Annotated in this window: 49 protein-coding genes, 1 tRNA gene and 1 pseudogene (1 of these 51 running past the window's edge); 26 read left to right on the forward strand and 25 right to left on the reverse strand. The window is 64.6% G+C overall.

Annotated elements, in window-relative coordinates; translation table 11 throughout:
- Positions 1 to 73 precede the first annotated feature (73 nt).
- The 10 genes and pseudogenes from AB7F49_RS16435 to AB7F49_RS16480 all read left to right on the forward strand — a co-directional run.
- Positions 74 to 502 (forward strand): annotated as a pseudogene (locus AB7F49_RS16435) (integrase core domain-containing protein); the annotation flags it as partial.
- Entirely contained in the window at positions 499 to 786 is a 288-nt protein-coding gene (locus tag AB7F49_RS16440; RefSeq protein ID WP_428524180.1) for a hypothetical protein, read from the forward strand. The pseudogene AB7F49_RS16435 and the gene AB7F49_RS16440, both read left to right, overlap by 4 nt.
- Positions 787 to 1073: 287 nt before the next feature.
- Positions 1074 to 4544 carry a chromosome segregation protein SMC gene (gene smc / locus AB7F49_RS16445; RefSeq protein WP_428524182.1) on the forward strand — a complete coding sequence of 1157 codons (3471 nt, stop codon included), beginning with the start codon at positions 1074 to 1076 and terminating at the stop codon, positions 4542 to 4544.
- 225 nt (positions 4545 to 4769) lie between these two features.
- Positions 4770 to 6065: a histidinol dehydrogenase gene (gene hisD, locus AB7F49_RS16450; protein ID WP_428524184.1), complete on the forward strand. Its 1296-nt coding sequence runs from the start codon at positions 4770 to 4772 to the stop codon at positions 6063 to 6065.
- Positions 6066 to 6336: 271 nt separating this feature from the next.
- Positions 6337 to 6822 carry a UPF0262 family protein gene (locus AB7F49_RS16455; RefSeq protein WP_428524186.1) on the forward strand — a complete coding sequence of 162 codons (486 nt, stop codon included), beginning with the start codon at positions 6337 to 6339 and terminating at the stop codon, positions 6820 to 6822.
- 7 nt (positions 6823 to 6829) lie between these two features.
- Entirely contained in the window at positions 6830 to 7288 is a 459-nt protein-coding gene (locus AB7F49_RS16460) for a low molecular weight phosphatase family protein (protein WP_428524188.1), read from the forward strand.
- A gap of 224 nt (positions 7289 to 7512) precedes the next feature.
- Positions 7513 to 8133, forward strand: a complete 621-nt coding sequence (locus AB7F49_RS16465; RefSeq protein ID WP_428524190.1) for a Maf-like protein — start codon at positions 7513 to 7515, stop codon at positions 8131 to 8133.
- A 137-nt stretch (positions 8134 to 8270) separates the two neighbouring features.
- Complete coding sequence (locus tag AB7F49_RS16470; RefSeq protein ID WP_428524192.1) at positions 8271 to 9842, forward strand: AMP-binding protein; 1572 nt, start codon at positions 8271 to 8273, stop codon at positions 9840 to 9842.
- A 54-nt stretch (positions 9843 to 9896) separates the two neighbouring features.
- Positions 9897 to 10100, forward strand: coding sequence for a DNA gyrase inhibitor YacG (gene yacG, locus AB7F49_RS16475; RefSeq protein WP_428524194.1), 204 nt, complete (start codon positions 9897 to 9899; stop codon positions 10098 to 10100).
- 78 nt (positions 10101 to 10178) lie between these two features.
- Positions 10179 to 10254 (forward strand) — tRNA-Phe (locus AB7F49_RS16480).
- A 36-nt stretch (positions 10255 to 10290) separates the two neighbouring features.
- On the opposite strand, the gene AB7F49_RS16485 is transcribed toward AB7F49_RS16480, so the two are convergent.
- Positions 10291 to 10968: an alpha/beta family hydrolase gene (locus tag AB7F49_RS16485; protein ID WP_428524196.1), complete on the reverse strand. Its 678-nt coding sequence runs from the start codon at positions 10966 to 10968 to the stop codon at positions 10291 to 10293.
- 172 nt (positions 10969 to 11140) lie between these two features.
- Between AB7F49_RS16485 and AB7F49_RS16490 the strand changes: the two genes are divergently transcribed.
- The 7 genes from AB7F49_RS16490 (at position 11141) to AB7F49_RS16520 (ending at position 20227) form a co-directional block, all read left to right on the forward strand.
- The gene (locus tag AB7F49_RS16490) at positions 11141 to 12349 is read left to right on the forward strand and encodes an acetyl-CoA C-acetyltransferase (RefSeq protein WP_428524198.1); all 1209 of its coding nucleotides are present in this window, start codon (positions 11141 to 11143) and stop codon (positions 12347 to 12349) included.
- Positions 12350 to 12361: 12 nt separating this feature from the next.
- Entirely contained in the window at positions 12362 to 14476 is a 2115-nt protein-coding gene (locus AB7F49_RS16495; protein ID WP_428524200.1) for a 3-hydroxyacyl-CoA dehydrogenase NAD-binding domain-containing protein, read from the forward strand.
- Between the two features lie 37 nt (positions 14477 to 14513).
- Positions 14514 to 15527 (forward strand): zinc-dependent alcohol dehydrogenase family protein, encoded by a 1014-nt coding sequence (locus tag AB7F49_RS16500; RefSeq protein ID WP_428524202.1) that lies wholly within the window; start codon positions 14514 to 14516, stop codon positions 15525 to 15527.
- Between the two features lie 13 nt (positions 15528 to 15540).
- A complete protein-coding gene (locus tag AB7F49_RS16505; protein ID WP_428524204.1) occupies positions 15541 to 15993 on the forward strand; it encodes a PaaI family thioesterase in 453 nt (150 codons plus the stop codon).
- Positions 15994 to 16008: 15 nt separating this feature from the next.
- The gene (locus tag AB7F49_RS16510) at positions 16009 to 16803 is read left to right on the forward strand and encodes an enoyl-CoA hydratase/isomerase family protein (protein WP_428524206.1); all 795 of its coding nucleotides are present in this window, start codon (positions 16009 to 16011) and stop codon (positions 16801 to 16803) included.
- A gap of 128 nt (positions 16804 to 16931) precedes the next feature.
- Positions 16932 to 18512, forward strand: coding sequence for an ABC transporter substrate-binding protein (locus tag AB7F49_RS16515; RefSeq protein ID WP_428524208.1), 1581 nt, complete (start codon positions 16932 to 16934; stop codon positions 18510 to 18512).
- A gap of 113 nt (positions 18513 to 18625) precedes the next feature.
- Positions 18626 to 20227 carry a GMC family oxidoreductase gene (locus tag AB7F49_RS16520; RefSeq protein WP_428524210.1) on the forward strand — a complete coding sequence of 534 codons (1602 nt, stop codon included), beginning with the start codon at positions 18626 to 18628 and terminating at the stop codon, positions 20225 to 20227.
- Positions 20228 to 20263: 36 nt separating this feature from the next.
- Here the strand turns inward: AB7F49_RS16520 and AB7F49_RS16525 are convergent, their stop codons facing one another.
- The 4 genes from AB7F49_RS16525 to AB7F49_RS16540 are packed head-to-tail and all read right to left on the reverse strand — an operon-like array spanning position 20264 to position 25054.
- Positions 20264 to 21040, reverse strand: a complete 777-nt coding sequence (locus AB7F49_RS16525) for a hypothetical protein (RefSeq protein ID WP_428524212.1) — start codon at positions 21038 to 21040, stop codon at positions 20264 to 20266.
- Between the two features lie 31 nt (positions 21041 to 21071).
- On the reverse strand, positions 21072 to 21965 hold the full coding sequence (locus AB7F49_RS16530; RefSeq protein ID WP_428524214.1) for an ABC transporter permease: 894 nt from the start codon (positions 21963 to 21965) through the stop codon (positions 21072 to 21074).
- A gap of 7 nt (positions 21966 to 21972) precedes the next feature.
- Positions 21973 to 22926, reverse strand: coding sequence for an ABC transporter permease (locus AB7F49_RS16535; RefSeq protein ID WP_428524216.1), 954 nt, complete (start codon positions 22924 to 22926; stop codon positions 21973 to 21975).
- A 16-nt stretch (positions 22927 to 22942) separates the two neighbouring features.
- Positions 22943 to 25054 (reverse strand): dipeptide ABC transporter ATP-binding protein, encoded by a 2112-nt coding sequence (locus AB7F49_RS16540; protein WP_428524218.1) that lies wholly within the window; start codon positions 25052 to 25054, stop codon positions 22943 to 22945.
- Between the two features lie 118 nt (positions 25055 to 25172).
- On the opposite strand from AB7F49_RS16540, the gene AB7F49_RS16545 reads away from it, so the two are divergent.
- Both AB7F49_RS16545 and AB7F49_RS16550 read left to right on the forward strand, forming a co-directional pair.
- Positions 25173 to 25991 carry an IclR family transcriptional regulator gene (locus AB7F49_RS16545; RefSeq protein ID WP_428524220.1) on the forward strand — a complete coding sequence of 273 codons (819 nt, stop codon included), beginning with the start codon at positions 25173 to 25175 and terminating at the stop codon, positions 25989 to 25991.
- Complete coding sequence (locus AB7F49_RS16550; RefSeq protein ID WP_428524222.1) at positions 25988 to 26755, forward strand: enoyl-CoA hydratase/isomerase family protein; 768 nt, start codon at positions 25988 to 25990, stop codon at positions 26753 to 26755. Before AB7F49_RS16545 ends, AB7F49_RS16550 begins: the two co-directional genes overlap by 4 nt.
- 92 nt (positions 26756 to 26847) lie before the next feature.
- Here AB7F49_RS16550 and AB7F49_RS16555 read toward each other — a convergent pair whose 3' ends face one another.
- Entirely contained in the window at positions 26848 to 27762 is a 915-nt protein-coding gene (locus AB7F49_RS16555) for an NAD(P)-dependent oxidoreductase (protein WP_428524224.1), read from the reverse strand.
- A 64-nt stretch (positions 27763 to 27826) separates the two neighbouring features.
- Positions 27827 to 29392, reverse strand: a complete 1566-nt coding sequence (locus tag AB7F49_RS16560) for a class I adenylate-forming enzyme family protein (RefSeq protein WP_428524226.1) — start codon at positions 29390 to 29392, stop codon at positions 27827 to 27829.
- 117 nt (positions 29393 to 29509) lie between these two features.
- On the opposite strand from AB7F49_RS16560, the gene AB7F49_RS16565 reads away from it, so the two are divergent.
- Positions 29510 to 30895, forward strand: a complete 1386-nt coding sequence (locus AB7F49_RS16565; protein WP_428524228.1) for an MmgE/PrpD family protein — start codon at positions 29510 to 29512, stop codon at positions 30893 to 30895.
- Here AB7F49_RS16565 and AB7F49_RS16570 read toward each other — a convergent pair.
- A complete protein-coding gene (locus tag AB7F49_RS16570; RefSeq protein WP_428524230.1) occupies positions 30880 to 31350 on the reverse strand; it encodes a DUF3237 family protein in 471 nt (156 codons plus the stop codon). The genes AB7F49_RS16565 and AB7F49_RS16570 overlap by 16 nt on opposite strands.
- A 128-nt stretch (positions 31351 to 31478) precedes the next feature.
- Here AB7F49_RS16570 and AB7F49_RS16575 point away from each other — a divergent pair, with 128 nt between their 5' ends.
- Together AB7F49_RS16575 and AB7F49_RS16580 are read left to right on the forward strand one after the other, a co-directional pair.
- On the forward strand, positions 31479 to 33119 hold the full coding sequence (locus tag AB7F49_RS16575) for a GMC family oxidoreductase (RefSeq protein ID WP_428524232.1): 1641 nt from the start codon (positions 31479 to 31481) through the stop codon (positions 33117 to 33119).
- A gap of 138 nt (positions 33120 to 33257) precedes the next feature.
- Positions 33258 to 34619: a peptidoglycan-binding domain-containing protein gene (locus tag AB7F49_RS16580; RefSeq protein ID WP_428524234.1), complete on the forward strand. Its 1362-nt coding sequence runs from the start codon at positions 33258 to 33260 to the stop codon at positions 34617 to 34619.
- 3 nt (positions 34620 to 34622) lie between these two features.
- Here AB7F49_RS16580 and AB7F49_RS16585 read toward each other — a convergent pair whose 3' ends face one another.
- Entirely contained in the window at positions 34623 to 36209 is a 1587-nt protein-coding gene (locus AB7F49_RS16585; RefSeq protein WP_428524236.1) for a caspase family protein, read from the reverse strand.
- A gap of 143 nt (positions 36210 to 36352) precedes the next feature.
- On the opposite strand from AB7F49_RS16585, the gene AB7F49_RS16590 reads away from it, so the two are divergent.
- The gene (locus AB7F49_RS16590; protein ID WP_428524238.1) at positions 36353 to 37009 is read left to right on the forward strand and encodes an epoxyqueuosine reductase QueH; all 657 of its coding nucleotides are present in this window, start codon (positions 36353 to 36355) and stop codon (positions 37007 to 37009) included.
- A gap of 84 nt (positions 37010 to 37093) precedes the next feature.
- Here the strand turns inward: AB7F49_RS16590 and AB7F49_RS16595 are convergent, their stop codons facing one another.
- The 12 genes from AB7F49_RS16595 to AB7F49_RS16650 all read right to left on the reverse strand — a co-directional run bounded on the left by AB7F49_RS16595 (position 37094) and on the right by AB7F49_RS16650 (position 47697).
- A complete protein-coding gene (locus AB7F49_RS16595; RefSeq protein ID WP_428524240.1) occupies positions 37094 to 37936 on the reverse strand; it encodes a metal ABC transporter permease in 843 nt (280 codons plus the stop codon).
- Positions 37933 to 38802 (reverse strand): metal ABC transporter permease, encoded by an 870-nt coding sequence (locus AB7F49_RS16600; protein WP_428524242.1) that lies wholly within the window; start codon positions 38800 to 38802, stop codon positions 37933 to 37935. The genes AB7F49_RS16595 and AB7F49_RS16600 overlap by 4 nt, the downstream gene beginning before the upstream one ends.
- A 123-nt stretch (positions 38803 to 38925) precedes the next feature.
- Complete coding sequence (locus AB7F49_RS16605) at positions 38926 to 39816, reverse strand: manganese/iron ABC transporter ATP-binding protein (RefSeq protein ID WP_428524244.1); 891 nt, start codon at positions 39814 to 39816, stop codon at positions 38926 to 38928.
- A gap of 30 nt (positions 39817 to 39846) precedes the next feature.
- On the reverse strand, positions 39847 to 40746 hold the full coding sequence (locus AB7F49_RS16610; protein ID WP_428524246.1) for a metal ABC transporter substrate-binding protein: 900 nt from the start codon (positions 40744 to 40746) through the stop codon (positions 39847 to 39849).
- Between the two features lie 209 nt (positions 40747 to 40955).
- Positions 40956 to 42857 carry a PQQ-binding-like beta-propeller repeat protein gene (locus AB7F49_RS16615; protein ID WP_428524248.1) on the reverse strand — a complete coding sequence of 634 codons (1902 nt, stop codon included), beginning with the start codon at positions 42855 to 42857 and terminating at the stop codon, positions 40956 to 40958.
- Between the two features lie 20 nt (positions 42858 to 42877).
- On the reverse strand, positions 42878 to 43234 hold the full coding sequence (locus AB7F49_RS16620) for a hypothetical protein (RefSeq protein ID WP_428524250.1): 357 nt from the start codon (positions 43232 to 43234) through the stop codon (positions 42878 to 42880).
- Positions 43235 to 43333: 99 nt separating this feature from the next.
- The gene (locus tag AB7F49_RS16625; RefSeq protein ID WP_428524252.1) at positions 43334 to 43843 is read right to left on the reverse strand and encodes a hypothetical protein; all 510 of its coding nucleotides are present in this window, start codon (positions 43841 to 43843) and stop codon (positions 43334 to 43336) included.
- Between the two features lie 116 nt (positions 43844 to 43959).
- Positions 43960 to 44322 carry a hypothetical protein gene (locus tag AB7F49_RS16630; RefSeq protein WP_428524254.1) on the reverse strand — a complete coding sequence of 121 codons (363 nt, stop codon included), beginning with the start codon at positions 44320 to 44322 and terminating at the stop codon, positions 43960 to 43962.
- 202 nt (positions 44323 to 44524) lie between these two features.
- Positions 44525 to 44851 (reverse strand): hypothetical protein, encoded by a 327-nt coding sequence (locus AB7F49_RS16635; protein WP_428524256.1) that lies wholly within the window; start codon positions 44849 to 44851, stop codon positions 44525 to 44527.
- Complete coding sequence (locus AB7F49_RS16640) at positions 44848 to 45153, reverse strand: hypothetical protein (RefSeq protein ID WP_428524258.1); 306 nt, start codon at positions 45151 to 45153, stop codon at positions 44848 to 44850. Before AB7F49_RS16640 ends, AB7F49_RS16635 begins: the two co-directional genes overlap by 4 nt.
- A gap of 112 nt (positions 45154 to 45265) precedes the next feature.
- Positions 45266 to 47239: a sodium:solute symporter family protein gene (locus AB7F49_RS16645; RefSeq protein ID WP_428524260.1), complete on the reverse strand. Its 1974-nt coding sequence runs from the start codon at positions 47237 to 47239 to the stop codon at positions 45266 to 45268.
- A 14-nt stretch (positions 47240 to 47253) separates the two neighbouring features.
- The gene (locus AB7F49_RS16650) at positions 47254 to 47697 is read right to left on the reverse strand and encodes a DUF4212 domain-containing protein (protein ID WP_428524262.1); all 444 of its coding nucleotides are present in this window, start codon (positions 47695 to 47697) and stop codon (positions 47254 to 47256) included.
- Positions 47698 to 47842: 145 nt separating this feature from the next.
- On the opposite strand from AB7F49_RS16650, the gene AB7F49_RS16655 reads away from it, so the two are divergent.
- Together AB7F49_RS16655 and AB7F49_RS16660 are read left to right on the forward strand one after the other, a co-directional pair.
- On the forward strand, positions 47843 to 48457 hold the full coding sequence (locus tag AB7F49_RS16655; protein WP_428524264.1) for a hypothetical protein: 615 nt from the start codon (positions 47843 to 47845) through the stop codon (positions 48455 to 48457).
- A gap of 25 nt (positions 48458 to 48482) precedes the next feature.
- The gene (locus AB7F49_RS16660) at positions 48483 to 50618 is read left to right on the forward strand and encodes a DUF294 nucleotidyltransferase-like domain-containing protein (protein WP_428524266.1); all 2136 of its coding nucleotides are present in this window, start codon (positions 48483 to 48485) and stop codon (positions 50616 to 50618) included.
- Between the two features lie 14 nt (positions 50619 to 50632).
- Here AB7F49_RS16660 and AB7F49_RS16665 read toward each other — a convergent pair whose 3' ends face one another.
- The 4 genes from AB7F49_RS16665 to AB7F49_RS16680 form a co-directional block, all read right to left on the reverse strand.
- Positions 50633 to 51526 carry an ABC transporter permease gene (locus AB7F49_RS16665; RefSeq protein WP_428524268.1) on the reverse strand — a complete coding sequence of 298 codons (894 nt, stop codon included), beginning with the start codon at positions 51524 to 51526 and terminating at the stop codon, positions 50633 to 50635.
- A 5-nt stretch (positions 51527 to 51531) separates the two neighbouring features.
- Positions 51532 to 52485, reverse strand: a complete 954-nt coding sequence (locus AB7F49_RS16670; RefSeq protein ID WP_428524270.1) for an ABC transporter permease — start codon at positions 52483 to 52485, stop codon at positions 51532 to 51534.
- Positions 52486 to 52629: 144 nt separating this feature from the next.
- Positions 52630 to 54243, reverse strand: coding sequence for an ABC transporter substrate-binding protein (locus tag AB7F49_RS16675; protein ID WP_428524272.1), 1614 nt, complete (start codon positions 54241 to 54243; stop codon positions 52630 to 52632).
- Between the two features lie 92 nt (positions 54244 to 54335).
- The gene (locus AB7F49_RS16680; protein ID WP_428524274.1) at positions 54336 to 56390 is read right to left on the reverse strand and encodes a dipeptide ABC transporter ATP-binding protein; all 2055 of its coding nucleotides are present in this window, start codon (positions 56388 to 56390) and stop codon (positions 54336 to 54338) included.
- Between the two features lie 155 nt (positions 56391 to 56545).
- Here AB7F49_RS16680 and AB7F49_RS16685 point away from each other — a divergent pair, with 155 nt between their 5' ends.
- Positions 56546 to 56912 carry the beginning of a malonyl-CoA decarboxylase gene (locus tag AB7F49_RS16685; protein ID WP_428524275.1) on the forward strand. It continues 998 nt past the right edge of the window, so only the first 367 of its 1365 coding nucleotides appear in the window; the start codon lies at positions 56546 to 56548; its stop codon lies beyond the right edge, outside the window.

Genomic DNA, 56912 nt, shown 5'->3' on the forward strand with positions numbered 1-56912 from the left:
TTCTCCAAAGTGTTGATTCGACAACTTCACTTTAGAGATCTGCGGCCCGGCCCTGACCGCCTGCCTGCGTGATGAGCGCCGCAGTCGGTCAGGGCCTCCATCCGAACTGTTCCTGATGTGCTACGGCACCGAGTTCACCTGCAATGCCATGCTGGCCTGGTGCAAGGACACCGGCATCGACGGGCACTTCATCGCACCGGGCAAGCCGATCCAGAATGCCTTCGTCGAGAGCTTCAACGGGCGCATGCGCGATGAACCACTCAACGAGACCCTGTTCTTCGATCTCGACGACGCCAGGACAAAGATCGCGGTCTGGGTCACCGACTACAACGGTGACCGTCCGCACTCATCGCTGAAATACCTCACCCCGGCGGCCTACGCTGCCACATTCACCGCAACGGGAGATCGGCTGCGCAACCCCGACCAGCTCCGCCGATCGCCCGTTGCTCCACCTGTGCCACTCGGCATACAAAATCCCGAGACTCTAACCGCCGCTGGATGAAAGTTCAGTGGCAGGTCAAGGGCGACCTGTTTGGCGCCGACAAGATCGACGACGCCGAAGAGCGCGAGACGCCGACCTATTATCCCGATCCGGACGAAATCCGCGCCGAGTTGCAGAAAATCCTTGGCGAGATGCGGCGAGCGACGGTGATGCCGTGGGATACGCAGCGCGTTTCGCTCTATCGCACCATCTTCCCGCAGATGGCCAATGCGTTGCCGGAGGACGAAGCGGCGCAACTGCGCTTCGCCTTCATGCGCGAACTGGAGCGGCTCAAGGCGGCATAGCGGATTGATGGGCCCGATTTCCGCCTCATCGGATCGTGCCGGCGGGGATGATGGTGCTTGTGTCCCATCCCCAAAATCCCCTCCGCAACCCCAAAATCTCCCGTCAACACTGATTTTTCCGTGATTTCAGCCACTTGATGCGGCCCTTGGGGGAAACGCCCTTTTCGCCTTGCCCTTGGCACACGGCCTCCCCATTCTCCGGCCACTTCAGGGTGCGATTTTAGCGATTCGCCTCCTGTAACAATCGGGCGCCCGCCGGCGCCGGCACGGAAAGAAGAAGTCCAGCAATGAAGCTGACGCGACTGCGGCTGACCGGTTTCAAGTCCTTCGTCGAGCCCACCGATTTCCTGATCGAACCCGGCCTCACCGGCGTGGTCGGGCCGAATGGCTGCGGCAAGTCGAACCTTGTCGAGGCGTTGCGCTGGGTGATGGGCGAGAATTCCTACAAGTCCATGCGCGCCACCGACATGGACCAGGTGATTTTCGCCGGTTCCGGCAACCGGCCGGCGCGCAACAATGCCGAAGTGTCGATGGCGATCGACAATGCCGAGCGCCGGGCGCCTTCCGCCTATGCCGATGTCGACATGCTGGAAGTGGTGCGGCGGATCGAGCGCGACCAGGGCTCGACCTATCGCATCAACGGCCGCGAGGTCCGCGCCCGCGACGTGCAGATATTGTTTGCCGATGCGTCCACCGGCGCGCGCTCGCCCGCTTTGGTGCATCAGGGCCGGATCGGCGAGATCATCCAGGCCAAGCCCGAGCAGCGCCGCCGCGTGCTGGAAGAGGCCGCCGGCATTTCCGGTCTGCATGCGCGCCGGCACGAGGCCGAATTGCGGCTGCGCGCCGCGGAGCAGAATCTGCAGCGGCTGGAAGACGTGATCGGGCAGCTTGCCTCGCAGATGGAGGCGCTGAAGCGCCAGGCGCGCCAGGCTGTGCGCTATCGCAACGTGTCGGCGCAGGTGCGCAAGCAGGAAGCCACGCTGTTCCATCTGCGCTGGCTGAACGCCAATACCGAACTCGAAGCGGCCGAGCAGGCGCGTGCCGCAGGCATCCGCGAGGTGGCGGCGGCGACGCTGGCACAGACCGAGGCCGCGAAGGTGCAGGACGAGGCGTCGGCCGCGCTGCCCCCGTTGCGCGAGGCCGAGGCGCGGGCGGGCGCGGCGCTGCAGCGGCTCACGGCGGCGCGCGACACGCTCGATCGCGAGGAGACCCGCGCCCGGGAGCGCCTCGCCGAACTGGCGCAGCGGCTGCTGCAGTTCAATGACGATATCGCGCGCGAGCGAAAGCTTGCATCGGATTCGGAGAACGCGCTGGCGCGGCTCGCGGACGAGGCCGCGGGATTGCGGCGCGATCTGGAAGCCGGCGAAAGCAGGCGGGTCAGCGCCGATGAGCGCGTTGCGCTGGCCGATGCGGAGCTTGCGGATTCGGAGAAGAATTTCAGCGAGGCCACCGGCGCACTGGCCGATCTGACGGCGCGCAGGAACACGCTGGAGCGGGCCGCGCGCGAGCAGACCGAGCGGCTGACGCGGCTCGATCGCGATATCGCGGACGTGGTCGCGGAATTCGCCAAGATCGATGCGGCGAGCGAGGGCGGGCCGGATCTTGCGGCGCTGCTGCAGGCGGCCGAGACGGCGCAGCAGGCGGTTGCCGATGGTGAAGCCGTGGCCTTGCGCGCGGAGGCGGCCCATTCCGCCGCGCGTCAGGCGCTCGACGTGGAGCGCAAGCCGCTGGCCGAAGCCGAGCGCCGGGCCGGGCGGCTCGAGACCGAGGCGCGCACGCTGCGCAAGGTGCTGCATGTCGATTCGGGCAGTCTGTGGCCGTCGGTGATCGACAATCTCAATGTGGCGAAAGGCTACGAGACCGCGCTGGGCGCGGCTCTGGGCGACGATCTCGAAGCGCCGGCCGATCCGCGCGCGCCGATGCGCTGGGCCGGCGCGGCCGTCGATCCGTCCGATCCCATGCTGCCGGAGGGCGTCGAGCCGCTCACCGATCATGTCAATGCGCCGCCGGAGCTGGATCGCCGGTTGCGGCAGATCGGGCTGGTCGAGCGTGCCGAAGCCGAGCGCTTCGTGCCGCTGCTGAAGCCCGGCCAGCGACTGGTCTCGCGCGAGGGCGACCTGTGGCGCTGGGACGGTTTTGCGGTGGCCGCCAATGCGCCGACCGGTGCGGCACGGCGCCTCGCCGAGCGCAATCGGCTGGCCGAAATCGAAGCGGAACTGGACCAGGCGCGCGCGCAGGTGGAGGCGAAGCGCGAGATCGTCAGCAAGGCCGAGGCGGAAACCACGGCGGCCAGTGCCGCCGAGACCGAAGCGCGCAACCGCTGGCGCGAATTGCAGCGCGAGGCGGAAGCCGCGCGCGGCCGGCACAGCAACGCCGAGCGTGAGCTGACGCATATCACCACGCGGCGTGCGGCGCTGACCGAAGCGCAGACAAGGCTCGGCACGAGTCGCGACGAGGCGGCGGCGGCACAGGCTGAAGCGCAGCGGGCCTTGTCCGAATTGCAGCCGACCGCGGAACTGGAATCGCGGCTGGAGACGATCCGTTGCGACATCACCACCCGCAGGGTCAGCGTTGCCGAATTGCGGGCCGAGGCCCAGGCGCTGGCGCGCGAAGCCGACATCGCCAGGAAACGGCTCGAAGGCATCGCGGGCGAGCAACAGGCCTGGCTTGAGACGCAGGAGCGCACGTCGAAGCAGATCGCCGCGCTGGAGACCCGGCTTGCGGAGGCGACAGCCGAGCGCGACGGTCTTGTGGATGCTCCGCAATTGTTCGAGGAGAAGCGGATCGCGTTGCTCGGCGAGGTGCAGGCCGCGGAAGCCGCGTTGCGCGAGGCGAGCGACAGGCTGGCCGAGGGCGAGAGTGCCTCGTCGCGGGCGAACGGCGCGGTGCGGGCCGCCCTTGATGAGCTGAGTGCGGCGCGCGAACAACTCGGTCGGTCGGAGGAACGCGGCGAAGGCGCCAAGCGCCGCCTCTCGGACATCGAGCACGAAATCCGCGAGATGCTGGAAGTCGAGCCGCAGGGCGTCGCGGCGCTCGCCGAGATCGCCGAGGGCGCGGTGCTGCCCGATGTGACGGAGGTCGAGGCCGATCTCGAAAAGCTGCGGCGCGAACGCGAGCGGCTCGGCGCGGTCAATCTTCGCGCGGAGGAGGAATTGCGGGAGGTCGAGACCCAGCATACCTCGCTCGTGACCGAGCGCGACGACCTGGTCGAAGCGATCAAGCGGCTGCGGCAGGGCATCCAGAACCTGAACCGCGAGGCCCGCGAGCGGCTGGTGTCCTCGTTCGAAGTGGTGAACGCCCATTTCAAGGATCTGTTCACCAAGCTGTTCGGCGGCGGCGAGGCCGAACTGCAACTGATCGAAAGCGACGATCCGCTCGAAGCCGGCCTCGAAATCATGGCGAAGCCTCCGGGCAAGAAGCTGCAATCGCTGTCGCTGCTGTCGGGCGGCGAGCAGGCGCTGACCGCGATGGCGCTGATTTTCGCGGTGTTCCGTACCAATCCCGCGCCGATCTGCGTGCTGGACGAAGTGGACGCGCCGCTCGACGACCACAATGTCGAGCGGTTCTGCGACCTGCTCGACGAGATGACGCGCTCGACCGATACCCGCTTCGTGATCATCACGCACAACCCGATCACCATGGCGCGGATGAGCCGGCTCTACGGCGTGACCATGGCCGAGCGCGGCGTCTCCCAGCTGGTCTCGGTGGACCTCGAAGCCGCGGTTGCGATCCGCGACCAGCAGGCCGGGGCGGCCTGATCTATCGCGTGCACAGCCCTCTTTTCCCTCCTCCCGCGAAACGGTGGGGAGGGTCGGGCCGCATCGCATAGCGAGGCGAACCGGTGTGGGGGCTTTTTCGGATTCAGCAAGAACGCCCCCCACCCCCGACCCCTCCCCACCGCTTCGCGGGGGGAGGGGGACCGGCCGCCGGGCGTCTACCGCGCTCCTGTTGACGCCTTGGCTCCGCCGCGCCATCACGGCGCGATGCCGATCCGACTCGATACCCGAAGCCCCGATTTTGCGGCGCGGTTTGCTCAATTCCTCGCCACCAAGCGCGAGGTCTCGGCCGACGTGGACGCGGCGGTACGGGGCATCGTGGCGGACGTGGCGGCGCGGGGCGATGAAGCCCTGATCGAACTGTCGCGCAAATTCGACCGGGTCGATCTGAGCAGGCTCGGCCTGCGGGTCAGCCCGGCGGAGATCGATGCGGCCGAAAAGGCCTGCGCGACAGCGGCGGTCGATGCGCTGCAATTCGCGCGCGGGCGGATCGAGGCGTTCCACCTGCGCCAGAAGCCGGCGGACGATCGCTTCACCGATGCGCTGGGGGTCGAACTCGGCCATCGCTGGACCGCGATCGAAGCGGTCGGGCTGTATGTGCCGGGCGGGACCGCCGCCTATCCGTCATCGGTGCTGATGAATGCGGTACCGGCCAAGGTCGCGGGCGTGCCGCGCATTGTCATGGTGGTGCCGGCGCCGGACGGCGTCATCAATCCGCTGGTGCTGGCGGCAGCCAGGCTCGGCGGGGTCGACGAGGTCTACCGCGTCGGCGGGGCACAGGGCGTGGCGGCGCTTGCCTATGGCACGCAGACGATCAAGCCGGTGTCGAAGATCGTCGGTCCCGGCAACGCCTATGTCGCGGCCGCCAAGCGCCAGGTGTTCGGCAAGGTCGGCATCGACATGATCGCCGGGCCGTCCGAAGTGCTGGTGCTGGCGGACGCAAGCGCCAATCCGGACTGGATCGCGGCCGATCTTCTGGCTCAGGCCGAACATGACGAGGCGGCGCAATCGATCCTGATCACCAATGACGCGCGGCTCGCCGATGATGTGGAGGCGGCGGTCACATCGCAACTCAAGACGCTCCCGCGGGCCAACATCGCCGGCGCGTCGTGGCGCGACTACGGTGCGACGATCATCACCCAAAGCCTCGACGAGGCGATTCCGCTGGTGGACGCGCTCGCGCCCGAACATCTCGAACTGATTGCCGCCGACCCGGAAAGCCTGATCGGCAAGATCCGCAATGCGGGCGCGATCTTTGTCGGTTCCTACACGCCGGAAGCGATCGGCGATTATGTCGGCGGCTCGAATCATGTGCTGCCGACCGCGCGCTCGGCGCGATTCTCGTCGGGGCTCGGCGTGCTGGATTTCGTCAAGCGCACCTCGATCCTGAAATGCGGGCCGGACCAACTCGCGGCGCTGGGACCGGCCGCGATCGCGCTCGGCGAGGCAGAGGGGCTCGGTGCGCATGCGCGCTCGGTCGCGATACGGTTGAACAGACGATGAGGGCGGCACGGCGAACACCATTCTCTCTTCACCTGCCCCTGGAAGAGGGGCAATCGCGTGAGGTCGCGCCGGTTGTTACCCTCCCCCTTGTGGGGAGGGTCGCCTGCGAAGCGCAGCGACGCAGGCGCGGTGGGGGTAATTGTTTGGCCCTGAGCTATCGCCTCGGTTTCATCGCAACCACCCCCACCCCGATCTCCTTCGCTGCGCTCAGTCGATCGACCCTCCCCACAAGGGGGAGGGCAAAGAGGACCGCGTCCGGGACGCGAGGCCTATGGTGACCGACGCGCCCTCCGCATCGAAACTCGTGGCGGTGACGCTCGATGAGGAATCGATCGGGCGGTCCGGACCGGATATCGAGCATGAGCGTGCGGTCGCGATCTACGACCTGATCGAAGAGAATGTGTTCCAGCCGGCCGATCAGGGTATCGGGCAATATGCGCTGCATCTGAGCATGTCTGAAAATCGGCTGGTCTTCGACATCCGAACGCCGGACGGCGCCCCGGTGGTGGCCCATCTTCTCTCGCTGTCGCCGCTGCGCAAGATCGTGCGCGACTATTTCATGATCTGCGACAGTTATTATGCGGCGATCCGCACCGCCACGCCGGACCGCATCGAGGCGATCGACATGGGCCGGCGCGGCCTGCATGACGAAGGCTCGAAGATTCTGCAGGAGCGGCTGGGCGGCAAGGTGGACATGGACTTCGCCACGGCGCGCCGCCTGTTCACGCTGATCTGCGTCCTGCACTGGAAGGGCTGATCGCGCGATGCAGCCCGGCAGACGACCGCAGTCGGTGCTGTTCGCCTGCGGCCTGAACTCGATCCGTTCGCCGATGGCCATGGGGCTGTTCCGCCACCTGTTCGGCAAGAGCATGTATACCGGGTCCGCCGGGGTGAAGCCCGGCGAGCAGGATGCCTTTGCGATCGCCGTCATGGATGAGATCGGGCTCGATATTTCCAAGCACAAGCCGCAGACCTTCGAACAGCTCGAGGACTGGGAGGGGCTGAATTTTGATCTGATCGTGACACTGTCGCCGGAGGCGCATCACAAGGCGCTGGAACTCACCCGAATGCTCGCCGCGGAGGTGGAATACTGGCCGACACCGGATCCGAGCGACATCGGCGAGACCCGCGGGCAGAAGCTCGATGCCTACCGGACGGTGCGCGACCAGTTGATGGACAAGATCCGGGCAAGGTTCGGGGGGACAGCCCGGGTGGGGGATTGAGCCCCGTTGTCATCGCGGGCGCGACTGCCAGGGTCGCGCACCCGGAATCCATGCTCACGGGTCGTCTCTATGGATTCCGGGTTCGCCGCTTCGCGACGCCCCGGAATGACGGAGGAACACCCTCAGTCCAGTTGTGAAAGCCGCCCGATTCCGATAGGTCTTGCGCCCCATTTCGGGCGCGTATCCGCGCGCCTTTCGGGCGCCCCTGAAACCGCGCAGCACTCATGATCGGCCGGCCCAAACTCGTTCTCGCTTCCGGTTCGCCCCGCAGGCTCACCCTGATCAACCAGGCCGGCATCGAGCCGGACGCCCTGCAACCCGCGGATGTCGACGAGATGCCGTACAAAGGCGAACTGCCTCGCGCCTGCGCGACCCGGCTGGCCCGGGCCAAGGCCGAGGCTGCGCTCGAAGCCGTGCGCCTCAACGAGGAATTGCGCGGAGCCTTCATTATCGCCGCCGACACCGTGGTCGCGGTCGGACGGCGAATCCTGCCGAAGGCCGAACTGCTCGACGAGGCCGGGCAATGCCTGCGTCTTCTGTCCGGCCGCAACCACCGCGTCCATACCTCCGTCTGCATGGTCACGCCGAATGAAAGCTTCCGCCAGCGCATGGTCGAGACGCGGGTGCGGTTCAAGCGGCTGTCGGGAGAGGATATCGAGGCCTATCTCGCCTCCGGCGAATGGCGCGGCAAGGCCGGGGGCTACGCAATCCAGGGCCTCGCCGGCGCATTCGTGGTGAAGATCGTGGGCTCCTACACCAACGTGGTTGGATTGCCGCTCTACGAGACCCTGGCCCTCCTTTCCGGCGAGGGCTTCCCGATCCATTTCGGGTGGCTGAATACCTGATCCCATGGCGTCCGCCCTGGGCCCCGTCATTCGCCACATCCTTCGAGGCTCGCTGCGCTGCACCCCGCAATGACGGTTCACCGGCTCCACCGGATCATCGCCTTGGCAAGGACAAGCTTTCGCGGGACGAATTGCCGATGAATCTCGCGCATCATCTCGACGCATCGGCCCAGAGCTACCCGCATCGGCCCGCGATCGGATTCGGTGATCACGTTCTTTATGATTATGGCGGCCTGGCGGAACGCGTGGCGCGGGTTGCGGGTGCGCTGCGCGAATATTTTGGTCTCTCGTCGGGCGACCGCGTCGCTATCGTTTCGAGCAATGCGCCTGATTATGTGACGGCACTCTATGGCATCTGGCATGCAGGTCTCGTGGGGGTACCCGCGAATGCGAAGCTGCATGGCGCCGAACTGAACTACATCCTTGAACATTCCGGGGCCCGCGTCTGCTTTGCCTCGCCCGATCTTGCGACCGTGATCGAGGCGCATGCGCCGCCTGCGCTCGAACAGATCGTGGTGTTCGGCGGACGGTCGTTCGAGGCACTGCTGATGGCCGATCCGGTCGCCGTGGTGCAACGCGAGCCGGACGACCTTGCCTGGCTGTTCTACACCTCGGGCACCACCGGGCGGCCGAAGGGGGCGATGTTGACGCATCGCAATCTCGCTGTGATGGCGGAGTCCTATGTTTCCGAGGTGGATGCGACGACGCCGGGCGACCCGCTTCTGCACGCGGCGCCGATGAGCCACGGCTCGGGACTCTACATGATCCCCTATGTCATGCGCGCCGCTGTCAACGTGATCCCGGAATCCGGCGGCTTCGATGCCGACGAAATATTCCATCTGGTCGAGACATGGCGGCGTGCGTCGCTGTTCGCCGCTCCCACGATGATCCGGCGGCTGGTCGAACATCCGGCGGACTGCCGCGTGGACAATCTGCGGACCATCATCTGGGGCGGCGCGCCCATGTATGCCGAGGATACCTTGCGCGCGCTCGACCGGTTCGGCCCACGCCTTGCGCAGATTTACGGGCAGGGTGAAAGCCCGATGACCATTGCCGTTCTGCCGAAGCGGGATATTGCCGACCGCCGGCATCCGCGCTGGCGCGAACGGCTCGAATCGGCGGGTCGCCCGTTCGCATGCATCGAGCTTGCGATCACGAACGAGCGCGGGCTTGCCTTCCCCCATGGCGAGCCCGGTGAAATCCTGTGCCGCGGCGAAACCGTGATGGCGGGCTATTGGCAGGATGAGGAAGCGAGCGCGGCGGCCCTGCGCGGCGGCTTTCTCCATACCGGCGATGTCGGCGCGTGCGACGCGGACGGCTATCTGTTCCTGAAGGACCGCTCCAAGGACGCGATCATATCCGGCGGCTCCAACATCTATCCGCGCGAGGTCGAGGAGGTGCTGCTCCGGCATCCGGGCATTCGCGAGGTTTCGGTGATCGGCAGGCCCGACCCCGAATGGGGCGAAGTGGTGGTGGCGTATGTCGTCGGCGAGGCGGACAGCGCCGATCTTGATACGCTCTGCCTTAACGCGATCGCGCGCTTCAAGCGCCCGCGCGACTATCGGTTCGTCGATGCATTGCCGAAGAACAATTATGGAAAGGTGCTCAAGACCGAGTTGCGGGAGCGGGATTCGGATGCCGCGCCGCAGCGGGCCGCCGACCCTCCCGCCGCGGGGGCGGACCCGGAACCGGATGTGGCGCGGGATTGAACCGCGGGCGCGGGTGCGCCTTCAATCCCGGCATGCGTTTCCTATCTCTGTGCCATGACCAGCCCGTCCCTTGCCCCCGACAAGCCCTGCCCGATCTGCGGCAAGCCCTCGCTGGAAAAGTTTCGGCCGTTCTGCTCCGGCCGATGCGCAGACGTCGACCTGAACCGCTGGCTGAGCGGGGGCTACGCGATCCCGACGCGGGAGACCGATGATGATCCGGACCGGCCGCCCATGCGGGATCCGGACGCCGAGCCGTGAGGCAAAAGCCGGGTGGACAGCGCCGAACCCGGCCTCTATAACGCGGCGCTCTTGCCAAGGCCCCCTCGGGGCGCCGGCGCCCAGGTAGCTCAGTTGGTAGAGCATGCGACTGAAAATCGCAGTGTCGGTGGTTCGATTCCGCCCCTGGGCACCATCTTGTCTTGCCGGATGCGACTGCCCGTACGTCCTTTCAGCGTGAACCGACCAGGCCGTTCGCCCACTCGGCCATCACATCCAGAATCTCCTCCATCACCTGCGCGTCCTTGCGGCCGGATCGCGCCGGCACGTGGAAGGAATGATCTGCATCCCGGACCAGATGCAGCGTCGCACGCTGACCGAGCGAGGCAACCAGCGGCTGGATCAGGCTGAGCTCGGCGAGCGCATCACGGGTGCCCTGCAGGAACAGCATCGGCACCGTGATCTGCGACAGATGCGCGCCTCGCTCGGTTGCGGGCTTGCCGGCCGGATGCAGCGGGAAGCCGAAGAAGCAAAGTCCGCGCACGCCGGGCAGCGCCTGTTTCGCCTGAGCCTGCGAGGTCATCCGCCCGCCGAATGATTTTCCGCCGGCGACCAGCGGCAGGCCCGGCCAATGCGCCGCCGCGGTAGCAATCGCGGCACGCACGGTTTCATGCGCGACGGCCGGTGTATCGGGCCTGCGGGCGCCGTGCTGCATGTAGGGGAACTGATAGCGCAAGGTCGCGATGCCGCGCGCGGCGAGGCCCGCGGCGACCGCCTCCATGAATTTGTGAGTCATGCCGGCACCCGCGCCGTGGGCGAATACGAAAGCCGCCGTCGGTTGTGCGGGGCCTGTCGGCAGCGCGGAGATCGCGCCGCTGCCGGGAACGTCAAAGGTGATCGAACTCATCATTTCAATCGCTCAGCGGCCGAGACTTGGCATGATAATGCATGTTGCGGCGGCCCCGTCCGCTTGACTAACCCTCCGCCTCCGATATCAATAATGAAACAGCATTCCGAATAACGGAACGTCATGCCGGCGATCGGGCCGCCAGCAGCGCGCCGGCCGGCGAGGGCAGGAACACATGGCCGAAGCTTTGATCTACGATTCCTTGCGCACGCCGCGCGGATCGGGCCGCGCGACCGGAAGCCTGCACACGCTATCGCCGATCGATCTCGGCGCCACGGTGCTGAAGGCGCTGGATCAGCGCACCGGCTGCACCCGCACCACCATCGACGACATCGTGTTCGGCTGCGGCGACGCGGTGGACGACCAGGGCGCCGACATCGCGCGCTCCTCGCTGCTGCGTGCCGGCTTCGACGATCGCATATCCGGTTCGGTGGTCAGCCGGTTCTGCTCATCCGGGCTGGATGCCGCGAATGCGGCTGCCGCGCGCGTGATGGCCGGGCAGGCGGATTGCATGATCGCGGGCGGCGTCGAGATGATGTCGCTGATCTCCATGGGCGGCACCGGCGGACCATGGGGGAGCGATGCCGAGTTCAACACGATCACGAATTTCACCCCGCTCGGCGTTGCTGCCGATCTGGTCGCGACCCTCGACGGCCACAGCCGTGACGATGTCGACGCCTATGCCGTGGAATCGCAGAAGCGCGCCGCTCGCGCCTGGGACGAGGGGCGTTTCGCGCGCTCAGTCATCACGGTGAACGACTTCAACGGCACGCCATGCCTGTCGCGCGACGAGCATATGCGGCCGGGGACCGACATGCAGACCCTCGGCAAGCTGAAGCCTGCCTTTGAGACCATGGCGGTGAAAGGCGGCTTCGGCGACATCGTACGCCACCGCTATCCGCAGGTGAACCGGCTGAACCACGTTCATACTGCGGGCAATTCATCCGGCGTGGTGGACGGCGCCGCCGCCATGCTGATCGGCTCGCCTGCGCTGGGCGAGGAACTCGGTCTGAAGCCGCGCGCCCGCTTCGTCAGCTTCGCCACCGTCGGCTGCGAACCCTGCCTGATGTTGACCGCGCCGGGCGAAGCGGCGCGCAAGGCGGTCGCGCGCGCCGGGCTGACGCTCGACGATGTTGATCTGTTCGAGGTGAACGAGGCATTTGCCTCGGTGGTGCTGCATTTCATGGAGGAGACCGGCGTCCCGCATGACCGCGTCAACGTCAATGGCGGCGCCATCGCGATGGGTCATCCGATCGGTGCGACCGGCAATATCATGATCGGCACGCTGGTCGATGAACTGGAGCGCACCGGCGCCAAGCGCGGGGTTGCCACGCTGTGCGTCGGGCTCGGCATGGGCGTCGCCACGCTGATCGAACGGGTCTGAGAGAACAGGAACATGATCCGGCAGGAAGACCTCGGCGATGGCGTCGCGCTTCTTGTGTTCGACAGTCCCGGTCCGGTGAATACGCTGGGCGCACAGGACAATGTCGAATTCGCGAACCTGATCGACCGCCTGCTTGCGGACGATTCGGTGAAAGGCATCGTGCTCACCTCCGCCAAGCGCGATTTCCTCGCCGGCGGCGACCTCGACCAGTTGCGGCGCGTGCAGACGCCGGCCGACGCGATCGCGATCGTGACGCCGTTCCTGAAGGCAATCCGCAAGCTCGAAACCGGCGGCAAGCCGGTGGTCGCGGCTCTGAACGGCACGGCTTTGGGCGGCGGCTTCGAACTGGCGCTCGCCTGCCATCGCAGGATCGCCGCCGACGTGCCGTCGGCGCGGTTCGGCCTGCCCGAAGTCACACTCGGGCTGATGCCGGGCGGCGGCGGCACGCAGCGGCTGCCGCGGCTGGTCGGGATCGCTGCTGCGGCGCCGCTCCTGCTCGAAGGCAAGCGGTTGAAGCCGGCGGACGCGCTGGCGGCCGGTATCGTTGATGCGGTGGTTGCGCCCGAAATGTTGCGCGACGAGGCGAAGGCCTGGGCGCTCGCCAATCCCGAAGCGTCACAGCCCTGGGACGTGAAGGGCTACAAGCTGCCGGGCTTCGCGCCGCAATCGGCGGAAGGCCGAATGTTCTTCATGGGAAGCTGGACGCGGCTGCACAAACGCAGCGCCGGATGCGATCTCGCCAGCGAAGCGATCCTGCAGGTGCTGCATCACGGGCTGGAGCGCGGGCTCGATGCGGGCATTGCGATCGAGACCCGGTATTTCGCCCGGCTGGCGGCATCGGCGGATGCCAAGGCAAAAATCCGCACGCTGTTCGTCGGCGCGACCGACGCCAAGGCGATGAAGATGCGGCCGAAGGACGTGCCACCGTCAAAGCCCGCGCGCGTCGCGGTGATCGGCGGCGGCGTGATGGGTCGCGGCATCGCCTATGTCGCCGCTCAGGCCGGGATGCAGGTCGATCTGATCGACGTGTCGGATGACGTGGCATCAAAGAGCCGAGAGTCGATCGCCAAGAATGCGGAGCGCGATGCCGGGCGTGGGCGTTTGCGCGGCACCCATGCCGATGTGATCGGACGCATCCGCGCAACGTCCTCGTATGAAGGGATCGGCACCAGCGATATCGTGGTCGAAGCGGTGTTCGAGCGTGCCGATTTGAAGCGCGAGGTGCTGAAAAAGGCCGCCGCGATGGTGCGGCCCGGCACGCCGATTGCGAGCAACACGTCCAGCATTCCGATCACCGAACTGGCAGGCGCGATTCCCGACCCATCCTTGATGCTTGGCCTGCATTTCTTCTCGCCGGTCGAGCGCATGCCACTGGTCGAGGTGATCCGCACCGCGTCCACATCGGACGAAACGCTGGCACGTGCGCTGGATTTCCTGAAGGCCATCGATAAGACGCCGGTTGTGGTACGCGATGGGCTCGGCTTCTTCACCAGCCGCATCGTCACCACCTATTCCAGCGAGACCATGAACCTCTTGGCCGAAGGCGTCGCGCCGCAACTGATCGACAATGCCGCGGTCAATGCTGGCTTTACGCTCGGACCGGTGTCGCTCTGCGATCTCACCACCATGCCGCTGCTGAAGGACATCTTCGCCTCCATGCGCGGTGACGGCAATCGTGTCGCCGACCGCGGCAGCGTGGCGCGCGAGACTGTCGGCAAGCTTGCCGATGCCGGCCGCGTCGGCAAAGTCAAAGGCAATGGCGTCTACACGTATTACGGAGATGCGCGCGACCCATGGGACGGGCTTGCCGCCTGTCTCGGCACCAGTCCGTCCTCGCTCGATGAAGACACCGTGCGCAACCGGCTTCTGTACGTGCAGTCGCTGGAAGCCATCCGCACGCTGGAGGACGGCGTGGTGACGCGGCCGATCGACGGCGACCTCGCCTCCGTGCTCGGCTGGGGCTACCCCGCGCATCTCGGCGGCGTGTTCTCCTATGTCGATCGAGTGGGCGCGGACGAATTTGCGAAGCGCACAAAGGACTATGCCGGCCGCTTCGGCGGGCGCTTCGAGCCGCCGGCCACGCTGCTTGAGATGGCGAAGGACAATCGCAGGTTTCACGAATTGTGAGCGGCGCCGCGGCACCTGCGTAAAAGGAGACGACCCGATGAAGGCCATGGTGATGGGCAGCTTGGAGATGGCCAATCTCGCATTGCGCGACGTCCCGGATCCCAAGCCCGGTCCGGGCCAGGTGCTGGTGCGCATGAAAGCGGCTTCGCTGAATTTCCGCGATCTGCTCACGCTCGACGGCAAGTATGGCGGGATGCAGAAGCGCGAAAACCTGATCCTGTTGTCCGACGGCGCGGGCGAGATCGCCGAGGTCGGCAGCGGCCTGAAGGAGTGGAAGACGGGCGATCGGGTGGTCGGATGCTTCTTTCCGTTCTGGCAGGATGGCGAGCCGCAGGAATATCTGCTGCGCGACGCGCCGGGCGGGCTGGCCGAAGGGGTCGCGTCGCAGTACCGCGTATTCAACAGCGATGCGATCCTGCCGATTCCGTCAAACCTGAGTTTCGTCGAGGCGGCGACATTGCCCTGCGCCGCGATCACCGCCTGGAGCGCGGTGCGGGTCGCCCACAAGACCGGGCCGGAACATACCGTGCTGACCCAGGGCACCGGCGGCGTCTCGCTGTTCGCGCTGCAATTCGCCAAGGCGGCCGGCGCCACCGTGATCGCGACCTCGTCGAGCGAGGCCAAGCTGCAGCGCTTGCGCGCCCTCGGTGCCGATCACGTGATCAATTACCGCGAGGACGCGGAATGGGGAAAGACCGCGCGCAAGCTCACGAACGGCCGCGGAGTCGATCTCGTGGTCGAGGTCGGCGGCGCCGGCACCATCAAGCAGTCGATCCGCGCATCGAAACTCGGCGGGACTGTTGCGGTGATCGGGGTGGTCGCCGGGCCCTCGCTCGATTTCCCGCTGCCGCTGATCACCATGAACATGCTCAATGTGGTGGGCGTGGCTCTCGGCAACCGTCGGCAATTCGCCGACATGCTGCGCGCGATCGGCCATCACGGCATCAGGCCGGTGGTAGACAAGGTCTTTCCGCTGGCTGAACTTTCCGACGCGCTGGCCTGGATGCAGGGCGGTCATCATGTCGGCAAGGTCTGCATCGAGATCGACTGAGCGCAGGGTCGGCATGACGGCGAACAACCCGGATCGCGAACGCATTCGCACCTTCCTCGATGGCCCGGGCGCGCCGCTTGCGTTCAATTCCTCGCCGCTGCTCAGGGCGCTCGGGACGACGATCCTGTCCGCGCAGGCCGGACGCATCACGCTGCGGTTCGAGCCCGAGCCACTGTTCCTGCAGGGCGCCAGCGTGGTGCAGGGCGGCGCGGTCTCGGCCATGCTCGACTTCGCGATGGCTGCCGCCATCATGACCGCGGTGGACGACAACGTGCATTTCGCCACCGCGAGTTTGACCGTCTCGTTCCTATCGGCCGTGAAGCCCGGGTCATTGATTGCCGAGGGCGAGATCGACCGGCTTGGCAGGCGTAACGGCTTCGCACGGGCGCTCTTGCGCGCCGAGGATGGCGATACAAGTCTGGCGACGGCGTCGTCGGTGGTTACGCTGCTCGCGCCGCAACCCTAGAACCGAGGCCAGTCCATGGGCCGCATCGTCGTCGACATTGCAGATGCCGTCGCGGCCGTCACGATCTCGGCGCCGCCGATGAATGCGCTCGACTCCGCGATGCGCGCCGAACTCGCGGAGCGGCTGCTGGGTCTGGAGCGCGATGGCAGCGTGCGTGCAATCCTGCTGCGCGGCGACGGGCCGAAGGCGTTCTGTGCCGGCTTCGACATCCATGAGATCACGTCGAGCCTCGGATCGCCGGAGCGCACGCTCGCCCAATTTGAGAGAGATGCCGTGCTGTTCGACCGGCTGGCGCATTGTCCGAAGCCCACGCTCGCGGTCGTCGAAGGCGTCGCGCTCGGCGGCGGACTGGAGCTCGCGGTCTGTTGCGACTTCATTCTGGCCGGTGAACGTGCGCGCTTCGGCCTGCCGGAGATCAAGCTCGGCGCGATCCCCGCGGCCGGTGGTACCTTGCGGGTTACCCGGCACATCGGATCAGCCCGCGCGCGGCAACTGATCTTGCTGGGTGATCCGATCGACGCCAGCACCGCGCTCGCCTGGGGACTGATCGCATGCGTGCTGCCACAGGAGCACCTTGTGCAACACAGCTTCGACTTCGCGCGGCGCCTTGCGGCTGCGCCGGCGCGTGCAATGCAATATGCGAAACGTGCGATCACCGCCGCGCAGGAGGTGAGTGAGCAGGCGGCACTTTCAATGGCGCGGGAAGATGCGGCGCGGCTTTCGGCTTCGACGGATCTTGCGGAAGGCGTGCGCTCATTTCTTGAGCGGCGCAGTCCGGTCTTCAGCGACAGCATCGACGATGAGCATTGACGGCCGCTGCTTTGCATTGACGCGGCATCTGGTGGCGTTAGACTCCACTGTAAGGAAAGAGGTTCCGATAAACGGAACGGCGATCGGAATGCGCAAAGCAACGATTCGCACGACAAGGGAGGTTTCTGATGGGACGTATCGCTCGTATTGCGCAAGGTCTTGCCTGCATCGCGATCGCCGGCAGCATTGCGACCGCAGCCCTCGCCGAAACGCCGAAGCGCGGCGGCGTGCTGAGGCACGTCATTGAAGGCGAGCCCGCAAGTTTCGATTGTCACTCCGCCGCGACCTCGTTTGCACTGCAGGTGCTGGCGCCGCATTATTCGACGCTGCTGAAATACGACATCAACGACTATTCCAGGATTGTCGGCGATCTTGCGGAATCGTGGATGGTATCGCCCGACCGTCTCACCTATACTTTCAAGCTGAAGCCGGGCGTCAAATTCCACGACGGCAGTGAATTTTCGTCGGCCGACATCAAGGCGACGTTCGACCGGCTGCGCGATCCGCCGAAAGGCATCACCTCCGCTCGCCGCGGCCAGTTCTCCAGCATCGACACCATCGAGACGCCGTCGGCCGATACGGTGGTGTTCAAGCTGAAGCACGTCAATCCTGCCGCGCTCTACATGTTCGCCAATCCTTGGAACTGCGTCTATTCGGCGAAGAAGCTCGGCGAGGATCAGGCCTTCTACAACACCAATGTGATGGGAACCGGTCCTTACGTATTCGAGGAATACGTCAAGGGTTCGCACTGGTCGGCGAAGCGCTTCGACAATTATTTCCAGAAGGGCAAGCCCTATCTCGATGGCATCCGCGCATTCTTTATCAACGGCCCCGGCGTCATCAATGCGCTCGCGGGCGATCAGGTCGATGCGCTGCTGTTCATGGTGGCTCCGCCCGATCGGACGCGCCTGAAGAACCTGCGCGGCGACGCGGTGGTGTTCCATGAAAACTCGTTCAACATCACGAACTTTCTAACCGTCAATGTAAAGAAGCCGCCGTTCAACGATCCGAAGGTGCGCAAGGCGCTGAGTCTTGCGATCGACCGCTGGGGCGGCATCCCGAGCCTGTCCAAGCTTGCCACGCTCGAATTCCCGACGGTGTTCGTGCCGGCGGCGAGTCCGGTCGCCTACAGCGCGGAGGAAATGATGAAGCTTCCGGGTTACAGCAAGGACATGGACAAGCAGCGCGCGGAGGCCAAGAAACTGCTCGCGGAAGCCGGCGTGCCCAACCTGAAGCTCACGTTGCTCAATCGCAATGTCCGGCTGCCGTGGCAGCCGCTCGGAATCTACATCATGGACCAGTGGCGCCAGATCGGCATCGAGGTCGACCAGATCCCGGCCGAGACGCCGCCGTATTTCGCGGCGCTCACCAGCGGCAATTATGATGTCGCAATCGACTTCAACAACACCGTAAGCGTCGATCCGAACGAGGTGCTGGTGAAGTTCATCCCGGGCAGCCCGAACAACTATTCCGGCGCCGACGACAAGGTGCTGGTGGAGCTGTTCAACAAGCAGGCCGACATCTCCGACCCGGCCGAGCGCAAGAAGGTGGTGCGGCAATTCCTCGAGCGGCTGGTGGAACAGGGCTACAACATTCCGCTGTTCGGCAACAACCGGGCGACCGCGGCGGTGAAGGAGTTCAAGGGCTGGAAGCTCGCCCCTACCACCGTGCTCAACCTCGACATGTCGGAAGTGTGGTTCGACAGGTAGGGAAAGACGGTTGCAAGACGATGATCCGCTCGTCCCCGCGAAGGCGGGGACCCAGCGCCAGGAAGGCTGGATTCCCGCTTGCGCGGGAATGAGCGGATTTCATCTGCACCGATATGCAACGCGTTGAAGCTGACTTCATCGTCGTCGGCGCGGGCTCCGCGGGCTGCGTGGTGGCCGCGCGGCTGTCCGAAGATGGCCACCGCGTGCTGCTGCTGGAAGCCGGCCCCAGCGACTGGCGGCCGATGATCCATATCCCTGCCGGCATGGTCACGCTGCTGCGCCACCCGGTGGTGAACTGGAATTACACCGCCGAGCCGGAGCCCGGCATCGGCAATCGTGCGCTCGGCTGGCCGCGCGGCAAGGTGCTGGGTGGTTCGAGCGCGATCAACGGCATGCTGTATCTGCGCGGTCACCCTGCCGACTATGATGGCTGGGCGCAGATGGGCTGCACCGGCTGGAGCGCGTCCGACGTGCTGCCGTTCTTTCGCAAGTCGGAGCGGCGGATCGGTGGCGATGACGGCTATCGCGGCCGCGACGGCGAAATGGCGGTCGAGGACTACCGCACCATCCTGCCGCTGACGCATCGCTTCGTGAAAGCGGCGGTCGAAGCCGGCGTACCGTTCTCGCCCGATCTCAACGGATCGCAGCCGGAAGGCGTCGGCTATTCGCAGATGAGCCGCGCGCGGCGCATCCGCCATTCCACCGCGCGTGCATTCCTGCGGCCGGCGCGGCGGCGGGCCAATCTGCGGGTCGAGACCGAAGCGCTGGCGCGCCGCATCCTGTTCGACGGCAGGCGAGCGGCGGGCGTGGAATACGAGCGCGGCGGCGCCGTCATCCAGGCGCGTGCAAACCGCGAGGTGATCGTGTGCGGCGGCGCGGTGAATTCACCACAACTGCTGCAACTCTCCGGCATCGGGCCGGCGGCGCATCTGCAGGCGACCGGCATACCGGTGGTGCACGATCTCCCGGGTGTCGGCGCGAACCTGATCGACCATCTCGCGGCGCTGCTGGCCTATCGCGTGCGCGGCGAGATCTCGGTCAATCAGCTCCGTCGCGGGGCGTTGCTTGCGCGCGAGGTGGCGCGCTGGTGCCTGTTCGGAACCGGGGCGCTGACCTTCGGTGTGTCGACCGCCAGCGTGTTCGCACGCATGCGCGAGGGCCGCATCAGTCCGGATCTGCAGATACTCTTCACGCCCGGCAGCTATGACCGCAGCCGCTTCGGCGAACTGGAGCGCGAGCCCGGCATGACGGCCGCGATCTGCGCGGTCAATCCGGAAAGCCGCGGCACCATCATGGCGGTGTCGCCCGATCCGAAACGCGCGCCCGAAATCCGGCCGAATTACTTCTCCGTGCCGCAGGATATGGAGGTGACTCTGGCGGGCATCCGCCTGGCGCGCCGCATCTTCGCGCAGCCGGCGATTGCGGATGCGGTGGTTGCCGAGACCGTTCCGGGCCTCGACGCGCAGGACGATGAGGCGCTCAAGGATTTTTCCCGCAACCATTGCTCGACGGTGTTTCACCCGGTCGGCACCTGCCGGATGGGCCTCGATCCGCACGCCGTGACCGATCCGCGGCTGCGCGTGCATGGCGTCGAGGCGTTGCGCGTGGTCGACGCATCGGTCATGCCGACGATCACCACCGGCAACACCAATGCGCCGACCATCATGATCGGCGAGAAGGGCGCGGCGATGATCCGCGAGGATGCGCGGGGGTGATCGAGTGCCCTGAGAACAAATCACCTTCCCTTCAGATTAGAATATCCACCCGATGAGTGGCCCAAGCTTTTCGAGGACATACTCGGCGGCCTTTCCCACGGTCGAATCAAAGAATGTTCTGGCAAGATAGAGGATACCGCTGCTCGCCAATGTGACGACGATCATGACTTTCACTTTGGTCGCTTGTAGTATGCGGCGCAGCGCGGAAACTTCCGCTACATGTTGGCTCTTGTCACCTTCATCCGCGTAAATCCCATTGTTGCCGACTATGGCCCGCTCAAGTGTTTCTAATGCCTTCAATGCTTCTGCGTAGCCGGCACTATTATGGTTTAGCGCAACGATGCGGTCTGATGCAGGTGCTGCTTGGAGTTGTCCGCTACTTTCCAGTGTTTCAAGGTGGCGGCGAAACTCACGCGCGAATGGCAAGAATATTTGATCGATCACGTTCGACGTGAGTACGTTCAGGTCGCCGCGCGTATAGACGAACGAGTGAGCGAAGCGCCATGGCTCAATCCGGCCACTGGCCATTTCGCGAAACAATAGCAGTCTCATCCCAAGGCTTTTGTCCTTTTCTGCCGGAAACGTGAGCTTGCCGCTACCGACCATGCCGCGGACTGTCTTTTCGCACCCCTCGTACCAGCTTCTGAAATCCAGACCCTCTTGCAGTCGTGTGATCGCAGCTGCAACGCTAGGTGTCTCGTCAAGCAGAGCGAACCAGTTTGAAAAATGCGCGGCGACAAATTGGTACGAGGAGCGCGCAACTTCGTCAGTCAATTCGTCATACACCGCACGGAAGTTGCTAAAATCGTTCATTTTACCCCCTCGGCGCTGCGGTAATCCACCCTCACGTCTTGAACTTCGGATCGAGCCAGTCGCGCAGCGCGTCGCCGAGCAGATTGAACGCAAACACCGCGAGGCTGATGGCGAGCCCCGGGAAGATCACGATCCAGGGCGCTTCCTCGAAGAAATCCGATGCGCTGCCCGACAGCATCAGGCCCCAGGCCGGCACCGGCTCGGCGACACCCAGCCCGAGGAACGACAGCACCGCTTCGAGCAGGATCGCCTGCGCGATATAGGCGGTCAGCATGATCAAAAACGGCGCCATGAGGTTGGGGATCATGTGCCGCATGACGATCCGGGTGTTGGAATAGCCCGCGATCCGCGCCGCATCGATATAGGGCAGGTTGCGGACCACCAGTGCGGAGGAGCGGATCACGCGCGCGACCTGCGGCACGATCGGGATCGCGATCGCGATAATGAGGTTGATGTCGATGCCGAACACCAGATTGCGGCCCAGCACGGCAACGACCACGAGCGCCAGAACGATCAGCGGGAACGACAGCATGAGGTCGATGGCGCGCTGGATCGCGTTGTCGATCTTGCCGCCGAAATAGGCCGAACCGGCGCCGATGATTGCGCCCAGCGTGCAGCCGAGGAACGCGGATGACAGGCCGATGATCAGCGCGGTGCGCGCGCCGTAGATGATGCGCGAGAAGATGTCGCGGCCGAACGGATCGGTGCCGAGCAGATGTTTCCAGCTAGGCGGCTGCAGCATGCTGGCCATGTTGTTGCGGACCGGATCGTAAGGTGCGATGTGCTCGGCAAAGACGCCGGCGAACAGCATGACCAGCAGCACCAGCAGCGCGACCATGCCGGCCGGCTGCTTGATGCAGAAATCGACGATCGGATTGCGCAGCCAGGACGGACGCTGGGCGGGGCGGGCGGCGGTATCGGTCATGGCGGCCTCAATTGTAGCGGACGCGCGGATCGAGCGCGGCGTAGATGAGGTCGATCACCAGATTGGTGACGATGTAGAAGGTCGCGAACAGCATCACCATGCCCTGGATGAGGGTGTAGTCATGGCGCGTCACGCTCTGGATGAACAGCTTGCCGAGGCCGTTGAGGCTGAACACCTGCTCGGTGACCACCAGCCCGCCGAGCAGGAAGGCGAATTCCAGTCCGATGACCGTGACCGCCGGAAGCAGCGCGTTGCGCAGGGCGTGCCGGCGCACGATCACCGATTCGATGACGCCCTTGGCTCGCGCGGTGCGGATGTAGTCCTCGCCCAGCACCTCCAGCAGCGATGAGCGCACGATGCGGGTCAGCACCGCCGCGAAACGGTATCCGACCGCAAGCGCAGGCCAGATCAGTTGCCAGAGATTGGCGCCTGGGTTCTTCCAGATCGGCGTGAATGTCAGCGGCGGCAGGGTGCCGATCGACCACAGCATCGCGAGGATGATCAGCATGCCAAGCCAGAAGCTCGGCACCGCAAGCCCCGCGACCGCGAAAATGCGTACCGCGGTATCGACCCAGGTGCCGCGATACAGCGCCGCCATCGTTCCGAGCGGGATCGCAATCAGGCAGCCGATCAGGGTGGCCATCAGCGCGATCTGGAAGGTGATCTCGAACCGCGCCGCCACTTCCTCGATCACCGGGCGGCCGGTCCACATCGAATTGCCGAGATCGAGTGTGGCGAGGCCCTTCATCCAGTTGACGAATTGCTCGGAGCGCGGCTTGTCGAGACCGAGCCTGGCGCGCTCGCGTTCGATCACGTCGGTCGTCACCATGGCGCCGTCGCCACGCAGCTTGGCCTCCACGATGTCGCCGGGCACCACGCGCAGCACGAAGAAAGTGATGACCGCAACGCCGATCAGCGTCGGGATCGCGAGCAGGAGGCGGTTGGTCACATAGCGCAACATCGCTCGGCTCCTCCTTTCAGACCTTGATGCAGGCCACGGAATGGCCGGGGCGTAGGTTGCGAAGCGCCGGGATTTCCGCGCGGCATTCGGCGGTGGCGATCGGACAGCGGGTGTGGAACACGCAGCCTGACGGCGGCGACAGGGGGCTCGGCAATTCGCCCTGGATCAGCCGCGGTGCCCGTGCCTTTTCGATCGCCGGATCGGGAATCGGAGCTGCATCGAGCAGGAGCCTGGTATAGGGGTGAAGCGGCCGGTCGCAGAGTTCGTCGCGGTCTGCGGTCTCCATCACACGGCCCAGATACATCACCACGATGCGCGACGAGATATGGCGCACGACCGCGAGATCATGCGCGATGAACAGATAGGACAAGCCGCGTTTGCGCTGCAGCGATTCCAGCAGATTGACGATCTGTCCCTGGATCGACACGTCGAGCGCCGACACCGCCTCGTCGCAGACGATGAATTGCGGCTCGATTGCTAGCGCACGCGCAATGCCGACGCGCTGGCGCTGGCCGCCGGAAAGCTGGTGTGGGTAGCGGTCGGCCATTTCCGGGCGCAGGCCGACTTCGTTGAGCAGAGTCGCGACCCGCTCGCGCGCCGCGGCGGTGCCGGGCGCGAGATCGTAGACGGTCAGCGGCTCGGCGATGATCTGACCGGTGGTCATGCGCGGATTGAGCGAGGAATAGGGATCCTGGAACACCGCCTGGATCTTGCGGCGCATGGTCTTGAACTCGGCGCGGCTTGCATCCGCGAAGTTGCGCCCTTCGAATGCGATCGAGCCTGAGGTCGGTGTGTCCAGCCGCAGGATCAGCCGGCCGACCGTGCTCTTGCCGCAGCCGGATTCGCCGACAAGCCCGACCGTCTCGCCGGGCCGCACGTCGAAGCTCACATCCTCCACCGCGCGCACCTGATGCGTCCGCGCCAGCATGCCGGTCTTGACCGGGAAATGTTTGGTAAGATCGCGCACCGAGATGACGGGCACCGGCGAATCCTGCCGCGCGCCATCCGCGGCCGCAATGCCGGCCTTGCTCCAGGCCAGCTTCCCGGCGGCGATCTCCGGCGCGCGCACACACGCGGAGAGGCCGCCGGTATCGGTCGGGGCGAGCGGCGGTGGGGTGTCGCAGACCGGCAGATGGAACGGGCAGCGCGGCGCAAAACGGCAGCCCGGCAATGGATCGGCGGCCGAGGGTGGCAGCCCCTCGATGGTGGCGAGCAGCCCGGTGCGCGGCCGGTCGAGCCGCGGCACCGAGCGCAGCAATCCCATCGTGTAGGGATGGCGCGGCCGGTGAAAGACCGGATCGGCTTCACCCTGTTCCGCCACGCGGCCGGAATACATCACCACAACCCGATGCGCGTAGCGGGCCACGATGCCGAGATTGTGGGTGATGATGATCAGCGCGATGCCGAGGTCACGCGACAGCGATTTCATCAGCTCGAGAATTTGCGCCTGGATGGTGACGTCGAGCGCGGTGGTCGGTTCGTCGGCGATGATGAGCTTCGGATTGCAGGCGAGCCCGATGGCGATCATCACCCGCTGCCGCATGCCGCCGGAGAATTGATGCGGATACTGCTTCAGCCTCTGCTCGGGGTCGGTGATACCCACCAGCCGCAGCAATTCCGCCGCGCGAGCATTGGCATCGCGGGTATTCATCTTGAGATGAAATTGCAGCGGCTCGATGATCTGCAGCCCGATCGGAAGCACCGGGTTGAGCGAGGTCATCGGCTCCTGAAAGATCATCGAAATCTGGCGGCCGCGGATATCCCGCATCTGCTCCTCGGGAAGCTCGAGCAGGTTGCGGCCCTCGAACAGGATACGGCCCCTGGTACGGCCGGTGCGCGGCAACAGCCGCATGATCGAATGGGCGGATACCGATTTGCCGGAGCCGGATTCGCCGACCAGTGCGACGATCTCGCCCGGGCGAACCTGCAGGCTGAAGCCCTCCACCGCGCGCACGGTGACGGTGTCGGTGGCGAAGCTGACATGCAGGTCTTCGACGCTGAGCAGCGGTTCGGGCGAGAGATCGGGCGCAGGCATACCTTCGCCGGCCCGCGCCGCAGCGCCCGACATCGGCGAGGCTGGCGCATCCCGGGCGTCCACGGCGGCCGGTTGTTGCCGACGCTCCGTCATTCCTCCCACCGGTGTCATTCCTTCTAGCGGAATGCTCTTCCACTCAGTAGGATAGAGACAGCGGATCAGCCTGACAAGCCGCGATCGGTTTCGGACGCACACTGAAAAGGACAGCAAAGTGTCGGATGAAGCAACCAGCACGGTGGTCCGCGTGGTGCGGGTTCTGCAATGCGTCGCCGAGATGGGCGGCGAAATCTCTGTCAAGGAATTCGCTCAGCGCCTGTCGCTCCCGCCAAGCACGGTGCACCGGCTGCTCAAGCTCCTTATGACACAGGGGCTGATCGAGCAGCGCGCCACGACGCAGCGCTATCGCGCCGGCCGCGAATTGTTCCGCGTCGCATCGCTCATTACCCGCCAGATCGATATCGAGGAAATCGCACGCCCGATTCTCAACGCGCTGCGCGATGCATGTCATGAGACCTGCTATTTCGCGATGTATCTGCCGGCTTCGCGCCGCTTCGTCGGCACCGTGGTGGCGCGCTCGCCGCACCCGCTCGGCTATCATTTCGAGCCGTTGATGGAGCAGAAGGTGGCATGGGGCGCGGTCGGACGCTGCATGCTGGCCTATCTGCCGGAGGATGTCGTTGCGAAGGCGGTGGCGGAGGCGGGGCCGTCGCCGGCGGGAAATCCGCCGCCGAAACTGGCCGACATGAAGACCGCCCTCAAGGATATCCGAGAACGCGGCTATGCATCGGCGGAAGGCGAAATCTTCCCCGAGGCGATCGGCTTCGCTCGCGTGGTGTTCGATGCCGACGGCAATGTGATGGGTTCGCTTGGCATCACCATGCCGATGATCCGCTACCGGCCGGCGATGCACAAGCAGCTTGCGGAACTGGTGATCGGCAAGGCGAAGGAGCTGAGCAAGGCGCTGGGTCATCGCGAGCCGGCGCAGCCGCAGGCGCTTGAGGCGGCCACACCGCGGAGGGTGCGGCGATGAGTGACGCGTTCCGGCTGATTGATCAAGGAGCGGCGCTGGTGCTCGAAATCGACCGCCCGCAGACGAAGAACAGTCTGAAACTCGTCGAAATGGAATTTTTGGGAGAGATGCTCGCGAGCGAGCGCGTGCGGAGCGCGCGCTGCCTGGTGATCCGTGGTGCCGGCACAAGCTTCTGCTCGGGGCGAGACGTGCGGGAGATCGACCCGCATGGCGAGGATGCCGAGGAAATCCTGCGCGACCGGATCGGTCCGATCCTGCAGAGGCTGTACGCGCTGCCGGCGCCGACGATTTCGTCGGTGCGGGGCGCTGCGCTCGGCTTCGGGCTGGGGCTCGCGCTCGCCTGCGACATTACGATTGCGTCCGATGACGCAGTCTTCGGCAGTCCGTTCCGGCGTATCGGTGCGGTGCTGGATTCCGGCGGGCATTATTTTTTTCAGCGGCGGCTCGGGCGCCATCGCGCGGCCGAACTGGTATTCACCGGCCGCATGCTGAGCGGCGGCGATGCCGCCGCCATCGGGCTGATCAACGAGGCGGTGCCTGCCGAGGCGCTGGCCGCGCGCACGGCGGAGCTTGCAGCGTTCATCGCAAACGGACCCACAGCGGCGTTTCGCGCGACCAAGGCGATACTCGCGCAGGATCGCGGCTTCGACGACGTGCTGGCGCTTGAAGCGCGCTATCAGAAGCAGGTGACGCGCGGGCCGGACGGGCAGGAGGGGCTTGCGGCGTTCCGTGAGCGGCGGGCTCCGGTGTTTCGGGGCGTGTGAGGTCTGCGCTCTCACCCGCTCGTCCCCGCGAACGCGGGGACCCAGAGTCCTTGCGCTCATTCCCGCTTTCGCGGGAATGAGCGGAGAAGATATCACCCCGCCTTCTTCTCCCAGAAGGTGTCGAGAAACTTGTAGAGGTTGGTGAAGTCGACATCGCGACCGAGCGTCTTCTCGGCGTCGGCGAACAACGCCGTAACATCCTGCGGCAGCGGCGCGGAAAAGCCGACATGCCGCGCGGTCTCGGCCATCACGCGCGCATCCTTCGCCGCAAGCCACAGCTTGAAATTGGCGGCGAACTTGCCCGACGTGACCTGCTGCTTCAGCACGAATTCGGTCGCGGCATTGCGCCCGTAGGATGCGTTGATGATGTCAACCATCTGCTCGGGATCGAGCCCGTATTTCTGTCCGACCAGTATTCCCTGCAACGCCGAGATCAGATTGAGTGCGGCGACATAGTTGTTGATGGTCTTCATCGCATGGCCGGAGCCCAGCGGCCCGGTATGGAAGATCGCCTTGCCCATCGCATGTAGAATTGCGTCGGCCCGTTTCACGAGGTCAGGGTCGCCGCCCACCATCAGCGTGAGCGTGCCGTCATCCGCGCCCTTCTGTGCGCCCGAGACCGGCGAGTCGATCAGGCCGATGCCGCGCGCGGCCAGCTCGGCACCGAGGCTGAGCGTGTCCGGCGGCGAGGACGACGAACAATCGATCACGATGGTGACCGCTCTCGCAGCCGCGATCGGGGCGTCGCCGCCGAGCAGGGCCGCCCGCACCACCTTGCCGTCGCCCAGCATGGTGACGACCGCGTCCTGGTTCTCGCAGGCTTCGCGTGGCGTCGCGACCGCCCTGGCGCCGCTGCGGCTCTCAAAATTTCTGCGCGCGTCTTCCGAAGGATCATAGGCCGACACCGTGAACCCGGCCTTCACGAGGTTGACCGCCATGCCGCAGCCCATGGCGCCCATTCCGAAAAAGCCGACGCGGGCCGGCGGAGCGATCGGGATATCCGACATCATGACCTCCCATTTTTTTCTGCCACTGTTCTGGTGTTGATCCGCGGCTCGCCTGAAATTGCGGTCAGTTCACCCGCTTCTCCTTCTCGCGCCAGAAGGGCTCGCGCAGCACGTTCTTCTGGATCTTGCCGGCGGCGGAAACCGGCAGCGGTTCGGTGCGCAGTTCGACGCTGCGCGGGCACTTGTAGCCGGCGATCAGATTGCGGCAATGCGCTTGCACCGCCTCGGCCGTCACGGTCGCGCCATTGCGCGGCACGACGATGGCATGCACCGCCTCGCCCCATTTCGGATCGGGAATGCCGATGACGGAGACCTCGGCCACCTCAGGCATGACCGAAATCGCATTCTCCACCTCGGTCGAGTAGACATTCTCGCCGCCCGAGATGATCATGTCCTTCAGCCGGTCGACGATGTAGATCAGCCCTTCGTCGTCCATGATCGCGGCGTCGCCGGTATGCAGCCAGCCGCCGCGCAGCGCCTTCGCGGTTTCTTCCGGCTTGTTCCAGTAGCCCTGCATCACGATAGGACCGCGCACCAGAATTTCGCCGATGGTGCCGCGCGGGACTTCGCGTCCTTCCTCGTCGGCAATGATGACCTCGACATTGGGCGGCGCCACACCGCAGGATTTCAGCCGGTCGCCCGCCACCTTCGGATCGCGCAGGTGGTGCGGGATCATGCTGCCGATCGGAGAGAGTTCGGTCATGCCCCAGCCGTGCAGGAATTTCATGTCCGGCCAGAGTTCGACCGCGCGCTTCAGCGTGCCTTCGGTGATCGGCGAGGACCCGAACATGAATTGCCGCAGGTGCGACAGATCGCGTTTTTCGATGCCGGGCGAATTCACGATCATGCCGATCATGGTCGGGACCAGCGCAATATTGGTCACCCCATGCTCGGTCATTGCGTCGAGGCAGGCCTCGACCTCGAAACGCGGGATGAAGACATGTGTGCCGGCCGCCATCGTGATCGACAGCGTCGACATGCCGTCGGTGAGGTAGCACATCGGCGCGGCGTGCAGATACACGCTGGTCGGATCGTATCCGATCATGTAGCAGCCGTTCACCGCATTGGTGACGAGATTGTCGTGACTGAGCATCACGCCTTTCGCCTTGCCGGTGCTGCCGCCGGTATAGAAAATGCCGGCAAGGTCGCTGCCGTGGCGCTCGGCGTCTTGCGCCGGTTTGCCTGCCGCGATCAGTGCTTCGTAGCCGGAAAAGCCATTCGGCGCGGGCGTGTCTGCGATGTGCAGCAACATGCGGAGCGCCGGAACGCGTTCGCGGATCGTGCGCGCGGCATCGACGAAATGCTCATCGACGACGAGAATCTCGGCGCCGGAATCCTCAAGGATGTATTGCAGTTCCGGCAGCGCGAGCCGGGTGTTCAGCGGCACGATGGCGCCGCCCGCCCACGGGATCGCATAATAGATCTCGAAATAGCGATGGCTGTTGAGTGCGAGAATGGCGACGCGTCCGCCGGTCGATAACCCGGCCTCACGAAGTACGCCCGCGGCGCGCGCGACCCGCGACACCGTCTCGCTCCATGTATGGTGATGCGCGCCGTCGATCGCGGCGACGCCGGCAGGCTTGACCTGCGCCGCGCGGCGCAGTCCCTGGGTGAGCCGTCCTCCCGTCATGCCTGATTTCGTTTATCGGAATGGCATATCACTGGATGGCACAATATCGGCTTGCTAGTTTGCGCGCAACAAACGCAAAGGGCTCGCGAATTGCGAGGGCGACGCCGGGGAAACGTCATGACCGATGCGCCTGAAATCTCGGCGACCCTTGCCCGCCATGTCAGGTCAGGCGCCGTGCCTCCCGGCGCGCGCGCAGTGACGCGCAGCGCCGTGGCCGATGCGATCGGCGTGATGACGGCCGCGAGCGGCCTCGGCGAAGGCTGTGACGCTTTCGTTGCGCTTGCCAGGGAGGGCGGGGAAGGGGGCGCGTGTACCGTGCTTGGCTTCGATTTCCGGGCCTCACCGATCATGGCCGCCTTCGCCAATGGCGCGATGGCCCATGCTCTCGATTTCGAGGATACCCACGATGCGACACTGGTGCATCCGCATGCGGCCGTGGTGCCGGCCGCGCTGGCGGTTGCGGAATTTGCCGGCGGTGTGAGCGGACGCGACTTCCTCGATGCGGTCACGATCGGCGCCGACATCTCGTGCCGCCTGGCGCTCGGCCTGACTGAAAGCGCCGAGAAGCGCGGCTTCTATTTCATCCCGATGCTGAGCGCCTATGGTGCGGCGGCGGCGGCCGCGCGGCTGCTCAAACTCTCCGAGCAGGAGATTGTCCAGAGCCTCGCGCTCGCTTCCTGCCAGGCCGTGTTCAGCGATGCGCTGGTGTCCTATCCGCCATCACATCTGCGCGCCGTGCGCGACGGCTTCAGTGCACGTGCCGGGGTGACCGCGGCGCTGCTGGCGCGCCGCGGCTTGCGGGCGTTCGACCGTCCGATCGAGGGGCCGGGCGGGCTTTATGCAAACTATGCGCGCGGCAGGTTCGATGCGGTGCGCATGCTGCATGCGCTCGGTGACGAGTATGAAGGCGCGAAGGTGAGCTTCAAGCCCTGGCCGTCCTGTCGTGGCACGCATGCTTTCGTCGAGGCGGCGCTGTCGCTCGCGCGCGACCACTCTGTCGATATCGAGCGCATCGCCCGGGTCGATGTCACCGTGAGTCCGTTCTTTGCGATACTGTGCGAGCCGCCGCAGCAGAAACGCCGTCCCAAGACGGCGATCGATGCGAAATTCTCCATTCCCTTCACGGTCGCGCTGGCGCTCAGGCAGGGCGATGTGACATTGCGGGATTTTTCACCGGAGCGGCTCGCCGACCCGGAACTGCACGTGCTCGCCGACAAGGTACACCACGTCGTGGAGCCGGGCTGGACCCTGGAGCAGTCGACGCGCGGCGCGCTGACGCTGTCGCTCGCGGACGGCAGGAGGCTGGCGCGTGAAGTGATCGATCCGCTCGGCCACCCGCTCAATCCGATGGACGAGCGCGCGATGAGGCGGAAATTCGAGGATTGTATCGCAAGCGCACGTCATTCGCGCGATCCGGCGATCGCCCGGCAACTCGCCGAACGTCTCGACCGGATCGAGAAGATTGCAGATATGCGGGAGTTATTTTTTCAAAGCACCGCGTAATAGTCGAAGATCGAATGATCGGTGCGCCGCTCGGCCGAGCCGACGATGATCGTGCGCGTCAGCCAGTCGTGCTTTCCGACCGGCGTCTCGAAGCTGGGTGCAACCCGCATGTAATATTCCGACGGCTCGACCGGCTCGAGCGCCTCCTGGCGCGCGGCGACATCCGGCGGCGCATGACGGAACCCGCGATTGATCATGTAGATCGGGGTGCCGTCGTCGGCTTCCAGCATGTAGCGCGCATCGAAACCCACGGTGTGGTCGTCGCGATATAGCGCCCAGTCGCCGCCGCTGTTCGGCACCACGCGACCGTTCAGCCGCGGTCCTTCGACGGTGCCGCCCGCCGCCGAGACGAAGCCGCGGGTGCTGCCCTGTGGCAGCGGACCGAACTTCTGCCGGATGCCGAGCAGCATCTTGATCCTGAACACGAACTCGAGTCTGGGCGTGACGGGCGCCATGTTTTCCTCCGGTTGTCGTTCTTGCCCTGCGGACTTGGCGCGAGGGTGCCGGCCGTTGCCAGCTCGAATTTGGAATGTCATTCTGCTGAACGAAACGTCGTGCTGTCAACGCCAGGTGGGGAGGAGGTATGTCCGCAGCCCGTCCATCGCCGGACGACACCTTCGACGCCGTGATCGTGGGCGGCGGTTCGGCGGGTTGCGTGCTGGCCGGCCGGCTCAGCGAAGACCCGTCTGTCCGCGTCTGTCTGATCGAGGCAGGGCCACGCGATCGCCATCCCCTGATCCATGTTCCGCTCGGCGTGACCTGGCTGATTAAGCATCCGAGGCTGAACTGGCGCTATTGGTCGCAGCCGCAGCAGCACGTCGCCGGCCGCAAGATATTCCTGCCGCGCGGGCGCGTGCTTGGCGGATCGAGCGCGATCAACGGCTCGATCTATATGCGCGGGCACCGGTCCGATTATGACGACTGGGCGGCGTGGGGAAATTCGGGCTGGTCCTATGCAGAGGTACTGCCCTATTTCAAAAAGTCCGAGAACAACGAGCAGTTCACCGCCTCGCCCTATCACGGCATCGGCGGCCCGCTGAATGTCGCCGACTGCGAGAGCTACAATCCGCTTACCGACATGATGCTGGACGCGGCGGCTTCGCTGCAGCTTCCACGCACGGAAGACTTCAACGGCCGCAAGCAGGAGGGCTTCGGCCGCAGGCAGGTCACGGTTCGCGACGGGCGGCGTGAATCCGCAGCGACCGCGTTTCTGCGCGATGCGAAAGCGCGCAAGAACCTGACCATCCTCTGTGATGCGCTGGCGTCGCATGTCACCTTCGAGGGACGGCGTGCGACCGGTGTCGAGATCGTGCAGGCCGGACAACGGCGCAGCATCAACGCGCGCCGCGAAGTTATTCTCTCCGCCGGTGCGTTTGCCTCGCCCGCAATCCTGATGCGCTCGGGCATCGGCGATGGCGCGCAACTGCAAGAGCAGGGCATCGGCGTCGTGCATCACGCACCGCAGGTCGGACGCAATCTGCAGGATCACATTTCGTCGCCGGTGCAATATTCCACTCCGACCACCATCCCCTACGGTATCTCCTGGCGAACGTTGCCATGGCTGACCGGAACCATCGTGAATTACGCGCTGTTCCGGCGCGGCATTCTCGCCAATACCGGTCTGCAGGCTGGCGGCTTCGTGCGTTCCAAACCGGGGCTTGAGCGGCCGGATATCCAGTTCATCCTGATGCCGGCCGAGCGCACGCCCGACGGCCGGATGGGCATCGGTCACGGCTACGGTCTGATCACCCTTTTGCTTCGCCCGAAAAGCAGTGGCACCGTGAAGCTGGCGGGGTGCGCTCCCGATCTTGCGCCGGTGATCGACCCGGCCTTCTACAGCGAGCCGGACGATCTCGACGACATGCTGCGGGGTCTGCGGCTGGCGCGCCGCATCATGGAAGCCCCGGCATGGGAGCGTGTGCGCGGCGCGGAAATCCGGCCCGGTCCGCAGGCGCAAAGCGACGAGGCGCTGAAGGACTATATCCGCGCCTCGTCGCAGACCTGTTTCCATCCGGTCGGCACCTGCGCGATGGGCAAGGACGCGAGCGACGTTGTCGATGCGGAACTTCGCGTCCGCGGTGTCGAGGGACTGCGCGTGGTCGATGCAGCGATCATCCCGCGCATGATCGGCGGCAATACCAATGCGCCGGTGATCATGATCGCGGAAAAGGCTGCCGACATGATCCGCGGGCGGCCGCCCTTGCCGGCCATGGTGGACGTTTGATCGACCGTTGAGGCAGGACGACGATTGCGATCAAGCCAATGTGACACGTAGCCGACGCAGTGAATTCTCCGCAAACTTGTTCACCCGCATCTTTGACTTTAGGATCGACTGGAGATGTTCCTTCCGGAGGTTCGACAGATGGCGTCCGTTTCGAGGCTTGCCGTCGCCACCGTGTGCTCGGCAATCGCGGGAGGGACCGCAGCGCAAGCGCAAACGCCGCTTCGCCTTCACGACGCGGTCGCTGTGGCGCAACGTCCGCTGCTCTGCCCCGATCGCGGCAGTGCCAGTCTGGTTTTTCCGGTGATGACGCGCGCCGCCAATGCGCGTGCCGAACGTGATCCCGACAAGGCGCAGCGCCTGACCGAGATCGCCACGCGTCTGCAGGGCGAAATTTGCCGCAAGGCCGCGGACGACGATGTGGTGATCCTGCGCTGCAAGCTTGGGCAGGCCGACGCCGGCGGCGCGCCGCTTGCCCTGGTGAAGGTCAGTGCGGTGATCCGAAGCGAGGCGGCGAAAGGCGAGCAGCCATTCTATGCGGTGACGAACCTGCAGATTGAAGACGCCACGGCCGGGCCGACGACGCAGGAAGCCAATACGCGCTGGTGCGGCGACGAGCGCGCCGCCCGGCGGATCGAGGACGCGGCCGGCGGTACGGAGCGAAAATCCGAGGAGCCGTTTGATGCGACCGCGGACATCGTGTTGCGGGTGCAGCAGCGGCTGTTCGATTTCGGCCTGCGCACCGAGAATCTGGACGGCAATCTCAACCAGGAGACGGTGCGCAATCTCGTCCAGTTCCAGAAATTCGCGGGCCTGAACGCGGACGGGCGCCTGACCCGCCCGACCATCGAAAGGCTGATGACCACGCCCGCGCCGTCTCCATGGGTGACGATTGCGTTCGACGGCTTCGGCAACTTTGCCGCCGAGACCGGGCGCACGCGGCGCGATACCGAGCTGATGGCGCTCGAGCGAATGCAGCGGCGCTCGAGTCGCGACGTCAAGATATCCTCGGTTGCGGCGCCCAACTGCCTCGGCCTTGCGATAACGCGCTACACCGAGAGGGGTCGGCGCCAGCGCACCAATTTCACGCAGGCGTTCACCAGCGGCGGCGATTCCGCGGATGTGGCCGCGCGCAATGCGCGCGATTATTGCGAGCGGGAAAAAGGCGGCGGACAATGTCAGGTCCGCTACGCGCTGTGCGCGGACGGCAGCGGCGGCAATCGCGCACCCGACGAAGGCGACCGTCGTCGGAACAGGAACGACCAGCAGGACGAGGTTCGCCGGCATGATCGCAATTCGCCACCGGTGAATTCGCCCCCGCCGCAGCAACGGTTCGATCCGAAAGATGTCACGGTCAACTCGCAGATCGGTCCGAAACCGCGCTTCGATCCGGACTCGCTGTCGATCAATGCGCCGCCCTCGCAGGAACGGCCATCCGCTCCAGGCCAGCGCTTCGATCCAAAGGACATGCCGGCGAATTCGCCGAATCCGAACCTGCGCTGACCGTCAGCGCCGCGGCAACGGCGCGTTGACCGGAATCGTGGTGGCGTCGAAGCGCTCCTTCGGCACGTCGCCGCCTGGCGTCGGCGCAAAGGGGAGGTCCTTGACGCGGCGCAGCGCGCCTTCCATGGCCGGGCCCAGCGCCCCGTTGATCGGCCCGTCATAAGCGCCCGCGCGTTGCAGCAGGCGCTGCAGCTCGATGCGAAAATCCCGGGTCCAGGCATTCGGACGCTCGACCATCATCCGGATCGAATAGTCGTGGCCAAGCCGGATTGCGGCATAGAGCCAGCGCGCCGCCCGCGCCGGGTCGTAGGGTAGGCCCTCGCCGGTATCGTAGGCCATGGCGGTGTTGAACATGCCGAAATTATCGCCCTGATGCGCCGCCAGCAGATAGAAATGCACGGCCGCCTTCTGATCCTTCGGAACGCCAAGGCCATTGTTCAGCATCCAGCCGTAATTGGTCAGCGCGGCGAAATAGCCGCGCTCGACCAGACTGCGATAGAGCGCCGCCGATTCCTCGTTTGCCTTGGTCTTCTGCAGCGAACGTGCAAGCTGAAACTCAAAGCGTGGCGTGTTTGGATATTGTGCGAGCGCGGCACGGCAGGCCGTGACCCCCTCGCCGCCGTTCAACTGGCCAATCGTCACGCCCGGCGTCACCCGTTCCGGGTCGCTCGCGCTGCCGGCGATGACATCGCAGGGATGCACGGGAGGCTTGCCGGTGCGGACCGCGTTGCGGTCGGGCGGAATGAGGATCGCGGTCTGATCCTTCGGCGGCTTGCGGTCGCGTCCGGGGTCAGGGTGCGGTGTCGCGTTCTTGTTCTTGCCCGCCGATGTCCGGAAAAAGAAGTCCTCGACCATGGCGTGGCTGTCCCACGGCAATTGCTCCTTGTTGGTGGCGTCCTGGACGTCCTTGCGCACGCGCTTGAGCATGTCGATCACGTCGATATCCGGTGTGCTGATATGGCGGGCGAGCGAACCGGAATAGATGCTGTTGTCGCCGTCGCCGTCGAGCGCGACGTGATAAGGCTGCGTCGAGTACGAAATCAGCGTGCCGGCACCCGCATAGACGCTGGCAAGCCCGGTGCCCACCGCATTGCTGCGCTCGCCGAGCGCCCTGGACAGCTTGTCGCCGAGCGGATTGTCGCGGCAGGCATCCATGATCACGATGTTGGTGATGCGGTGATGCACCAGCTTGTTCAGCACGATGTCCATCGCCACCAGCTGAAACGGCAGGTCGGCTTCGTCCGAAAGCTTCGCATCGACAGGGACCATGTAGTTGCGGCCGTCGACCTGCAGGCCGTGTCCGGCATAGTAGAACACCGCGGCCTGCGCGCCGTGGAGCGTTTCGGAGAAATCGAGAACGCTCTTCTCGAATCCGGACTTGCCGAGGTCGGTGCCCAGCATCACGCTGAACCCCAGCTCGCGCAGCGACTGCGCAACCGCCTTCGCGTCGTTGACCGGATTTTTCAGCGGCGTGACCGTGCCGTAATTCCCGTTTCCGATCACCAGCGCGACGCGCTTCTGTGCAACCGCAGGGACGGCCAGGCCGATCAGGATCAGCAGGCAGAGGGGAAAAATGCGGGGGCGGACCATGTCGCAATCCGAGGGTTCAGGTGCGGACGTGTGAAAAGTCTAATGAAACGGCTCACCCGCCGCCAGTACGCGGTTCCCGGGGCCCGGTCACGAAGCTGCGAACCGCGGTAGCGCGCCCCTTGCGCCTGCGCTAGAAGGCGGCCATGACGACCTATGACCGCAAGCCACTGACACCTCCCGGCGGGCACCGGCGAGTGCTGCTGCATTCCTGCTGCGCGCCCTGCTCCGGAGAGGTGATGGAAGCGATGCTGGCGTCGGGGATCGACTACACGATCTTCTTCTACAATCCGAATATCCATCCCGAGCGCGAATATCTGCTGCGCAAGGACGAGAATGTCCGCTTTGCCGAACAGCACGGCGTGCCGTTCGTTGATGCCGATTACGACAAGGACAACTGGTTTGCCCGTGCCAAGGGCATGGAATGGGAGCCGGAGCGGGGCATCCGCTGCACCATGTGCTTCGACATGCGCTTCGAGCGCACTGCGCTCTACGCTCACGAGCATGGCTTCCCGGTAATGACCTCCTCGCTCGGGATTTCGCGCTGGAAGAACATGGCGCAGATCAATGATTGCGGTATCCGCGCCGCCGGCCGCTATGAGGGACTGAGCTACTGGGATTTCAACTGGCGCAAGGGCGGCGGCGCCGCGCGCATGATCGAGATTTCCAAGCGCGAGGAGTTCTACCAGCAGGAATATTGCGGCTGCGTCTATTCGCTGCGCGACACCAACCAGCATCGCCGCAGCCAGGGCCGCGAACCGATCGAGATCGGCACCAAGTTTTACGGGCGGGATGAGGATTAGAACCGCTTCGTAGCCCGCATAAGCGAAGCGATATGCGGGACAAGTGCCCGGATTTCGCTTCGCTCCATCCGGGCTACAAAGCCGTCAGGCCGCGCTGCGGCGAAGGATTCCGCCTTTCGGCGCGAACAGAAAGGCCAGTGCAAAGAACAGCGCCTGGACCAGCACGATGCAGGCGCCGGTCGCTCCGTCGATATGGAAGCTGACGACGGTGCCGATGAATGCCGACGTCAGCGCGACCGCGGCGGCGATCACGAGCATCCGTTCGAAGCTGTCGGTGAGGAGATAGGCGGTAGCGCCCGGCCCGATCAGCATCGCGATCACGAGGATGATGCCGACCGCCTTCAGCGAAGCCACGATGGTGAGCGCGAGCAGTACCAGCAGGCCGTAATGCAGCACCCTTACGGGCAGGCCGATGGAGCGGGCATGGTTCGGATCGAAGCAATAGAGCAGAAGATCGCGCCACTTGAGAAGAACGATCAGCAGCGTCCCGCCGGCGACGATCCCGGTCTCGATCAGATCGCGCGTGGTGACGCCTAGCACATTGCCGAACAGAATATGATTGAGATGCTGCTCGGTTTCGACCTTGGTGAACAGCACCAGCCCGAAGCCGAACATGCCCGAAAACACGATGCCCATCACCGTGTCTTCCTTGATCCGGCTGTTCTCCTTGAGATAGCCGGTAAATAGCGCGCAGCTCAGTCCCGCCGCGAACGCGCCGATCGCCAGCGGAATGCTCAGCAAATAGGCGATCACGATGCCCGGCAGCACCGCATGCGAAATGGCGTCGCCCATCAGCGACCAGCCCTTCAGCACGAGATAGCAGGAAAGAACGGCGCAGACCGCGGCGACGAGCAGCGATACCACCAATGCGCGCTGCATGAACGGATAGGATAGCGGCAACGCCACGAAATCGTAGAGCGTGGTCATGCCGCGAGCTCCGCGCCGCTGACGCGCCGCCTGCGCGCGGCCAGCAGGCCGTGCCTCGGGGCGAAGATGAAGGCCGCAAGGAAGACCAGCGTTTGCAGCGTCACGATCACGCCGCCGGTCGCGCCGTCGACGAAATAGCTGATATAGGCGCCGAGGAAGCTCGTGCCGGTGCCGAGCGCGATCGAAATCAGGATCAGCCGTCCGAAGCGGTCGGTCAGGAGATAGGCGGTGGCTCCGGGCGTCACCACCATCGCGATCACCAGGCAGGCGCCGACGGTCTGCAGAGCCGCCACCGTGCAGGCGGACAGCAGGGTGAAGAACAATATCTTCAGAAAGCCGGCATTGATGCCGATCGAGCGTGCGTGGTTCTCATCAAAGAACGTGACCATGAGGTCCTTCCAGATCAGGGCGAGGACCGCCAGCGAAACTGCCGCGATGATCGCGACCTGCATCACATCCTCGTCGGATATGGCGAGAATGTTGCCGAGCACGATGGTCTGGATCGATACGGATGTCGGCCAGATCGAGGCCATCAGCAGACCGAGCGCGAACAGCGCGGTGAAGACTAGGCCGATCACGGCATCCTCCCGCAGCCGCGAATTGCGCTTGACGAATTGCATCGCGAACGATGCCAGAATGCCGGCAAAGAAGGCGCCGACGGCGAACGGCGCGCCGAGGATATAGGCGCCTGCCACCCCCGGGACGATCGAATGGGCGAGCGCGTCGCCCATCAGCGACCATCCCTTCAGCATCAGATAGGCCGACAGGAAGGCGCAGACGCCACCGACCAGCGCGCTCACCCACATCGCCTTCAGCATGTAATTGTAGCTGAACGGCACCAGCAATTCGGCGAGAAGGTCGGTCATGCGCTTGATCTGGAACCGCTCGTCCCCGCGAAGGCGGGGACCCAGCGCAAGAAAGACTGGATTCCCGCTTTCGCGGGAATGAGCGGAGAGATGTTGCGCGCCTCAATTCGGTCGGACACAGCCCTATTCCTTCGTCCCTTCGGCCTTGTCGCCGTAAAACACCAGCGGGCGTTCATCGTCGGTCAGAACGGTGACGCTGCGCGCATCATCGTCGTCATGCAGATCGCGCCCGCCAAGCTGGAAGTTGCGCAGCACGCCGCCAAAGGCGCGTTCGAGATTGTGTTGCGTGAACACTTCGGATGTCGGACCTGCAGCCAGCACGGTGCGGTTGATCAGCACGACCCGGTCGCAGAAATCCGGCACGCTGCCGAGGTTGTGCGTGGAGACGAGGATCAGGTGACCGGAATCGCGCAATTCGCGCAGGAGACCGATGATCGATGTCTCGGTCTTCACGTCGACGCCGGTGAAGGGCTCGTCGAGGAGAATGATCTTTCCTTCCTGCGCAAGCGAGCGGGCGAGGAAGACGCGCTTTTTCTGTCCGCCTGACAATTCGCCGATCTGGCGGTGCCGATAGGCGCTCATGCCGACGCGCTCCAGAGCCTGATCGACCTTGTAACGGTCGGCGCGCGAGGGCATGCGCAGGAAATTCATGTGGCCGTAGCGGCCCATCATCACCACGGTCTCGACCAGCACCGGGAAATTCCAGTCGACGTCCTCGCTTTGCGGGACATAGGCAACGATGTTCTTCCTGATCGCCTCGTCGACCGGCAGGCCGCACAGCCGTACCTCGCCCGCGGACGGGCGCACGAAGCCCATGATCGCCTTGAAGATGGTCGACTTGCCGCTGCCATTGACACCGACCAGTGCGCAGATGGTTCCGGGATCGAGGTCGAAGCTCGCGTCACGAACCGCAGTATAGCCGTTCGGATAGGTGACGCTCAGGTTTCGTACCGAAACGCTGGCACCCAGCGACGGATCGCCCGGGCGGACCAGGCCCTGCACCGGTGCGGTCATTGGCGCGCGCCGTTCATTTTCCGAATCCCATCATTTTCCGAAGCCCTTGGCGATGGTATCGACCGTCACGTTCAGGAGATCGAGATAGGACGGCACCGGCCCGTTCTCGGCGCTGAGCGAATCGACATAGAGCACGCCGCCATATTTTGCGCCGGTCTCGCGCGCGACCTGCTTGGCGGCGCGGTCGGAAATCGTGCTTTCGCTGAATACCACAGGAATTTTGTTCTTGCGGACGAGGTCGATCACCCGGCGGACCTGCTTGGGCGTCCCCTGTTCGTCGGCGTTGATCGGCCACAGATAGGCTTCCTTCATCTTGTAGTCGCGCGTCAGGTAGCTGAAGGCGCCTTCGCTGGTGACCAGCCAGCGCTGGTTTTCCGGGATCGCCGCGAGCCGCTTGCGCAGCGGCTCGTCCAGCGCCCTGATCTTCGCGGAATAGTCGGCGGCATTCTTGTTGTAGGCGTCGGCGTTCTTGGGATCGAACTTCACCAGCGCTTTCCGGATATTCTCGACATAGATCAGTGCGTTCGACGGTGACATCCAGGCATGCGGATTGGGCTTGCCGGTATAGGGCCCTTCGCCAATCCCCACCGGCTCGATGCCCTCGGTCACGATGACGCCCGGCACGTCCTTGATATTGTCGAAAAAGCGTTCAAACCAGCGTTCGAGATTGAAGCCATTCCACAGCACGAGATCGGCGGCCTGCGCCTTTACGATATCGAGGGGAGTCGGCTGGTAGTCGTGAATTTCCGCGCCCGGCTTGGTGATCGATTCCACGATGGCTTTGTCGCCCGCGACGTTCTGCGCGATATCCTGGATCACCGTGAAGGTTGTCACCACCCGGAACGGCTTGCCCGGCGCCTGCGCGCCCGCAGGGCCGGACAGAACCAGCGCAGCGATCAGCGCCCCGGCAAGGGCTCGAACGGAATTCATGTCGCGACTATCTCCAAAAAAGGTCTGCAATTGCGAATTATTTGCAAGATAAGCGTGTATGGGAACAGCGTCAACCCAGTTGCGAATGATTTGCAAAATGGCCGGCGGTGATGCCGAGGATCCGCTTGTCGGAAATGGCGGCGCCGGGCGCATAGGCTGGACCCGCTTTCCTCGCGCGAACCGGGGACCGGCTGCGCTCGAAACAGAGTTCAGGGCAGCGCGAAGGCGATCACCTCGTCACCGACCTTGCGGGCCAGCATCGCGTTTCCGCCGGCCGCGAATGCCACATATTGCCTGCCCTTGTACTGATAGATTGCGGGCATCGCCGCGGCCGGCGCCGCCACAAGGTGCTTCCACAAGACCTCGCCGGATTTCAGGTCGATCGCGCGGACGCGCGAATCCATCGAGGCGCCAATGAAAATCAGTCCGCTCGCGGTGATTGCGGGTGCGCCAACCGTCACCGAGCCCCAGGATTCGGGCATGTAGAAGCCCCAATGCTGCACCTGTCCGAACGGCTTGCGCCACAGCAGCGTGCCGGTGCGAAGGTCGTAGGATGACAGCGTGCCGAAGGGCGGGTTCCAGCACGGCATGCCGATCGGGTTGAGAAACGCCGTCAGTTGAACCCCGTAAGGGGTGCCGCGCATCGGGAACAGCCCGCCGGCGGTCTCCGTGCTGCTGACCAGGTTGTTGTAATCCGCGCGCCGCCACAACCGGTAGATCTGGGCAACACTTGACGCGTTCACCACGAAGGTCTGGCTGCGCGGATCCAGCGCACCGCCGCCCCATTCGACGCCGCCCATCGATCCCGGATAGACCAGCGTCCCCTGCAGGCTCGGCGGGGTGAAGCGGCCTTCGTCCCTCAGGCCTGCGGCCGTGCGGCTGCATTGGCCGAGGCCCACCCAATCGGCGAGCCTGAAGATGCCCGGCCATTTGCCGCCGGTGGTGGGCTGCGGCAGGTCCACGAACGGCTGCGTCGGCGCTGCGACTTCGCCCGGGACATTGGACTTCGGGACCGGACGTTCCTCGACCGGATAGACCGGTTCGCCGGTATGGCGGTTCAGCACATACAGAAAGCCCTGCTTCGAGGTCTGCACCAGCGCGGGGATGGTCGCGCCATCCTTGACGATATCGACCAGAACCGGCGTTGCGTTGGTGTCGTAGTCCCAGAGATCGTGGTGAACGAGCTGGCGGCTCCACACCACCTTTCCGGTTTCGACATCAAGCGCGGTCACCGATGTGGCGTAGGGAATCTCGTCCAGCCGGTTGCCGCCGAAATAATCCGGGCTCGGCGAATTGACCGGGACGTAGAGCACGTTCCGGGCCGCATCGACCGCAAGCGCGGCCGTGACATTCGCCATGCCCGTCTTGGCCGCAAGGTCTTCCGGGATTGTTTCAAACGTCCATCGCAGCGCACCGGTGCGCGCATCGAGCGCAAACAACGTTCCGGGCGAGACCTCCGCATCGGCGAGGCCATTGCCGGCCCAGCCGAGGAACAGGGTGTCCTTGAACACGGTCGGCGGCTGCACGAGAGCGAACGGCCATTTCCGGTTCATGGTGTTCCACTGACCGGTATCCAGTATGCCGCTATCGCCGAAATCGCTGCAGGGCTTTCCGGAGTCGGCGTCGACGGAATGCAGCTTGCCGTCCACGGTGCCGATATAGACGCGCTTCTGGCACGGCTCGCCAGCTGCCATCGGGTCCGCCTGCCAATATGAGACGCCGCGGTTGGTCAGATTGCGCTGCGTCGTGGCGGCACGGTCGGGCTTCGCGTCGTAGCTCCATTTCACCGTTCCGGTGTCCGGTTGAAGCGCGAGAATCCGCGAGGATGGCGTACCGAGATAGAGCGTGTCATTCGCAAAGAGCGGGGTCGTGGACCATCCGGCCACGGTGCGCCCGTGGAAGGCGGCAGCGACAGGCATGTCGCCGGTACGCATTCGCCAGGCGACGCGCAGCTTGCCGACATTGGCGGGTGTGATCTGGGTGAGCGGCGAATATTTCTGCGCGCGAAGATCGTCGGTCGCTGGCAGAGAAGTCTGGCCCAGAGCCGGTGTCACCACGGCGAAGACAATCGTAGCGAATGCGGCAGTCGGGATCGTGGGCACGTATCTCATTTCATCACCGGAATCGGTCGTCAAATCGGGCGCCGCTGGAACAGCCGCAGCACCCAGCCGAAAAGGCACAGCGCCATGGCGGCCACCAGCGTGGTACTTTCGAGCAGATAGCCCGCAAAGCCGGTACCCAGAATGCCCAGAAAGCACAGCGCCGCGAGGACGGTCCGCAATCCGTCGCCGCCCATGTCACGGCCAAGAATGAAGCCGGCGAACAGCAGCAGAAAGGTGGAGACGATTACCAGCAGGGCGCCCGGTGTGCCGGCGATGCCGCTATCGGCCGAATTGTAATTGAAGCTCGATGCGATGAGACCGACGACCGACGCGATCACGATCAGCCAGGCGCCGTAGTCGCTGCGCTTGTATTCCTCAATGGCCATCGGTCTTCCCCGAGGCAAATCTACTCTGCCGGTACCGGCATGCGCAAACGAACGCCGCTGATTTGCGAAAGGCCAAGGCGGGGCGCCGAAACCGGATTTCTATTGGAAGACCTGATAGCGGATCGACGGCGGGGGCCGCCGCTGATCCGGCGCGAGAGTCGTCGTATCCATCGCCTCCGGCAGCGCGGCCTTCGGCGCTTGGGTCACGGCCGGGCGGCGTGGTGGCGGATTGTCCAGCGCCAGCGTCGACGTGGTCCCGAACAGCGAAAAGACCAGAGCAAGCAGCCACATCGCGATCGAGATCATCGAGGTCCACATCGCGAAGGTGAGATAGGTGTCGCGCAGGACGGTCGCGCTTGCCCATTGCGCATAGGATTCCGGCGGCCGAAAATCCTTGTCGATATAGAGCCACATCTCGGTCTTGCGATAGTCCTTGGTGAGCGCCTCGCGCGCCTTCAGCACCAGAACGAATGCCATGATGGTGGTGAGAAATCCGCCGGTCTGGAACGCCATCTTGGGATTGAAGGACATCCCGGTCATCACGCAGAAAATTCCGAGCGAGGCGAAGCCGCAGGCCCGCAAGACGGTCTCGTACGCAACGCGGCGCATATGCTCCATGGTCGCCCCTTAAGGACCTTACGTCACATCTCTAGCAAGGGGCGAGTTCCACCGCCGCTCACGAACCGGTGTGTGAAGCGTGTCTGCGCCACAAAACGGGTCCTCGGTCAGGCCCACGAGGTCAGCAGGCCCAGCCCGAACATGACGGAAGCAATTCCGGCCGCGTTCTTGGCGGCCCCGAGCAGCATGGTTTCGAGCCGTTCGCAGGCCACGGCCCGCCCATCATCACCGACCGGCCGCTGCTCCGGCTCCATGACCTGCCACGGCTCGGTCGACACCACCCGGTCCTCGGACAGCATTAGGGCCCGGAACAGCATGACGCCCGCAAAAAACATCGCCACGGAGGCCCCGAGGACGAGAGCAAGCGGGGGATTGAAGCTGTACGCGATCATCAGAATTCCCGCGGCGAATGCAGAAACTCCGGCATCGCGGGCAATTGTGAAGAACGCAAAGCGCGCAAATGCATCCATGGGGGTCTCCGTTAAGACGGACATCTGCCGTTTCGAACTCTCCCCTCCCGATACTCCATTTCGAAAATGCAAGCGCCGTGCCGCCTGATCCTGTCCGTCGCCAGAACGCGGCCGATATCAGGCTGGTTCCGGAAAGCGGCAGGAAAACGTCATGGATCCCGGCCGGCGACCGCGCCTGACGAAAATAGCCGGTTTTGGCAGCCTAGAGGCCGATTTTTAGAAAATTCCCGATCGCCGGGATGGTCAGGATGGCGGTGCCGGCGAGCCAGATCCAGAGCGAGGTCACGGTCGAATCGTCCTCGGCTCCGATATAGCGCTCGTACAGGGCCGCCGGGATGCCGCCCAGGATCACGGTCGCGGTCGACAGCATCAGCGAGGCGAAATAGGCGATCGCCGCGGTCGAGCCGAACAGCGGCTCCGACATCAGGTAGGCCGATATCTGGAAAACGAAGAAGAAGAACGGATTGAAGATGCCGTTGATCATGCCGAAGAAGGCGATGCCGATATAATAGAAACTGCGTTCGTTCATGCGCCGCCCACCTTCAACATTCCGGTGGCGAAGAAGACGATGAACAGCAACAGGCGAAGCCAGAACATCCAGACGAATCCGAACAGCCACAGCACGACGGGCGCCGTGGCCTTCGGCGTCACGACGGCAATGACCTTCAGGAAGGGATCGGTGATCGCGCAGAAGGCGCGCCAGATGTAGTTTTTCGAATCGGAATCGACGAACAGCCCGAGCACCGCGCGGCCGAGCATGGTGTACATGACGACTGCCAGAACGAAATTCGGCAGGCTGATGTACCAGACGCTCCAGAAGGAAGATTGCACGCACGGTCTCCGGCCGGTCCGGTGATTTAGCGCAAAGCCCTCGGCGGGTCTCGCAAAAAAGCGGGGCCCGGATGACCGGGCCCCGCCGTGTTTGACGCCTTCTTGAAGAGGCTCAGTCCTTCTCTTGCAGCACCGTGCGACCGCGCGGCTTGCGGATTTCGTCCACGAAGGCCTGCAGTTCCTTCGACGGCTCCTTGGTCATCAGGCTCACCACATAGATCAGCGCAAAGCCGACCGGCATCCCGATCAGGCCCGCTGCGATGTTGGTGATCCCGAACCAGCCGACCTTGCTGGCCAGCGGATGCGCCAGGGTAACCCAGGTGTCCATCGCATTCGGAGCCGCCATCGCCTTGGCCATGTCCGCAATCAGCGGAGCACCGGCCGGGTTGGTCAGGGACGACATCCCGAAATACGCCACGCCATAGCCCGGGAAGTAGCGGGTGCAGACGAGGTAGAAGATGGCGATGCCGAAGCCGCCGATGATGCCGGCAATGGCGCCCGCAGTCGTGGCCCGTTTCCACCAGATGCCCATGATGAGCGCCGGGAAGTTGCCGGCCATCGCCAGCGAGAACGCCCAGCCCACCATCGCCAGGATGTCGCCTGGTCTGGTGGACGCTGTTGCCGCGGCCGCGACGGCCACGATCAGCAGCAGGATGCGGGCGACCATCAGCCGCTTCACCGTCGGCGCGTTCGGATCGATCATCTTGTAGTAGATGTCGTGCGACAGCGCGTTGGCGATGGCGAGCAGAAGTCCGTCCGCGGTCGAGAGCGCGGCGGCGAGACCGCCGGCGGCGACCAGGCCGGAGATCACGTACGGCAGACCCGCGATTTCCGGAGTCGACAGCACGATCACGTCGGTATTGATCACGAAGTCCTGCAGGCGAACGACTTCGGTGCCGGCAGCCTTACACGCATCGATCACGGCCTGCAGGCTGGCGGCGTTCTTGCCGCAGACCTGGATCAGGCCGAGTTCGCCCCATGTGAACATCCAGGGCCGGATGTCCGCCACGTTGCGCCCGATGATGTTGGTATAGACCTCCAGCTTCGAGAACGCCGCATAGGCCGGCGCCGAGAAGTACAGGAGGAAGATGAAGAACAGCGACCACGCCACCGACTGGCGGGCTTCACGCACCGAAGGAGTGGTGAAGTAGCGCATCAGGATGTGCGGCAGAGACGCCGTGCCCACCATCATGCAAAGGATGATGGCGAAGAAGTTGAGCGGCGTGTAGGTGGTCCAGGGCTGGATATGCGGCTTGAGATTGGCCGCGGTCGCCAGGCCGTCCTTCAACATCTGTCCCTCGCGGGCCGTGATGTCCGCGATGGCCTGACCGTAGGTCAGTTCCGGGATCGGAATGCCGTACTTCTTGGTGGACAGGATGATGATCGGAGTGAGGTAAGCGACGATCAGCACGATGTACTGGGCGATCTGCGTCCAGGTCACCGCGCGCATGCCGCCCAGCATCGAGCACAGCAGGATGCCGACCAGGCCGACGAACACCGCAACCTCGAACGGCATGCCCAGGAAGCGGGAGGCGATGATGCCGGTGCCGAAAATCTGCGCCGTCACATAGGTGAAGGAGCAGCAGACCAGCACGATCACCGCGAGGAAGCGGGCGAAGTTGCCGCCGAACCGGAACGACATGAAGTCCGGAACCGTATAGGCGCCGAACTTGCGCAGATACGGGCCGACCAGCACCGAGACGAGCACATAGCCGCCGGTCCAGCCAAGTACCCAGGCCAGGCCGTCATAGCCGAGCAGGAACAGCGTGCCGGCCATGCCGACGAACGAGGCCGCCGACATCCAGTCCGCGCCGGTCGCCATGCCGTTATAGAAGGCCGGGACGCGCCGGCCCGCGACGTAATATTCGGAGACCTGCGCCGTGCGCGAGAGCACGCCGATGATCGCGTAGACCGCGATGGTGAAGAACACGAACAGATAGCCGAGGATCTTGTTGGGAACGCCGACCTGTTCGAGAATCGCGAGGAACACCACGAAGGCGAGGAAGCCGCCCGCATAGAGCCCGTAAATCTTGCCGAGATTTTTGATGAAGTCGTCGGCGCCTGACGTTTGAGCAGGAGTAGCCATTGTTGTTTTCTCCCTCAGTCGTCTTCAGCCACGCCGAATTCGCGGTCGATGTTGTCCTGCTGCTTCGCAAACACGAAGAGCTGGACCACGAACGCGATCAGCGAGCCTTGCGCGGCCATGTAGAAGCCGAGCGGAAAACCGGCGATGACGATCTTGTTCAACTGCGGCGCGAAGAAGTGGATAAAGAAGCCGAAGAAGAACCAGATCCCCAGATGGATCCACATCAGGTTGGTCGTCTTTTTCCAATGAGCCTCGTCATTGGCAGACGTGGTGGAATTTGTTGTCTGCTGTGACATGGGTCGGATGCCCTCCCTCTTGAGTAGCCGGACGCGCGCGCACCCGGCGTGTATGTGCGGGGAGAGCCGGTAAACCCCGGCGGCGTGCGGCCCCTCCCCATTGCCGCTGTCTGTGACGCGATCTTGTCGCCGCGCTTGCAGAACGTAACGAAAAATTAACATCGACCGGCTTGCGGGCCTTATAAGACTTTCGGCCAAAATTGGGCTTTTGCCCCTTGGACTTGCTAGTCTTTGGTCGCACACCCTGTTTCGCAAATGCGAGATGATGACTGCAATGCAGCGAAGATCGTGCGATCGAGGTGAGTGAATGGGGCTCTTTGATTTCTTGCGGCGTCGCAAACCGGCGATCCGCACGCCGCAGGAGCTCGCCGACTTTATCGACGAGCAGGCGGCGTTTCTCGTGCAGAAGGGCATCTTCGACTACACACGCGCCCGGTCCGGACATTTCTCGAAAGTCATGCTGGCCGATCCCGGATTCCAGGCCTCGCTCAACCGCTCCCGCTGGCGGGCATTTCCGCTCGGCCTTGCCATGGTCGGCGAGACGGTCGAGACCGTGCTGGCGCCACAGGCCCCCGGCGACCGCCGCGGCGAGCTCGATCCGCTGATCCGGCTGATCCTGTCCGTCCACGATCGCTATCCGCGTCCCCCCGAACTCACCGACGAGGAATGGACCGCCGGACGGGCCGATCTCGTCCTGCATCTGGAGCGGCTTTCGACGCATCCGCCCAAGCGCATCATCGATATTCCGGTGCCCTTCGCCGAGCGCTATTTTTCGCTGATGCCCTTCGACAAGCCGTTCCTCACCCCGGATGCTCCAACCGCGCGCAGTTTCATGCAGCTCCACCTCATCAAGGTCCAGGAGGAGCTTCTGAACCGCATGGACGCCGGCGAAATGGTGACGCAATTGCAGAGCGCGATATAGTTCCGCACCAGCACCGGACATTTGCATGGCCGCCGTTACCAACGCCACGCCGCTGATCTCGCTCGACGCGGTGGTCATCGATACCGAGACGACCGGTCTCGATCCGCGCAAGGCGCGGGTGATCGAGGCGGCGGCGGTACGCATCGTCGCCGGGCAGATCGCCGAAAAGCGTGCGTTTCAGAGCTACGTCAATCCGCGCGAACCCATTCCGGCCTTCTCCACCGCGGTGCATGGCATCGACAACGAAAAGGTCGCGACGGCGCCTGCGTTCGGCTCGATGTGGCCGGCTTTTCGGGACTATATCGGGAGTGCCGTCGTGATCGGCCACACGCTTGGTTTCGATCTTGCGATCCTGCAGCAGGAATGCCGGCGGGCGGGCGTTTCCTGGGAGGCGCCGCGTGCGCTCGACACCCAGCATCTCGCCCAGCTCGTCGATCCGCGACGCGCCGGCAATTCGCTGGAGGAACTCGCCGCCTGGCTTGGCGTGACCGTCGGCAAACGCCATTCCGCGCTTGGCGATGCGATCACCACGGCGGAAGTGTTTCGCGCACTGCTGCCGAAACTGCGCGACAGCGGAATCCGCACTTATGCGGAAGCAGCACAGGCCTGCCGCACATTGACCAACGCGCTCGACCGTCAATTTCGTGCGGGCTGGGTTACGCCCGATGCAATCGTCGATCGCGACAGCGCAGCGCGGATGCTCGACCGGATCGACAGCTACCCGTATCGTCATCGCATTCGCGATGTGATGTCGACGCCACCGAAGGTCATTGCTTCGGACCGCACGCTGGGCGAGGCCTTGAGCGAACTGATCCGAGGCCGCATCTCCTCGCTCTACGTAGCGCCGCCTGGCGTCGCGCGCGAGCGGCTTCCCGCCTTCGCCGCGGGCATCATCACCGAACGCGATATCTTGCGGGCGCTGGCGATCGAGGGCGAGGGCGCGCTCAAGCTCGGGATCGAGCAATTCATGAGCCGGCCGTTGCGGACGATTGCGTCGGACGCCTTTGTCTATCGTGCGATCGGCCGCATGAGCCGGCTCAAGATCCGACACCTCGGCGTCATCGACGAAAGCGGGTTCCTGACCGGGGCCGTGTCGGCACGCGATCTGCTGCGGCTGCGTGCGGAGGAGGCAGTCTCGCTTGGCGACGAGATCGACGAGGCCGACACCGTGCCTGCGCTCGGCGCCGCCTGGGCAAAGTTGCCGCATGTGTCGGCTTCGCTGCTGACCGAAGGCCTGTCCGCACGCGATGTCGCAGCGATCATTTCGCGCGAACTCGGCGCGCTGACCCGTCAGGCCGCGGTGATCGCCGAACGGCGCATGGTGGAAGCGGGCGACGGCGATCCGCCGTGTCCTTACGTCGTCACCGTGCTCGGCTCGGCCGGTCGCGGCGAGAGCCTGCTGGCGATGGATCAGGACAACGCGATCGTGTTTGCGGACGGGGAGCCAGACGGCGCCGAGGACAAATGGTTCGCGCGCCTTGGCAAGCACGTCGCCGACATTTTGGACGAAGTCGGCGTGCCCTATTGCAAGGGCGGCGTGATGGCCAGCAATGCGCAATGGCGCGGGTCGGTTGCGACCTGGCAATCGCGGATCGCGGAATGGATCACGCGCTCTCGGCCGCAAGACCTTCTTTCGGTAGACATCTTCTTCGACATGCGCGGCGTGTACGGCCAGCTCGGGCTTGCCGATGCGCTGTGGCGGGCCGCATTCGATGCGGCAAAGGGACAGAGCGGCTTTGCCAAGCTGCTCGCCGACGCGGCCGGGCAGGTGGAGCGCGGGCTGGGGCTATTCGGCCGCATTCGTACGAAGAAGGGGCGGATCGACCTGAAGCGGGCGGGATTGTTCGGAATCGTGTCGACGGCGCGTGTGCTGGCCATCCAGCATCATGTGCTCGAGCGCGCGACGCCGGCTCGCCTTGCCGGCGTGCGTGCGCTCGACATCGGCGGTGACGCCGATATCGATGCGCTGATCGAGGCGCAGGCGACGTTCCTCGAACTGATCCTGTCGCAGCAGCTCGATGACATCGAGCAGGGTCGTCCCGCGACCAATACCGTCGCAGTCAAGGCGCTGACGGGCCGCGAGCGGGAGCGGCTGCAATCGGCGCTGCAGGCGGTCCGTCATCTGGACGCGCTCACGCGCGAATTGCTGTTCCGGCACTGACTTGCCGGTCTGCGCTAGACCTTGAAGCGCGGATCGAGGAAATCCCGCAGCGAATCACCGAACAGGTTGAAGGCGAACACCGCAAGCGAGATCGCAGCGCCGGGGAACAGGATCATCCACGGCGCCTCCCGATAGAAATCGGCGGCATTGCCCGACAGCATCAGCCCCCAGGCGGCGGTCGGCTCGGCCACGCCGAGCCCGAGGAACGAGAGCGAGGCTTCGGCAAGGATCGCTTGCGCGATGAAGGCGGTCAGCATGATGAGGTAGGGCGCGACCACGTTCGGCGCCATGTGCCGGAAGATGATGCGTCCGTTCGAATAGCCCGCCGCGCGCGCGGCATCGACATAGGGCATGACCCGCACCGAAAGCGCGGCGGCGCGCACGACGCGTGCCACCCGCGGGATGATCGGGATCGCAATCGCGAAGATCAGGTTGACGTCGACCCCGCCGATCACGAAGCGGCGCAACGCCGCGACCACGACCAGCGCCAGTACGATCAGCGGAAAGGCCAGCAGGATGTCCATCACGCGCTGGATGATGTTGTCGATGCGCCCGCCGAAATAGGCTGACGCCACACCGAGAACGGCGCCGATGGTCGAGCCGACGAAGGACGAGGTGAAGCCGATGACAAGCGCCGTGCGCGAGCCGTAGATCAGGCGCGAGCAGATATCGCGGCCATAGGCGTCGGTGCCGCACCAATGCTCCCAGGACGGCGCCGCCAGAATCGACGCGAAGTCGATCGCCAGTGGATCGTAGGGCGCCACCAGCGGCGAGAAAATGCCGGCGAACATCATGACGACGATGATGACGAAACTGACCGCGCCGAGCGGCTGCTGGACCACGAATTCGGCGATCGCGCCGCGTGGCTTTCGAGCTGCCGGCTGGGTATCGAGTGTGACGACGGCCATGGTCTTTATCCGTAGCGGATGCGCGGGTCGAACACCGCATAGAGCAGGTCGACGATCAGGTTCACGAACACGTAGAATGCGGCGATCAGCATCACCATGCCCTGGATCAGCATGAAATCGTTGCGCGCTACGCTCTGCACGAACAACTGGCCGATGCCGTTGAGATTGAACACCTGCTCGGTGACCACGAGGCCGCCGATCAGGAAGGTGAATTCCAGCCCGATGACGGTAATGGCGGGCAGCAGCGCATTGCGCAGCGCATGCCGCGAGATCACCAGCTTCTCGTAAACGCCCTTGGCGCGCGCCGTGCGGATATAGTCCTCGTTCAGGACTTCGAGCAGCGACGAACGGATCATCCGCGCCACCACGGCGCAATAGCGGTAGCCGACCGCCATCGCCGGCCAGATCAGCTGTGTGAAATTGGCCCAGGGGTCGACATAGAACGGCGTGAAGGTGATCGGCGGCAGCCAGTTGAAGAAGGCCAGCAGGCTCAGCATGATCAGCATGCCGAACCAGAACGACGGAATTGACAGGCCGCCGATCGTGAGAATTCTGACCGTGTAGTCGACCCATGTGTCGCGGAACAACGCCGCCAGGGTGCCCATCGGTATGGCAAGCAGGACCGCGATGATGGTCGCCATCAGCGCCACCTGAAGCGACAGTTCGAGGCGAAGCGATATCTCCTCCATCACCGGCCGCTCGGTCCACATCGAGATGCCGAGGTCGCCCTTCGCCATATTGACCATCCACTCGCCGAACTGGGTGAGCAATGGCCGGTCGAGCCCGAGACGCTTGCGCTCCGCCTCCACCACTTCCTGCGTGACGTTGCCGCCATCGCCGCGAAGCTTCACCTCCACGATGTCGCCCGGCACCACCCGCAACATGAAGAACACGAGCACCGCGACCCCGATCAGGGTCGGGATCATCATCAGCACGCGGTTGACGGTGTAGCGGAGCATCGGTCGAATTTTCCGTGTCGGGTGGCGAGCGCGCGGCGTGAGCGGGTGAGGGGTTGCGAACACGAAAGAACCCCTCACCCGGCTCCTCGCTTGGCTCGGAACCACCCTCTCCCGCAAGGGAGAGGGTGTCCGAGCCGCAAGGGTCTAGGTATCCAGCCACACGCCTTCGAGTTGGGCGCCGAGATTGTGGCTGGGCGACATCTGCCACCCCATCAGGTTCTTGTGCGTCAGCACGATCCGATGCCACCAGAACAGCGGCTGCTGGTAGGCCTGCTCGAACAGCCGCTTCTCCAGCGCCTGAATGTGGGCCTTGCGCTTTTGCGGGTCGCGCTCGCGCAATTGCATCTCGTAGAGCTTGTCGATCTCCGGATCGTTGGAGCGCGACATGTTGAGCGGGTTCTTGTCGCGGGACAGGAACTTGGTCATCGACAGCGTCGGATCGTCGTTGAAGAGGTTGGAGAAGTCGACCGCCACCTCGTAGTTTCCGCTGTTCATCGCCGCGATATACGGCGCGGTGTCGGACTGCTTGTGTTCGGCGGTGACGCCGATCTGCCGCCACTGATCGACCAGGAAAATGCCGGCCGGGGTGTAGGGCATCGCGAGGTTGCGGTTCCAGAGCACGAATTTGAGGTTTTCCTGGCCCGCCTCCTTGAGCAGTTTGCGCGCTTCTTCGCGGGACTTGTTGATGTCCTTGGAGAAGCCCGGCAGTTTCACCAGTTCAGCCTCCGGTGTCGCCATCGGGGAGCCGGGCCGGACCACGCCGCCGACCGAGCGCAGCGTGGAAATCCGCGACAATCCTTTGCTGCCGCCCCAGCGGTCGATTGCCATCAGCAAGGCGCGGCGGACACGCACGTCGTCGAACGGCGGCTTCTCGACGTTGAACGCGACCAGCAGATTGAGCGTCCAGCTCGATTCCTCGACGCGCAGCTTGTCGCCCATGGCCGCGACCAGCCGATCGCGTTCCGCCGGCGAAACGCCGCGGAATTCACCGAGCACCTGCCCGCCTTGCAGGGCGTTGAGCATCGCCGCCGCCTGCAGCGTGAAAATGCCGCGATAGGTGTCGAGATAGGGCAGGTCTTTCTTGAAGTAGTTCTCGTTCTTCTTGCCGGAGACATGGCTGCCCTTGACGTGCTCGACAAAGGTGAAGGGCCCGGTGCCGTTGATCTTGGTACGCGGGAGCGCCGGGTTCTCGGCAAGGTCTTTGGCCGAATAAACCACGTTCCACGGGCTCGCGAAGTGATCGAGCATGGAGGAGTTGGATTCCTTCATCTTGAACACGACCGTGAGGGGATCCGGCGTTTCGATCGTGTCGATGTCGGCAAAGGTCGCACGCCGGTTCGAAACCACGCCCTTCGGCGGGTTGCGGAGGCGATCGTAGGTTGCCTTGATGTCGGCGGAGGTGAGCGTGGTGCCGTCCTGGAACTTGACGTTCGGCTTGAGCTTGAAGGTGTAGCTCATCTGGTCGGGCGCAACCTGCCAGGACTCGACAAGGTCGCCCTCGATTTCGGGGAATTTCTCGAGATTGTAGCGCAACAGCGTCGAATAGAACGGCGCCACGAGATGCAGCGTCGCATAGGTGTCGCTGGCATGCGGATCGTAATGCGGCGCTTCCGCGCTGATCGCGAAATTCAGGTTGCCGCCGCGCTTGACCTTGTCGGCCTGGGCGTAGGCGCGGGTGAAATCGAAATTCAGCCCGCCCATGCCGAGCGCGAGTGCGCCGGCGGTCCCTTTCAATGCAGCACGTCTCGAGATTTTCATCCTTTTTCCTCCCTTGCGTCGGCATTCTTGCCGTTCGTCACGTGTCGTCCCACTTGTCGTCAGCGTCGTTCTGTTCGCGGTCTCCGTTGCCGTCACACCTTGATGCAGGCCGCGAAATGGCCGGGCCGCTTTTCCTCGAGCGGCGGCACCACCTGCCGGCATTCGTCGCTTGCCATCGGGCAGCGGGTATTGAACACGCAACCCGAGGGCGGCGACAAGTGTGACGGCAATTCGCCCTTGATCAGCCGTGGTTCCCGGCCCTTCTCTACCGTGGGGTCGGGAATCGGCGCCGCATCCAGCAGCACCCTGGTGTAGGGATGCAGCGGCTCGCGATAGATCGTGTCACGGTCGGCGACCTCCATGACGCGGCCGAAATACATCACCACCACCCGCATCGAAATGTGCCGGACCACCGCGAGATCGTGGGCGATGAAGAGATAGGCCAGACCGAGCCGGCTCTGCAGCTCTTCGAGCAGATTGATGATCTGCCCCTGAATCGACACGTCGAGTGCCGAGACCGCCTCGTCGCAGACGATGAAGGACGGCTCCATGGCAAGCGCGCGTGCAATGCCGACGCGCTGCCGCTGCCCGCCGGACAATTGATGCGGATAGCGCGCCGACATTTCCGGTCGCAGGCCGACCTGTTCCAGCAACTGCGCGATGCGCGACTGCTCTTCTTTGCGGTCCGGCACAAGCTTGTAGACGTGCAGAGGCTCGCCGATGATCTGGCCGACTGTCATGCGCGGGTTTAGCGACGAATAGGGGTCCTGGAAGATGACCTGGATTTTGCGGCGCACCGCCTTCATGTCGGCCGCGCTTGCGGCCGACAGGTCCAATCCCTCGAACCGCAACTCGCCGCTGGTCTTGTCTTCGAGCCGCAGGATCAGCCGCCCGACGGTGGTCTTGCCGCAGCCGGATTCGCCGACCAGCCCCAGCGTCTCGCCCGGATAGATATCGAACGAGACATCCTGCACCGCGCGAACCGTACCGCTCGCGCCGCGAAATCCGCCTCGCACTTCGAAATGCTTCGTAAGGTTGCGAACCGAGAGCAGCGGCTGGCCGGACTTGGCTTCGGTCGCCTGCGTGCCGGCGGTCGCCGCCGACCAGTTTAGTCTCCCTTCGGCGATCTCCGCGATGCGGTGACAGCGCGACAACCCGCCGGTATCGGTGCGCAGGAGTTCGGGTTCGGTTTCGCAGATATCGATCCGGAACGGACAACGGGGCGCGAAACGGCATCCGGGCGGCGGAGCGGCGGCGTTCGGGGGCAGCCCTTCGATGGTTTCGAGCTTGGCGCCGCGTGGCCGGTCGAGCCGCGGCACCGAGCGCAGCAGCCCCATCGAATAGGGATGACGCGGGCGGTGGAACACGTCGTCGGCGTCGCCTTCCTCGACCAGGCGCGAGGCATACATCACGATGACTCGGTCGGCATAGCGCGCCACCACACCGAGATTGTGGGTGATGACGATCAGCGCGATGTTCAGCTTGCGCGACAGATCCTTCATCAGTTCGAGAATCTGCGCCTGGATCGTCACGTCGAGGGCGGTCGTGGGCTCGTCGGCGATGATCAGCTTCGGATTACAGGCAAGCCCGATCGCGATCATGACGCGCTGGCGCATGCCGCCGGAGAATTGATGCGGATATTGTTCGAGTCGCCGCTCCGGATCGGGAATGCCGACCAGCCCCAGCAGCTCAGCTGCGCGTGCGCGCGCCTCGCTTGCGCTCATTCCGAGATGGATGCGCAACGGCTCGGTGATCTGCAACCCGATGGTCAGGATCGGATTGAGCGAGGTCATCGGCTCCTGGAAGATCATCGAGATGTCGCGGCCGCGGATTTCGCGCATCTCCTCCTCGGAGAGGTCGAGCAGGTTGCGGCCCTCGAACGTCACGCGCCCTTTCGGGATGCGCCCCGTCAATCTCGGCAGAAGCCGCATGATCGACAGCGCGGAGACCGACTTGCCCGACCCGGACTCGCCAACGATCGCCACCACCTCGCCGGGGTCGATGTGAAACGACAGACCTTCCACCGCCCGGACGATGCCGCGCGAGGTCAGGAACTGGACGTGGAGGTCGTCGACCTCGAGCAGGGACGATGCGGCTACGACGCCCCCCTGGTCCCGCGTTTCCACCCGCTGTTCGATGGTACCCACCGATTATTTATTATTATCCCAATAACAGCCTATAGCTGATCGAGGAATTGACGACTACCTCGAAAAGCGTCCCCGGAATCGCCGGCAATCTGCTATGAGCCGGGGCAACCTGCGGGAAATCGCCGCAGAACCTGCGGAAAATTTCGGACCTTGCGATGAACGGCGCTTTTTTCGGCGACTTGCTGCAAACCATTTCAGATCGTGGAAGAAAGCTGCTGACGCGGCGCACAAATGCTGTGACGCGTTCGGCCGATTTCGTCGTCCTTTGCGAGGATCTGCTGTCCGGACGCGGCGAGGCCTCCGGGGTCGCGTTGGCGCGGGAAATCCTCAACCGGTACGCGGCCCTGACCATCGGCCCGCGTACGGCCTTCTTCGAAGCGCTGGCGCAGCAATTCGGCCCCGACCAGGCGCGGATGGAAAAGGCCATCGCGGCCTGGCAGGCCAACCCGAACGACACCACCGCGGCCGAGGTCCACCAGGCCGCCGAGCCGCGGCGGCAGGAGCTGTTTCGCCGGCTCAACC

Origin of the sequence: Pseudorhodoplanes sp., assembly GCF_050250235.1 — a bacterium.
Classification (GTDB): domain Bacteria; phylum Pseudomonadota; class Alphaproteobacteria; order Rhizobiales; family Xanthobacteraceae; genus Pseudorhodoplanes.

What these genes read in the sequence shown, in the direction of transcription:
- AB7F49_RS16440 (WP_428524180.1), top strand. Translation starts at nt 499, where the DNA reads ATGAAAGTTCAGTGGCAGGTCAAGGGCGACCTGTTTGGCGCCGACAAG.
- smc (WP_428524182.1), top strand. Translation starts at nt 1,074, where the DNA reads ATGAAGCTGACGCGACTGCGGCTGACCGGTTTCAAGTCCTTCGTCGAG.
- hisD (WP_428524184.1), top strand. Translation starts at nt 4,770, where the DNA reads ATGCCGATCCGACTCGATACCCGAAGCCCCGATTTTGCGGCGCGGTTT.
- AB7F49_RS16455 (WP_428524186.1), top strand. Translation starts at nt 6,337, where the DNA reads ATGGTGACCGACGCGCCCTCCGCATCGAAACTCGTGGCGGTGACGCTC.
- AB7F49_RS16460 (WP_428524188.1), top strand. Translation starts at nt 6,830, where the DNA reads ATGCAGCCCGGCAGACGACCGCAGTCGGTGCTGTTCGCCTGCGGCCTG.
- AB7F49_RS16465 (WP_428524190.1), top strand. Translation starts at nt 7,513, where the DNA reads ATGATCGGCCGGCCCAAACTCGTTCTCGCTTCCGGTTCGCCCCGCAGG.
- AB7F49_RS16470 (WP_428524192.1), top strand. Translation starts at nt 8,271, where the DNA reads ATGAATCTCGCGCATCATCTCGACGCATCGGCCCAGAGCTACCCGCAT.
- yacG (WP_428524194.1), top strand. Translation starts at nt 9,897, where the DNA reads ATGACCAGCCCGTCCCTTGCCCCCGACAAGCCCTGCCCGATCTGCGGC.
- AB7F49_RS16485 (WP_428524196.1), bottom strand. Translation starts at nt 10,968, where the DNA reads ATGATGAGTTCGATCACCTTTGACGTTCCCGGCAGCGGCGCGATCTCC.
- AB7F49_RS16490 (WP_428524198.1), top strand. Translation starts at nt 11,141, where the DNA reads ATGGCCGAAGCTTTGATCTACGATTCCTTGCGCACGCCGCGCGGATCG.
- AB7F49_RS16495 (WP_428524200.1), top strand. Translation starts at nt 12,362, where the DNA reads ATGATCCGGCAGGAAGACCTCGGCGATGGCGTCGCGCTTCTTGTGTTC.
- AB7F49_RS16500 (WP_428524202.1), top strand. Translation starts at nt 14,514, where the DNA reads ATGAAGGCCATGGTGATGGGCAGCTTGGAGATGGCCAATCTCGCATTG.
- AB7F49_RS16505 (WP_428524204.1), top strand. Translation starts at nt 15,541, where the DNA reads ATGACGGCGAACAACCCGGATCGCGAACGCATTCGCACCTTCCTCGAT.
- AB7F49_RS16510 (WP_428524206.1), top strand. Translation starts at nt 16,009, where the DNA reads ATGGGCCGCATCGTCGTCGACATTGCAGATGCCGTCGCGGCCGTCACG.
- AB7F49_RS16515 (WP_428524208.1), top strand. Translation starts at nt 16,932, where the DNA reads ATGGGACGTATCGCTCGTATTGCGCAAGGTCTTGCCTGCATCGCGATC.
- AB7F49_RS16520 (WP_428524210.1), top strand. Translation starts at nt 18,626, where the DNA reads ATGCAACGCGTTGAAGCTGACTTCATCGTCGTCGGCGCGGGCTCCGCG.
- AB7F49_RS16525 (WP_428524212.1), bottom strand. Translation starts at nt 21,040, where the DNA reads ATGAACGATTTTAGCAACTTCCGTGCGGTGTATGACGAATTGACTGAC.
- AB7F49_RS16530 (WP_428524214.1), bottom strand. Translation starts at nt 21,965, where the DNA reads ATGACCGATACCGCCGCCCGCCCCGCCCAGCGTCCGTCCTGGCTGCGC.
- AB7F49_RS16535 (WP_428524216.1), bottom strand. Translation starts at nt 22,926, where the DNA reads ATGTTGCGCTATGTGACCAACCGCCTCCTGCTCGCGATCCCGACGCTG.
- AB7F49_RS16540 (WP_428524218.1), bottom strand. Translation starts at nt 25,054, where the DNA reads ATGACGGAGCGTCGGCAACAACCGGCCGCCGTGGACGCCCGGGATGCG.
- AB7F49_RS16550 (WP_428524222.1), top strand. Translation starts at nt 25,988, where the DNA reads ATGAGTGACGCGTTCCGGCTGATTGATCAAGGAGCGGCGCTGGTGCTC.
- AB7F49_RS16555 (WP_428524224.1), bottom strand. Translation starts at nt 27,762, where the DNA reads ATGTCGGATATCCCGATCGCTCCGCCGGCCCGCGTCGGCTTTTTCGGA.
- AB7F49_RS16560 (WP_428524226.1), bottom strand. Translation starts at nt 29,392, where the DNA reads ATGACGGGAGGACGGCTCACCCAGGGACTGCGCCGCGCGGCGCAGGTC.
- AB7F49_RS16565 (WP_428524228.1), top strand. Translation starts at nt 29,510, where the DNA reads ATGACCGATGCGCCTGAAATCTCGGCGACCCTTGCCCGCCATGTCAGG.
- AB7F49_RS16570 (WP_428524230.1), bottom strand. Translation starts at nt 31,350, where the DNA reads ATGGCGCCCGTCACGCCCAGACTCGAGTTCGTGTTCAGGATCAAGATG.
- AB7F49_RS16575 (WP_428524232.1), top strand. Translation starts at nt 31,479, where the DNA reads ATGTCCGCAGCCCGTCCATCGCCGGACGACACCTTCGACGCCGTGATC.
- AB7F49_RS16580 (WP_428524234.1), top strand. Translation starts at nt 33,258, where the DNA reads ATGGCGTCCGTTTCGAGGCTTGCCGTCGCCACCGTGTGCTCGGCAATC.
- AB7F49_RS16585 (WP_428524236.1), bottom strand. Translation starts at nt 36,209, where the DNA reads ATGGTCCGCCCCCGCATTTTTCCCCTCTGCCTGCTGATCCTGATCGGC.
- AB7F49_RS16590 (WP_428524238.1), top strand. Translation starts at nt 36,353, where the DNA reads ATGACGACCTATGACCGCAAGCCACTGACACCTCCCGGCGGGCACCGG.
- AB7F49_RS16595 (WP_428524240.1), bottom strand. Translation starts at nt 37,936, where the DNA reads ATGACCACGCTCTACGATTTCGTGGCGTTGCCGCTATCCTATCCGTTC.
- AB7F49_RS16600 (WP_428524242.1), bottom strand. Translation starts at nt 38,802, where the DNA reads ATGACCGACCTTCTCGCCGAATTGCTGGTGCCGTTCAGCTACAATTAC.
- AB7F49_RS16605 (WP_428524244.1), bottom strand. Translation starts at nt 39,816, where the DNA reads ATGACCGCACCGGTGCAGGGCCTGGTCCGCCCGGGCGATCCGTCGCTG.
- AB7F49_RS16610 (WP_428524246.1), bottom strand. Translation starts at nt 40,746, where the DNA reads ATGAATTCCGTTCGAGCCCTTGCCGGGGCGCTGATCGCTGCGCTGGTT.
- AB7F49_RS16615 (WP_428524248.1), bottom strand. Translation starts at nt 42,857, where the DNA reads ATGAGATACGTGCCCACGATCCCGACTGCCGCATTCGCTACGATTGTC.
- AB7F49_RS16620 (WP_428524250.1), bottom strand. Translation starts at nt 43,234, where the DNA reads ATGGCCATTGAGGAATACAAGCGCAGCGACTACGGCGCCTGGCTGATC.
- AB7F49_RS16625 (WP_428524252.1), bottom strand. Translation starts at nt 43,843, where the DNA reads ATGCGCCGCGTTGCGTACGAGACCGTCTTGCGGGCCTGCGGCTTCGCC.
- AB7F49_RS16630 (WP_428524254.1), bottom strand. Translation starts at nt 44,322, where the DNA reads ATGGATGCATTTGCGCGCTTTGCGTTCTTCACAATTGCCCGCGATGCC.
- AB7F49_RS16635 (WP_428524256.1), bottom strand. Translation starts at nt 44,851, where the DNA reads ATGAACGAACGCAGTTTCTATTATATCGGCATCGCCTTCTTCGGCATG.
- AB7F49_RS16645 (WP_428524260.1), bottom strand. Translation starts at nt 47,239, where the DNA reads ATGGCTACTCCTGCTCAAACGTCAGGCGCCGACGACTTCATCAAAAAT.
- AB7F49_RS16650 (WP_428524262.1), bottom strand. Translation starts at nt 47,697, where the DNA reads ATGTTAATTTTTCGTTACGTTCTGCAAGCGCGGCGACAAGATCGCGTC.
- AB7F49_RS16655 (WP_428524264.1), top strand. Translation starts at nt 47,843, where the DNA reads ATGGGGCTCTTTGATTTCTTGCGGCGTCGCAAACCGGCGATCCGCACG.
- AB7F49_RS16660 (WP_428524266.1), top strand. Translation starts at nt 48,483, where the DNA reads ATGGCCGCCGTTACCAACGCCACGCCGCTGATCTCGCTCGACGCGGTG.
- AB7F49_RS16665 (WP_428524268.1), bottom strand. Translation starts at nt 51,526, where the DNA reads ATGGCCGTCGTCACACTCGATACCCAGCCGGCAGCTCGAAAGCCACGC.
- AB7F49_RS16670 (WP_428524270.1), bottom strand. Translation starts at nt 52,485, where the DNA reads ATGCTCCGCTACACCGTCAACCGCGTGCTGATGATGATCCCGACCCTG.
- AB7F49_RS16675 (WP_428524272.1), bottom strand. Translation starts at nt 54,243, where the DNA reads ATGAAAATCTCGAGACGTGCTGCATTGAAAGGGACCGCCGGCGCACTC.